This window comes from Pseudoalteromonas sp. A25, assembly GCF_009176705.1.
In the GTDB taxonomy this organism is placed as follows: Bacteria; Pseudomonadota; Gammaproteobacteria; order Enterobacterales; family Alteromonadaceae; genus Pseudoalteromonas.
On sequence record NZ_AP021846.1, the window covers coordinates 2,125,487 to 2,183,157 of the forward strand.

At 41.1% G+C, this 57,671-nt stretch carries 48 protein-coding genes and 2 tRNA genes (2 of these 50 running past the window's edge); 10 read left to right on the forward strand and 40 right to left on the reverse strand.

Going from position 1 to position 57,671, the window contains the following annotated elements:
* From sucC to sdhC, 7 genes are all read right to left on the reverse strand, one after another.
* Positions 1–924, reverse strand: the 5' portion of a protein-coding gene (gene sucC / locus GDK41_RS08995) for an ADP-forming succinate--CoA ligase subunit beta (protein WP_152086094.1). Its footprint begins 243 nt before the window's first position; 924 of the gene's 1,167 nt are visible here — the first part of the coding sequence; its start codon is at positions 922–924; the stop codon falls past the left edge of the window.
* Between the two features lie 178 nt (positions 925–1,102).
* Positions 1,103–2,596: a 2-oxoglutarate dehydrogenase complex dihydrolipoyllysine-residue succinyltransferase gene (gene odhB, locus GDK41_RS09000; protein ID WP_152086095.1), complete on the reverse strand. Its 1,494-nt coding sequence runs from the start codon at positions 2,594–2,596 to the stop codon at positions 1,103–1,105.
* A gap of 10 nt (positions 2,597–2,606) precedes the next feature.
* Positions 2,607–5,420, reverse strand: a complete 2,814-nt coding sequence (locus GDK41_RS09005; RefSeq protein ID WP_152086096.1) for a 2-oxoglutarate dehydrogenase E1 component — start codon at positions 5,418–5,420, stop codon at positions 2,607–2,609.
* Between the two features lie 85 nt (positions 5,421–5,505).
* On the reverse strand, positions 5,506–6,225 hold the full coding sequence (locus GDK41_RS09010) for a succinate dehydrogenase iron-sulfur subunit (RefSeq protein WP_152086097.1): 720 nt from the start codon (positions 6,223–6,225) through the stop codon (positions 5,506–5,508).
* A gap of 10 nt (positions 6,226–6,235) precedes the next feature.
* Positions 6,236–8,008: a succinate dehydrogenase flavoprotein subunit gene (sdhA, locus tag GDK41_RS09015; protein WP_152086098.1), complete on the reverse strand. Its 1,773-nt coding sequence runs from the start codon at positions 8,006–8,008 to the stop codon at positions 6,236–6,238.
* On the reverse strand, positions 8,009–8,356 hold the full coding sequence (gene sdhD / locus GDK41_RS09020; RefSeq protein ID WP_152086099.1) for a succinate dehydrogenase, hydrophobic membrane anchor protein: 348 nt from the start codon (positions 8,354–8,356) through the stop codon (positions 8,009–8,011).
* On the reverse strand, positions 8,347–8,724 hold the full coding sequence (sdhC, locus tag GDK41_RS09025; RefSeq protein WP_070990767.1) for a succinate dehydrogenase, cytochrome b556 subunit: 378 nt from the start codon (positions 8,722–8,724) through the stop codon (positions 8,347–8,349). The genes sdhD and sdhC overlap by 10 nt, the downstream gene beginning before the upstream one ends.
* A gap of 398 nt (positions 8,725–9,122) precedes the next feature.
* Between sdhC and GDK41_RS09030 the strand changes: the two genes are divergently transcribed.
* The 3 genes from GDK41_RS09030 to GDK41_RS09040 all read left to right on the forward strand — a co-directional run bounded on the left by GDK41_RS09030 (position 9,123) and on the right by GDK41_RS09040 (position 12,143).
* Positions 9,123–10,409, forward strand: a complete 1,287-nt coding sequence (locus GDK41_RS09030) for a citrate synthase (protein ID WP_152086100.1) — start codon at positions 9,123–9,125, stop codon at positions 10,407–10,409.
* A gap of 103 nt (positions 10,410–10,512) precedes the next feature.
* On the forward strand, positions 10,513–11,730 hold the full coding sequence (locus tag GDK41_RS09035; protein WP_152086101.1) for an aminotransferase class V-fold PLP-dependent enzyme: 1,218 nt from the start codon (positions 10,513–10,515) through the stop codon (positions 11,728–11,730).
* Positions 11,731–11,735: 5 nt separating this feature from the next.
* Entirely contained in the window at positions 11,736–12,143 is a 408-nt protein-coding gene (locus tag GDK41_RS09040) for a SufE family protein (RefSeq protein ID WP_152086102.1), read from the forward strand.
* Between the two features lie 176 nt (positions 12,144–12,319).
* Here the strand turns inward: GDK41_RS09040 and tcdA are convergent, their stop codons facing one another.
* The 6 genes from tcdA to GDK41_RS09070 form a co-directional block, all read right to left on the reverse strand.
* Positions 12,320–13,120: a tRNA cyclic N6-threonylcarbamoyladenosine(37) synthase TcdA gene (gene tcdA, locus GDK41_RS09045; RefSeq protein WP_152086103.1), complete on the reverse strand. Its 801-nt coding sequence runs from the start codon at positions 13,118–13,120 to the stop codon at positions 12,320–12,322.
* 1 nt (position 13,121) lies between these two features.
* Entirely contained in the window at positions 13,122–13,787 is a 666-nt protein-coding gene (locus GDK41_RS09050) for a TIGR01621 family pseudouridine synthase (protein ID WP_152086104.1), read from the reverse strand.
* Positions 13,788–13,825: 38 nt separating this feature from the next.
* Positions 13,826–14,023, reverse strand: coding sequence for a Trm112 family protein (locus GDK41_RS09055; RefSeq protein WP_152086105.1), 198 nt, complete (start codon positions 14,021–14,023; stop codon positions 13,826–13,828).
* On the reverse strand, positions 14,013–14,993 hold the full coding sequence (gene lpxK / locus GDK41_RS09060) for a tetraacyldisaccharide 4'-kinase (RefSeq protein WP_152087556.1): 981 nt from the start codon (positions 14,991–14,993) through the stop codon (positions 14,013–14,015). The genes GDK41_RS09055 and lpxK overlap by 11 nt, the downstream gene beginning before the upstream one ends.
* Position 14,994: 1 nt before the next feature.
* Positions 14,995–16,731 carry a lipid A export permease/ATP-binding protein MsbA gene (gene msbA / locus GDK41_RS09065; protein WP_152086106.1) on the reverse strand — a complete coding sequence of 579 codons (1,737 nt, stop codon included), beginning with the start codon at positions 16,729–16,731 and terminating at the stop codon, positions 14,995–14,997.
* 131 nt (positions 16,732–16,862) lie between these two features.
* A complete protein-coding gene (locus GDK41_RS09070) occupies positions 16,863–19,052 on the reverse strand; it encodes a DNA internalization-related competence protein ComEC/Rec2 (RefSeq protein ID WP_172971591.1) in 2,190 nt (729 codons plus the stop codon).
* A gap of 63 nt (positions 19,053–19,115) precedes the next feature.
* Between GDK41_RS09070 and GDK41_RS09075 the strand changes: the two genes are divergently transcribed.
* Positions 19,116–19,622, forward strand: coding sequence for a DUF2062 domain-containing protein (locus tag GDK41_RS09075; protein ID WP_152086108.1), 507 nt, complete (start codon positions 19,116–19,118; stop codon positions 19,620–19,622).
* Positions 19,623–19,680: 58 nt separating this feature from the next.
* Here the strand turns inward: GDK41_RS09075 and GDK41_RS09080 are convergent, their stop codons facing one another.
* The 20 genes from GDK41_RS09080 to GDK41_RS09175 all read right to left on the reverse strand — a co-directional run bounded on the left by GDK41_RS09080 (position 19,681) and on the right by GDK41_RS09175 (position 48,413).
* Positions 19,681–21,426, reverse strand: coding sequence for a DUF3466 family protein (locus tag GDK41_RS09080; RefSeq protein ID WP_152086109.1), 1,746 nt, complete (start codon positions 21,424–21,426; stop codon positions 19,681–19,683).
* 11 nt (positions 21,427–21,437) lie between these two features.
* Complete coding sequence (uup, locus tag GDK41_RS09085; RefSeq protein ID WP_152086110.1) at positions 21,438–23,351, reverse strand: ATP-binding cassette ATPase Uup; 1,914 nt, start codon at positions 23,349–23,351, stop codon at positions 21,438–21,440.
* Position 23,352: 1 nt separating this feature from the next.
* Positions 23,353–23,583 (reverse strand): glutaredoxin family protein, encoded by a 231-nt coding sequence (locus GDK41_RS09090; protein ID WP_152086111.1) that lies wholly within the window; start codon positions 23,581–23,583, stop codon positions 23,353–23,355.
* Positions 23,576–25,687: a bifunctional 23S rRNA (guanine(2069)-N(7))-methyltransferase RlmK/23S rRNA (guanine(2445)-N(2))-methyltransferase RlmL gene (rlmKL, locus tag GDK41_RS09095; RefSeq protein ID WP_152086112.1), complete on the reverse strand. Its 2,112-nt coding sequence runs from the start codon at positions 25,685–25,687 to the stop codon at positions 23,576–23,578. The genes GDK41_RS09090 and rlmKL overlap by 8 nt, the downstream gene beginning before the upstream one ends.
* A 59-nt stretch (positions 25,688–25,746) precedes the next feature.
* Positions 25,747–26,274, reverse strand: coding sequence for a cell division protein ZapC domain-containing protein (locus GDK41_RS09100; RefSeq protein WP_152086113.1), 528 nt, complete (start codon positions 26,272–26,274; stop codon positions 25,747–25,749).
* 124 nt (positions 26,275–26,398) lie between these two features.
* A complete protein-coding gene (gene pyrD / locus GDK41_RS09105; protein ID WP_152086114.1) occupies positions 26,399–27,409 on the reverse strand; it encodes a quinone-dependent dihydroorotate dehydrogenase in 1,011 nt (336 codons plus the stop codon).
* A 96-nt stretch (positions 27,410–27,505) separates the two neighbouring features.
* Complete coding sequence (locus tag GDK41_RS09110; RefSeq protein ID WP_152086115.1) at positions 27,506–32,344, reverse strand: NAD-glutamate dehydrogenase; 4,839 nt, start codon at positions 32,342–32,344, stop codon at positions 27,506–27,508.
* 201 nt (positions 32,345–32,545) lie between these two features.
* The gene (locus tag GDK41_RS09115; RefSeq protein WP_152086116.1) at positions 32,546–34,876 is read right to left on the reverse strand and encodes an efflux RND transporter permease subunit; all 2,331 of its coding nucleotides are present in this window, start codon (positions 34,874–34,876) and stop codon (positions 32,546–32,548) included.
* Complete coding sequence (locus tag GDK41_RS09120) at positions 34,876–35,874, reverse strand: WD40/YVTN/BNR-like repeat-containing protein (protein ID WP_152086117.1); 999 nt, start codon at positions 35,872–35,874, stop codon at positions 34,876–34,878. Before GDK41_RS09120 ends, GDK41_RS09115 begins: the two co-directional genes overlap by 1 nt.
* Positions 35,875–35,980: 106 nt before the next feature.
* On the reverse strand, positions 35,981–37,348 hold the full coding sequence (locus GDK41_RS09125; RefSeq protein ID WP_152086118.1) for a DUF1329 domain-containing protein: 1,368 nt from the start codon (positions 37,346–37,348) through the stop codon (positions 35,981–35,983).
* A gap of 11 nt (positions 37,349–37,359) precedes the next feature.
* A complete protein-coding gene (locus GDK41_RS09130; RefSeq protein ID WP_152086119.1) occupies positions 37,360–39,477 on the reverse strand; it encodes a DUF1302 domain-containing protein in 2,118 nt (705 codons plus the stop codon).
* 236 nt (positions 39,478–39,713) lie between these two features.
* Positions 39,714–39,935 (reverse strand): DUF2835 domain-containing protein, encoded by a 222-nt coding sequence (locus GDK41_RS09135; protein ID WP_152086120.1) that lies wholly within the window; start codon positions 39,933–39,935, stop codon positions 39,714–39,716.
* 10 nt (positions 39,936–39,945) lie between these two features.
* Complete coding sequence (gene pepN, locus GDK41_RS09140; RefSeq protein ID WP_152086121.1) at positions 39,946–42,540, reverse strand: aminopeptidase N; 2,595 nt, start codon at positions 42,538–42,540, stop codon at positions 39,946–39,948.
* A 44-nt stretch (positions 42,541–42,584) separates the two neighbouring features.
* The gene (nhaC, locus tag GDK41_RS09145; RefSeq protein WP_152086122.1) at positions 42,585–44,042 is read right to left on the reverse strand and encodes a Na+/H+ antiporter NhaC; all 1,458 of its coding nucleotides are present in this window, start codon (positions 44,040–44,042) and stop codon (positions 42,585–42,587) included.
* 183 nt (positions 44,043–44,225) lie between these two features.
* A complete protein-coding gene (gene prc / locus GDK41_RS09150) occupies positions 44,226–46,256 on the reverse strand; it encodes a carboxy terminal-processing peptidase (RefSeq protein WP_152086123.1) in 2,031 nt (676 codons plus the stop codon).
* 12 nt (positions 46,257–46,268) lie between these two features.
* Positions 46,269–46,919 carry an RNA chaperone ProQ gene (gene proQ / locus GDK41_RS09155; protein WP_152086124.1) on the reverse strand — a complete coding sequence of 217 codons (651 nt, stop codon included), beginning with the start codon at positions 46,917–46,919 and terminating at the stop codon, positions 46,269–46,271.
* Positions 46,920–46,931: 12 nt separating this feature from the next.
* Positions 46,932–47,213, reverse strand: a complete 282-nt coding sequence (locus tag GDK41_RS09160; protein ID WP_152086125.1) for a hypothetical protein — start codon at positions 47,211–47,213, stop codon at positions 46,932–46,934.
* Entirely contained in the window at positions 47,210–47,671 is a 462-nt protein-coding gene (locus GDK41_RS09165) for a GAF domain-containing protein (RefSeq protein WP_152086126.1), read from the reverse strand. Before GDK41_RS09165 ends, GDK41_RS09160 begins: the two co-directional genes overlap by 4 nt.
* 142 nt (positions 47,672–47,813) lie before the next feature.
* Positions 47,814–48,188 carry a hypothetical protein gene (locus tag GDK41_RS09170; protein ID WP_152086127.1) on the reverse strand — a complete coding sequence of 125 codons (375 nt, stop codon included), beginning with the start codon at positions 48,186–48,188 and terminating at the stop codon, positions 47,814–47,816.
* A gap of 134 nt (positions 48,189–48,322) precedes the next feature.
* A tRNA-Ser gene (locus GDK41_RS09175) sits at positions 48,323–48,413 on the reverse strand.
* Positions 48,414–48,650: 237 nt separating this feature from the next.
* Here GDK41_RS09175 and GDK41_RS09180 point away from each other — a divergent pair.
* The 5 genes from GDK41_RS09180 to GDK41_RS09200 are packed head-to-tail and all read left to right on the forward strand — an operon-like array spanning position 48,651 to position 50,680.
* Positions 48,651–49,316 carry a Bax inhibitor-1/YccA family protein gene (locus tag GDK41_RS09180; RefSeq protein ID WP_152086128.1) on the forward strand — a complete coding sequence of 222 codons (666 nt, stop codon included), beginning with the start codon at positions 48,651–48,653 and terminating at the stop codon, positions 49,314–49,316.
* Between the two features lie 55 nt (positions 49,317–49,371).
* Positions 49,372–49,725 (forward strand): sulfurtransferase complex subunit TusD, encoded by a 354-nt coding sequence (tusD, locus tag GDK41_RS09185; protein ID WP_152086129.1) that lies wholly within the window; start codon positions 49,372–49,374, stop codon positions 49,723–49,725.
* Positions 49,722–50,078 carry a DsrE family protein gene (locus GDK41_RS09190; protein ID WP_152086130.1) on the forward strand — a complete coding sequence of 119 codons (357 nt, stop codon included), beginning with the start codon at positions 49,722–49,724 and terminating at the stop codon, positions 50,076–50,078. The genes tusD and GDK41_RS09190 overlap by 4 nt, the downstream gene beginning before the upstream one ends.
* On the forward strand, positions 50,075–50,347 hold the full coding sequence (locus GDK41_RS09195; protein ID WP_152086131.1) for a tRNA 2-thiouridine-synthesizing protein: 273 nt from the start codon (positions 50,075–50,077) through the stop codon (positions 50,345–50,347). The genes GDK41_RS09190 and GDK41_RS09195 overlap by 4 nt, the downstream gene beginning before the upstream one ends.
* A 3-nt stretch (positions 50,348–50,350) precedes the next feature.
* Complete coding sequence (locus GDK41_RS09200) at positions 50,351–50,680, forward strand: TusE/DsrC/DsvC family sulfur relay protein (protein ID WP_152086132.1); 330 nt, start codon at positions 50,351–50,353, stop codon at positions 50,678–50,680.
* A 104-nt stretch (positions 50,681–50,784) separates the two neighbouring features.
* On the opposite strand, the gene GDK41_RS09205 is transcribed toward GDK41_RS09200, so the two are convergent.
* From GDK41_RS09205 to trhO, 7 genes are all read right to left on the reverse strand, one after another.
* Positions 50,785–51,120, reverse strand: coding sequence for a zinc ribbon domain-containing protein YjdM (locus GDK41_RS09205; RefSeq protein ID WP_152086133.1), 336 nt, complete (start codon positions 51,118–51,120; stop codon positions 50,785–50,787).
* Between the two features lie 301 nt (positions 51,121–51,421).
* Positions 51,422–53,932, reverse strand: a complete 2,511-nt coding sequence (locus GDK41_RS09210) for a hypothetical protein (protein WP_152086134.1) — start codon at positions 53,930–53,932, stop codon at positions 51,422–51,424.
* A 542-nt stretch (positions 53,933–54,474) separates the two neighbouring features.
* A complete protein-coding gene (locus tag GDK41_RS09215; protein WP_152086135.1) occupies positions 54,475–55,092 on the reverse strand; it encodes an FKBP-type peptidyl-prolyl cis-trans isomerase in 618 nt (205 codons plus the stop codon).
* A gap of 72 nt (positions 55,093–55,164) precedes the next feature.
* Entirely contained in the window at positions 55,165–55,533 is a 369-nt protein-coding gene (locus tag GDK41_RS09220; protein ID WP_152086136.1) for a hypothetical protein, read from the reverse strand.
* A 52-nt stretch (positions 55,534–55,585) separates the two neighbouring features.
* Positions 55,586–55,676, reverse strand: a tRNA-Ser gene (locus GDK41_RS09225).
* 67 nt (positions 55,677–55,743) lie between these two features.
* Positions 55,744–56,115 carry a hypothetical protein gene (locus GDK41_RS09230; RefSeq protein ID WP_152086137.1) on the reverse strand — a complete coding sequence of 124 codons (372 nt, stop codon included), beginning with the start codon at positions 56,113–56,115 and terminating at the stop codon, positions 55,744–55,746.
* Positions 56,116–56,269: 154 nt separating this feature from the next.
* A complete protein-coding gene (gene trhO / locus GDK41_RS09235; RefSeq protein ID WP_152086138.1) occupies positions 56,270–57,256 on the reverse strand; it encodes an oxygen-dependent tRNA uridine(34) hydroxylase TrhO in 987 nt (328 codons plus the stop codon).
* A gap of 220 nt (positions 57,257–57,476) precedes the next feature.
* Here trhO and GDK41_RS09240 point away from each other — a divergent pair, with 220 nt between their 5' ends.
* Positions 57,477–57,671, forward strand: the beginning of a protein-coding gene (locus tag GDK41_RS09240; RefSeq protein ID WP_152087557.1) for a DEAD/DEAH box helicase. Its footprint extends 1,128 nt past the window's final position; the window shows 195 of its 1,323 coding nt (coding positions 1–195); its start codon is at positions 57,477–57,479; its stop codon lies off the right edge, out of view.

The following is a 57,671-nucleotide window of genomic DNA, read 5'->3' on the forward strand; positions in this document are numbered from 1 at the left end:
ATCTGAAAGAATGATCTTGAATGCTTCTGCTACACGCTCTTTAGTCGCGCCGCCACCAACGTCTAGGAAGTTAGCTGGCTTACCACCGTGTAGGTTTACGATGTCCATAGTACCCATTGCTAGGCCCGCACCGTTAACCATACAGCCTACGTTACCGTCTAGAGCAACATAGTTAAGCTCGAAGCTTGCTGCGTGTGCTTCACGCGCGTCTTCTTGTGAAGGATCGTGGAATTCACGGATCTTAGGCTGACGGAATAATGCGTTACCATCTACACCAATTTTACCGTCAAGACAGTGAAGGTTGCCTTGATCAGTGATCACTAGAGGGTTGATCTCAAGTAATGCGAAATCGTGGTCGTTAAACATAGTTGCAAGACCCATGAAGATCTTAACGAACTGTTTAATTTGTGCTGGGTTTAGACCTAGTTTGAAGCCTAACTCACGACCTTGGTAAGCCTGAGGGCCAACTAGTGGATCAATTTCAGCTTTATGAATTAGCTCTGGTGTTTCTTCTGCAACAGTTTCAATTTCAACACCACCTTCGGTAGATGCCATGAAAACCACTTTACGAGTTGCACGGTCTACAACAGCACCTAGGTATAATTCGTTCGCGATGTCTGTGCAGCTTTCTACTAAGATTTTAGCTACTGGCTGACCTTTTTCGTCTGTTTGGTAAGTAACTAAGTTTTTACCTAACCAATTTTCAGCGAATGCGCGAATTTCTTCTTTGCTATCAGCAAGCTTAACACCGCCCGCTTTACCACGGCCACCGGCGTGTACTTGACACTTAACTACCCATTTGTCGCCGCCGATTTTAGCAGCTGCTTCTACCGCTTCTTGAGGTGTATCACAAGCGAAACCCTCAGATACTGGCAAACCATAGTCGGCAAATAGTTGTTTTGCCTGATACTCATGCAAATTCATGATGCTTTATCCAATTTCTTATACTAAAAAAGCTGAATATTTATGCAAATAATCAGCTATCCCAAATTGCGCTCCTAGTATAGATCCCAAGGCGTACGATGAAAACCCTAGTTAGACCAAAGGCGCAAAAAAAAAGCTGTATGAACCAACATACAGCTTAATATCTAATCAATTATGATTATACGTCTAATAATAGACGTGTAGGATCTTCTAATAGCTCTTTAATTGTGACTAAGAAGCCTACAGATTCTTTACCATCGATTTGACGGTGGTCGTAACTTAATGCCAGATACATCATTGGTAAGATTTCAACTTTACCATTTACTGCCATTGGACGCTCTTGGATCTTATGCATACCTAAGATTGAAGACTGCGGCAAGTTGATGATTGGCGTAGAAAGTAACGAGCCAAACACACCACCGTTAGTGATAGTGAAATTACCACCAGTCATATCATCAACCGTTAGCTTACCGTCACGACCTTTGAGTGCTAATTCACGAATACCTTTTTCAATTTCAGCAACTGATAGCTTGTCACAGTCACGAAGTACTGGAGTTACAAGACCACGAGGAGTAGATACCGCGATGCTGATATCGAAATAGTTGTGATAAACAATGTCATCACCATCGATAGATGCATTTACTTCAGGGAAACGCTTAAGTGCTTCTGTCACTGCTTTAACGTAGAAAGACATGAAACCTAAACGGATACCATGGCGCTTTTCAAAAACTTCTTGATACTGCTTGCGAAGATCCATGATTGGCTTCATGTTTACTTCATTGAAAGTCGTCAACATCGCAGTTGAGTTTTTCGCTTCAAGTAGACGGTTTGCAATCGTCTTACGTAAACGCGTCATAGGAACACGTTTTTGAGTACGCTCACCCATAGGGGCCGCTGGAGTCGTTGTTTGCGCTGCAGCTGGTTTAGCAGCTGGTGCAGATTTTAAGAATGTATCAACGTCTTCTTTAGTGATACGACCGCCTTTACCTGAACCTTTAATCTTAGACGCATCTAGCCCTTTTTCAGCAATTAAACGACGTACTGATGGCGTTAACACATCTGAGCTTTCGTCAGAAGAAGCTGGCGCTTCTTGAGCCGCAGGTGCTGATGCGCTTGGTGCGCCGCCGGCTGTGATTTTACCAATCACTTGCTCACCAAGTACAGTTTCACCTTCAGCATGGATATGCTCACCCATTACACCGTCTTCTGGTGCAACAACTTCTAATACAACTTTATCAGTTTCGATATCAACTAGGTTTTGGTCACGGCTCACCGCTTCACCTGGTTGAACATGCCAAGTTGCGATTGTAGCATCTGCTACTGACTCTGGAAGTACAGGTACTTTAATGTCCACTTCTTTACCTTCTGCTGCTGGCGCCGATGAAGACGCTGCTGGTTGTTCATTTGATTGAGCTGGTGCGCTGGCCTTTTCGCCAGCATCACCTAAAATTGCGATAACTTGTTCACCTAGAACCGTTGCACCGTCAACTTCTTTGATCTCTGTTATAACACCGTCTTGTGGTGCGACTACTTCGAGTACTACCTTGTCTGTTTCAATATCTACAAGGTTTTGGTCACGAGATACAGTATCACCAACGCTAACGTGCCAAGTTGCTACTGTGGCGTCTGCAACTGACTCAGGAAGAACAGGAACCTTAATTTCGGTTGTCATCTCTTATCCCTTATTTTTTAATTGTTAATGCGTCAGCAACTAACGCGTTTTGTTCTTTAGTATGTGTTGACATGTAGCCACACGCTGGTGCTGCCGATGCTTTACGGCCAGCATAAGTTAGGTTTGCACCTGCTGGGATTGCATCCCAGAAGTGGTGCTGAGAGCAATACCAAGCACCTTGGTTTTGCGGCTCTTCTTGACACCAAACAAAGTCTTTAACGTGCTGATAACGAGCCATAATTTCATCCATCTCCTGATGTGGGAAAGGATACAACTGCTCTACACGCACAATCGCAACATCATCTAGCTCTTGTTTACGGCGTTCTTGCAATAGCTCGTAATATACCTTACCACTACAGAACACAACACGTTTAACATTAGCCGGATCGATGTCATCGATCTCATCAATCATGTTATGGAACACACCTTCGGCAAGTTCTTCAATTGAAGATACGGCAAGCGGGTGACGAAGCAATGACTTTGGTGTCATTACAATCAATGGGCGGCGCAAAGGACGCACTGATTGACGACGTAACATAGCGTAAACTTGAGCTGGTGTTGAAGGCACACACACTTGCATATTGTGATCAGCACACAACTGCAGGTAACGCTCTAAACGTGCTGAACTGTGTTCTGGTCCCTGACCTTCGTAACCGTGAGGAAGTAGCATTGTTAAGCCACATAAACGACCCCACTTTTGCTCACCAGAGCTTAAGAATTGGTCGAATACAACTTGAGCACCGTTTGCGAAGTCACCAAATTGTGCTTCCCAAAGTACCAATGATGTAGGCTCAGCAGTGGCGTAACCATATTCGAACGCCAGTACAGCTTCTTCAGATAGTACTGAGTCATAAACCTCGAACGTCCCTTGCTTTTCATGAATATCTTGCAGAGGGATATAAGTAGACGCATCTTGTTGGTTATGTACAACAGCGTGACGGTGGAAGAATGTGCCTCGACCTGAGTCTTGGCCTGTCATACGCACATCGACACCTTCGTCAACTAAAGTAGCATACGCCAGTGTTTCTGCCATACCCCAGTCAAGCTGCTTTTCGCCCTTTGCCATCGCCTTACGATCATCATAAATTTTCTTAACGCGTGACTGTGCTTTGTGTGTATCTGGATATGTCGATACTTTTTCAGCAAGCTCTTTAAGCTTATCAACTGATAATTTAGGGTCGTATGCTACATCCCAATCATGGCCTACAAACTTAGACCAATCCGATGAATGTTTAGTATCTGGCTTAATTTCTTCAACAACGCACTTACCATTATCTAAGCCGTTGCGGTATTCATCAGCCAAAGCCTTTGCTTCGTCAGCTGAAATGATACCTTCAAGAGCAAGTTGATCGGCATAAAGCTGGCGTGGTACAGGATGCTTTTTGATCTTTTGATACATTAATGGCTGAGTTGCATTTGGCTCGTCAGCTTCGTTATGGCCATGGCGGCGATAACATACTAAATCAATCACTACATCGCGGCGGAACTGATTACGGAAATCAAGTGCAACTTGAGTTACAAATGCAACCGCTTCAGGATCATCAGAATTAACATGGAAGATTGGTGCCTGAACCATTTTTGCGATATCGGTACAGTAGTCTGTAGAGCGCACATCTTCTTGCTTTGAAGTTGTAAAGCCAACTTGGTTATTAACCACGATGCGGATTGTACCACCTACACCAAACGCACGAGTTTGCGATAGGTTAAATGTTTCTTGTACAACACCTTGCCCAGCAATCGCTGAGTCACCATGAATAGTAATAGGTAATGCTTTTGAGCCAGTTTTACAACCTAAACGGTCTAAACGAGCACGAACAGAGCCCATTACAACTGGGTTAACAATTTCTAGGTGAGACGGGTTAAATGCCAGAGCCATGTGTACATCACCACCTTGCGTCGCAAAGTCAGATGAATAACCCATATGATATTTAACATCACCAGAGCCGGCTAATTCGCCGTACTTACCTGCAAACTCATCAAACAATACTTGAGGGTTCTTACCCAGTACGTTAACAAGTACATTTAAACGACCACGGTGCGCCATACCAATAACCGCTTCTTGCTGACCACTTTCACCAGCGCGATGTATTAGCTCTTTAAGCATTGGCACTAACGCATCACCACCTTCTAGCGAGAAACGTTTAGCACCTGGAAATTTAGCACTTAGATACTTTTCTAAGCCGTCTGCCGCAGTTAGACCCTTTAGAATACGTAGTTTTGCTTCTTTACTAAATTGAGGCTTTGAGAAAGTTGACTCTAGGCGCTGCTGTAACCAACGCTTTTCTTCTGTAGAAGTGATGTGCATATATTCTGCACCGATTGAACCACAATAAGTGTTCTTCAGGGCAGCATATAAGTCTTTTAATTTCATTGTCTCTTTGCCACAAGCAAATGAGCCAACGTTGTATTCTTTATCTAAGTCCGCATCGGTTAGTTCATGGTAGTCGAGCTCTAAATCACGAACCCTTTCACGCTTCCATAAACCCAGTGGGTCTAGGTTGGCGTTTTGATGGCCTCTAAACCTAAATGCGTTTATTAGTTGCAATACCCTGACCTGTTTAGCGTCAGATGTACTATCTGCTGCAACTACCACTTCTCTGTGTTTGTTCTTTGCAAGTTCAGCAAATTGCTCCCTCACTTGTGAATGTTTAACGTCAACATCCACTCCATCAACTTTTGGCAGCTGATCAAACACTTCTCGCCATTCTTCTGGCACTGAAGTCGCATCATCAAGATACGCTTCATACAGCTCTTCTACATAAGCTACGTTTCCGCCGTACAAATGCGAAGATTCTAGCCATGCCTTCATCACACCTTCGTGCATTTATTAGCCCTTTTCTCTAGCGCAGAAATTTAAATAATAACAAGATGGCATGCGCTTGCATGCCATCTAAGGATATAAATATGTATTAAACCGAACGATTTAACAACATAGATTTAATCTGACCAATGGCTTTAGTTGGATTCAAGCCCTTTGGACATACGCTAACACAGTTCATGATACCGTGACAGCGGAATACGCTGAACGCATCGTCAAGATCTGCCAAACGCTCTTCTGTTGCTGTGTCGCGGCTATCAGCCAAGAAACGATAAGCATGCAAAAGACCTGCAGGGCCGATGAACTTGTCTGGGTTCCACCAAAACGAAGGACACGACGTTGAACAACACGCACATAAAATACACTCGTATAAACCATCAAGTTCTTCACGTTCTTCAATAGATTGAAGACGTTCAACGCCGCCTGTAGGCTTATCGTTGATCAAGAATGGCTTAACCTTTTCATACTGAGTGTAGAATTGGCTCATATCAATAACTAAGTCACGAATTACTGGCAAGCCAGGTAACGGACGTAGAATGATTTTGCCTTTACCATTTTTTTGTAATGCTGAAAGCGGAGTGATACATGCAAGGCCATTTTTGCCATTCATGTTCACACCATCAGAACCACATACACCTTCACGACATGAACGACGGAAAGATAACGTTGGATCTTGCTCTTTTAGAAGTAAAAGCGCGTCCAACACCATCATGTCACGACCTTCTTCTACCTCAAGCGTGTAGTCCTGCATACGTGGAGCATTATCCACGTCAGGATTATAACGATAAACAGAAAATTCTAAAGTTGCCATCGTCTAGCTCCTAGTAAGTACGTGCTTTAGGTGGGAATGCTTCACGAGTCTTAGGCGCGTAGTTAACTTCGCGCTTACTCATGCTTTCCGTCACTGGGTTATACACTGTATGACATAACCAGTTTTCATCATCACGATCTGGGTAATCAAAACGAGAGTGAGCACCACGGCTTTCAGTACGGAAGTTTGCAGCAACTGCTGTTGAGTATGCTGTTTCCATCAAGTTATCAAGCTCTAAACACTCAATTCGTTGTGTGTTGAACTCAGTTGACTTGTCGTCAAGGCGCGCATGTTGTAAACGCTCACGGATTTCTTTAAGCTGCTGCAGGCCTTCAGCCATTGAATCACCTTCACGGAATACCGAGAAGTTAAGCTGCATGCACTGTTGTAAATCTTTCTTGATTTGCACAGGATCTTCGCCCTGACCCTTCGTTGAATTTTCCCAGCGGTTAAAGCGTGCAAACGCTGAATCAATGTCATCGCTAGAAGCTTGCTTAGAGATTTGCGCATCAGCAAGGTACTGACCCAAGAAGTTACCTGCCGCACGACCAAATACTACCAAGTCAAGTAGTGAATTACCGCCTAAGCGGTTTGCACCGTGTACAGATACACATGCAATCTCACCTACCGCGAACAGACCTTCAACAAGTTTGTTGTTGCCGTTTTCGTCAACGCTTAGTACCTGACCATTAACGTTAGTCGGTACACCACCCATCATGTAGTGACACGTTGGAATTACAGGAATTGGCTCTTTTGCTGGATCAACGTGAGCAAACGTCTTAGATAAGTCACAAACGCCTGGAAGACGTAAGTTAAGTGTTTCTTCACCTAGGTGATCTAGCTTAAGTTTAATGTGTGGACCCCAAGGACCATCACAGCCACGGCCTTCACGAATTTCGGTCATCATAGAACGAGCAACAACGTCACGCGATGCTAAATCTTTCGCATTCGGTGCATAACGCTCCATGAAACGTTCGCCATCTTTGTTCAGAAGGTAACCACCTTCACCACGACAACCTTCTGTTACTAGCGTACCGGCTCCTGCGATACCCGTTGGGTGGAATTGCCACATTTCCATGTCTTGCATGGCAATACCAGCACGAGTTGCCATACCAACACCGTCACCAGTATTGATGTGTGCATTGGTCGTAGAAGCATATATACGCCCCGCACCACCAGTTGCAAGCACTACTGCTTTTGACTTGAAGTAAGTTACTTCGCCTGTTTCGATATCAATTGCAGTACAACCAACTACGTCGCCGTTGTCGTTTTTAACTAAATCTAGTGCGTACCACTCAGAGAAAACGTTGGTTTTATTTTTAACGTTTTGTTGATACAAACAATGAAGTAGTGCGTGACCTGTACGGTCTGCAGCTGCTGCTGTACGTGCAGCCTGCTCACCACCGAAGTTTTTCGATTGGCCACCAAAAGGACGCTGATAAACACGACCATTTTCAAAACGAGAAAACGGCAAACCCATGTTTTCTAATTCAGTAATCGCTTCAGGGCCTGTTTGACACATGTATTCGATAGCGTCTTGGTCGCCGATAAAATCAGAGCCTTTAACCGTATCGTACATGTGCCATTCCCAGTTATCCTCATGCGAGTTACCCAACGCTACAGTGATACCACCTTGCGCAGATACAGTATGAGAACGTGTTGGGAAAACTTTTGAAATCAATGCACAAGTTTTGCCTGATTCAGAAATAGCAAGTGCTGCACGCATGCCAGCGCCACCGGCACCAATTACTACAGCATCAAATTCACGAGTATTGTATTTCACTTAAACACCCCACAGAACAAACAGACCAATTGCTACGTAAGCAAGGGCCATTAAGTTTAAAACGAAGCCAAGTACTGAACGCATCGTAGAGCACTTTACATAGTCAGTTAAGACCTGCCAAAGGCCGATACGTGTATGCACCATGATGCACACTAGAGTAACGATGGTTGCTGCTTTAACAGCCAGATTTGAGAACAAACCTTTCCATGCTTCGAATGTTAGTTCTGGAGTAAGAAGTAAATAACCAACAATAAATACTGCATATGCTGCAATTACTAATGCGGTTGTACGCAATGAAACATAATCTTGTACGCCATCACGCTTGAAAGTTGCTTGATTTAAGACCATATCCACACTCCTGCTAAGATTGCTACCACTACAGAAAGTGCGATTGCAATTTTAGCGCTGCTGTTGCCAGATTCTAATTCTTCCCAGTGACCCATATCTTGGATCATGTGACGGATACCACCAATTAGGTGATATGCCAGTACACTGACGGTGCCCCACGCAATGAATTTTGCAATAAAGCCACTAAATAAGCCTTTTACAAATTCAAAACCTTCAGGAGAAGAAAGAGACTCAGACCAAGCCCAAATGACAAAAGTTAAAGCGAAGAATAATGCTACACCAGTAATACGGTGTAGGATCGACGCTTTAGCCGTTGCCGGCATCGATATAGTCGTAAGATCTAGATTTACAGGTCTTTGCTTTTTCACAGTTACTTGCCCATCTTGCCCACAAAGGAGCTCATCTACTTGTTTTTATAAAACCCATTTGCACGACATATGCAAATGGCACACTCTAAATAAACCTGTTTTTCCAAAAAAACGATCATTTTTCGTAAAAATAGGTTTACCCACAGACGATACGGTATAAAACCTTTGACAGTATATAAGGCCGTGCGCGCTTTTACAATTCTTGTTTAGATTGAGACGGTTGCGAATTAGCCAATGGTATAATATTTAATCTCAACAGAATATTTATTATACATATTTGCATAATTCTTAGAAAAATTGACTTTCCACCCTATTTTTACGTTAAAATGATCAGAATTTGCTTAACATTAGTATCACAACATAACAATCAGAGTTGTTATTTCATAGGAGATAAATAGATGGCAGATAAAAAAGCCACAGTACATATTGAAGGTCACGATCCGATCGAGCTTCCGATTTACTCAGGCACAGCTGGCCAAGACGTAATAGACGTTCGCACTTTAGGCGCTCATGGCCACTTCACATATGACCCAGGTTTTATGTCTACCGGTTCGTGCGAGTCATCTATCACCTACATTGACGGCGGGAAAGGCGTATTACTTCATCGCGGCTACCCAATTGAGCAGCTTGCAAATAAGTCGAACTACATCGAACTTTGTTACCTTTTACTAAACGGTGAGTTACCGACAGCTGAACAACATGCTGAATTTGCAGATGAGATCACACGCAACACCATGTTGCATGAAAAAATTGCGGTTTTCTTCCAAGGATTCCGTGTAGACTCTCACCCGATGGCAATGCTTTGTGGCGTTGTTGGTGCACTATCATCTTTCTATCACGATGATTTAGATATTTCAGACTCAGAACAACGTCACCGTAGTGCTGTACGTCTAATTGCAAAACTACCTACAATCGCAGCAATGGCTTATAAGTACAACGTTGGTCAGCCGTTTGTATATCCTCGCAACGACCTAAGCTACGCTGAAAACTTTTTACACATGATGTTCTCAGTTCCAGCAGAAAAATATGAAGTAAACCCTATCCTTGCTAAAGCAATGGATAAAATCTTCATGCTTCACGCCGACCACGAGCAAAACGCTTCAACGTCAACAGTACGCTTAGCTGGCTCTTCTGGCGCTAATCCATACGCTTGTATTGCTGCAGGTATTGCATCACTTTGGGGCCCTGCTCACGGCGGTGCAAACGAAGCATGTTTGAACATGTTAGAAGAAATCGGTTCAGTTGACCGTATCGATGAATACGTTGCCAAAGCAAAAGATAAGAACGACCCGTTCCGTCTAATGGGCTTTGGTCACCGTGTTTATAAAAACTTCGACCCTCGCGCAACAGTAATGCGTGAAACATGTCACGAAGTGCTTAAAGAGCTAAATATTCAAGATCCGCTATTGGATGTTGCTATGAAGCTTGAGCAAATCGCGTTAGAAGACCCTTACTTCATCGAGAAAAAACTGTACCCTAACGTAGATTTCTACTCAGGTATCATCTTGAAGGCAATTGGTATTCCAACGAGTATGTTTACCGTTATCTTCGCAATGTCTCGTACAGTTGGTTGGATCTCACACTGGGATGAAATGTTGTCTCAGCCAGGTCACAAAATTGGCCGTCCTCGCCAACTTTATACAGGCTACACGCAGCGTGATTACAAAGCTGCTTCTGATAGATAAGTATATTTTATCTCAATCAAGGCCGCTAATTGCGGCCTTTTTTATTGGCTTTAAACTGTAATCTATTTAAAATCCACGCTCCGCCAACCTTAAGGAACATTGCATGAGTGATATTGCACAGCTGCGAAACGATTTTCCAGCACTTGATCAGATGACAGAAGGTAATCCTTTAGTCTACCTAGATTCAGGTGCCACCAGCCAAAAGCCTCAGTCTGTAATTGATGAGATTAATCGCTTCTATGCAAAAAACAACTCAAATGTACACCGAGGTTTACACACTCTGAGCGAACAAGCAACTTCACGTTATGAAAAAACGCGTGAAAAAGTGGCTCAATTTATTGGTGCAAACGCGACAGAAATCGTTTGGACCAGTGGCGCAACACACAGCATTAATTTGGTAGCATCTGGATTAACGCAATATATATCGGATAACGATATTATTCTGATTACAGCCCTTGAACATCACGCAAATATTGTACCTTGGCAACAGCTTGCAATGCGTACTAATGCCAAGTTACAGGTAATTCCAGTTAACGAGCACGGTATAATCGAGACAAAACAAGCAATAAACATAATTGCTCAGCTAAAGCCTAAGATATTCGCCTGTTCTCATGCATCTAACACGCTTGGGAACATTCAAGATGTAAAAAAGCTAGTTGCTAAAGCTAAAGAGTTTGGGGCAATTACACTTGTTGACGGGGCACAAGCTTTTTTGCATTTAAGACCAAACATGAAAGAGTTAGATTGCGACTTTTATGTTTTTTCAGCACATAAAGCACTCGGCCCAACAGGCTTAGGCGTGCTTTATGGAAAATATAAACAGCTTAACGCTTTACCTGCTTACCAAACCGGCGGTGAAATGATCGAACAAGTATCGTTTGAAAAAACAACATTCCGAGACGCTCCCGCTAAATTTGAACCAGGTACCCCTAATATTTCCGCCGTGCTGGGCTTTAGCGCTGCGCTAGATTATTTAAATGACATTGAATTTACTTCACTACAGCGTTTTGAACAGTCTTTATATCGGTACCTAGTTAAACAGCTCTGTGCAATCGACGGTATTAAGCTTTACGGTGACTTAGAAAACAACATTGGCACCGCCAGCTTTACCTATAAGTCTGAACATCATTACGATTTTGCCATGCTACTTAATAGCTATGGTGTGGCTATCAGAAGTGGCCACCATTGCACACAACCACTAATGCAAACGCTAAACTTAAACGGTACAATTCGCGTAAGCTTAGCGTTTTACAATAACAAAACAGACATTGATAGATTTATTAACGCATTAAATGAGTGCATTGCGTTAATCGAAGGGTAAAATTAGTGACGTATCAGGAAATTTACGACAAATTGTCGAATACAACGAGCTGGCAACAGAGTTACCGAGAGATTATGTTACTCGGCAAGCAGCTTCCGCCTTTACCAGAGGTACTTAAAACTGATCTGGCAAAAGTGACTGGCTGCGAAAGCAATGTGTGGCTGCATATTGAGCTTGACGAACAACAACAACACTTACTGTTAGTTGGCGATTCAGATACCCGTATCGTCAAAGGCCTGCTTGCCATTGTGCTGTCGATGTATAGTGGCCTAACACCCAGTGAAGCCAAAAAAATAAATGCGTATACTGAATTTGAAGCGCTTGGTTTAATTAAACATCTAAGCCCTTCAAGAGGAAATGGTATCAAAGCGATTGTAGACACAATTCAAGCGCATGCATCCAAGTGGGCTTAAGGCTGTATTTTTATTTTATCAACTCTGTTGTATTTAAAGCGTCTGCTGCAACGCTTTATTTATGAAAAACTTATGACTATTACTGCCAAATCACAGTTCTGCTTGCGACAAATGAACAAGCATTACCACCAGAGTTGATTGAAAGCCATTTAAAATAATTGGTAATGTTTTTAAAACTAACAGGCCATCTGCTTTGCTTTTTTATCAAGATACTTGCGAATGGCTTTAGAGGCTGCAAAAAAACCAAACGTACCGGTGACCATAGTTGCAGAGCCAAAGCCAGTCGCGCAATCCATGTTTTTGCTTCCGTCAGCGTGCTGTTTAGCCATACATACCTCTCCACCTTCTGTTGGGTAAACCAACTGTTCGGTAGAATAAACGCAATCGACGCCAAACTTACGCTTTGGATTAGTTGAATAATTGTAATTTTTCCTCAGTAAATAACGCACTTTTGCTAGTAACGGATCTTGTGTTGTTTTAGCAACGTCACCAAATTGGATTTGGCTAGGATCTGTTTGTCCACCTGCGCCACCTGTGGTTATAACTGGGATTTTACGACGTTTGCAGTGAGCTATTAATGCTGCTTTTTCTTTAACTGCATCTATGCAATCAATGACATAATCAAAGTCATTGATATGCTCAGGAATATTATCCAGCGTGATAAAATCGTCTACTAACTGTACTTCACAGTTTGGGTTTATCTCCTTTAACCTATCACGCATTGCCTCTATCTTTTGCTCACCGATTGAAGCCGATAAAGCATGAATTTGTCGATTGACATTGGTTACACAAATATCGTCTAAGTCGATTAAACAGATATGCCCGACACCTGTGCGAGCAAGCGCTTCAGCTACCCAACTACCTACCCCTCCTATACCTACAACGCAAAACTTGGCTTCGCTCAACCAATCTAATTGCTGCTGACCATATAGGCGGCCAATTCCACCAAAACGTAACTGGGTTTGTTGCTGTGTCATACTACCACTCTAACTGCCAAGGATTTTGCCATTTGGCGAATTCCTCATGTTGAAATAATTCTGTAAAATGTTGTTGAGGACTCGGTTTAATAATGTATTGCCTTACTACACCTTGCCATATAAACCGTAATGCATATGCGTGTAAATATACCCGATCGGCGCTTTGTCCACCGTATAGCTCATCGCCTAAAATTGGTGCCGATAAACTTTTTAAAGCGACTCTTAATTGATGGGTTTTACCTGTAAACGGCTTTAAAATGCATGCTCTTAAACCTGGCGCGACACTTATACTATAAAACCGAGTTATGGCGGGGTTCTCGCTTGTTTTAAGAAGTTTATATGCACCTCGACGCGCTTTACCCATATCCCCTTTGATCCAACCTTGTTTTTTCTTTGGCTTATCTGTTATTAGCGCAAGATAGGCTTTATCTATTTTACGCTCTGCAAATAACTGGCTCAACTTATTGGCTGCAGCACTGGATTTTGCAAGTATCAGCAACCCTGAAGTCACTTTGTCTAGCCTATGAACAGCATACAACTTACAACCAAGCTGCTTTTCTAGTTGCACAACAAAACCGACCTCGCTTTCACTATGAAAACTGATACCAGCGGCTTTATGTGCAATTACAAAATCGGGCTCATCCGCAACTAATTCAATATCTGCCATGTTAGCGTCCAGTTATAAAATAAACCAAACAACAGTCCTTATCCGTGCCATTTCTCAACTTCATCTAAGCTTAGCTCTCTGGCTTCATCCTCAAGTAATACTGGGATATCTTCACGAATTGGATACGCAAGCTTTGCCGCTGTGCTGATAAGTTCGCTATTGTCCTTATCGTATTGTAACTTTCCCTTGCAAACAGGGCATGCCAAGATCTCGAGTAATTTTCTATCAAACGCCATGATGAATCTCTTTTTGTTTTAAAATGTGCTTAATGGATAATTGCAATGCCTCGGTTGGCTTTGCATCCACACGTAAATAGTACCAGTTGTCTTTGGCAAAAGCCTGACATTTCACGGCATCTTTTTCAGTCATAAATAACGCTAAATCATTATATTCTGTAAAGTCATCGACGCCATAAGCGTAATGATCTCTAAAGTGCCGAGTTTTGACTATCTCAATACCCAGTTCGCTGAGGCTGTTTTCAAATCTTTGCGGGTTTCCGATAGCGCTGACCGCAACGCCTTGCTGTGGATATTGCTGTACAAGTTTGTTGTCTACAACACGATAGATACCTGATTGGGCTAACGTGTAACTCAACATCGCACCCGCACCATTTTCTATAACCAAATCGACGCTATTTAACCTTGTTGGTAACTCCCTTAGTGGGCCAGCCGGAATTAAGCAACCATTACCAAAGCGCCGTTGTGAATCAACAATACACAACTCAATATCTCGATGCATTTTATAATGCTGTAAGCCGTCATCTGAAATAATAACATCTACGTTAAAACGCGCTTTAATAAGCTCACAACTTGCCTGCCTGTCACTGCCAATAACTATCGGACAATCCAGCCTTGAAGCTAGTAAAAATGGCTCATCGCCGACTTCTTCAACCGCACTGTCTCGGGTCACTAAATATGGATAATATGGTGCTTTAGAGCCATACCCTCTGCTTATTACTGCTACTTTTATGCCTAACGATTGCAAATAGGGTACTAACCACAACACAAAGGGAGTTTTACCATTGCCACCGATCCCTATATTGCCCACAACAATCACTGGCACGTGAGCACGAAATGATTGACTCAACCCCAGCTTAAAAGATAAACGTCGAAGTGTGCTTATCACCCAAAAAAGAATGCTAAACGGTAAAAGTAAAAAGGTAAGCAGGCTTTTTGGTTGATACCAACTTTTCTCTATTGCACTCACGCTATGCTCCGTGCTGCATTTGGCATAACGCTGCGTATGTTCCACCCGATATAAGTAATGTTTGATGAGTACCTTGCTCAACGACTTTACCTTGCTCTAATACATAAATCCTATCTGATTTTTCGATGGTAGATAATCGATGGGCAATCACAATAGAGGTTTTGTCAGCCATTAGCGTATCCAGTGCATCTTGTATCAATCGCTCCGACTCTGTATCTAATGCCGATGTTGCTTCATCTAGAATGAGAATAGGCGCGTTCTTTACGATTGCCCGTGCAATTGCAATCCGCTGCCTTTGTCCACCAGAAAGCATCACACCGTTTTCACCTACAACGGTGTCCAAACCATCTGGTAAGTCTTTTACGAACTCCCAAACATGCGCTTGCTTAGCCACATCAATTAGCTGCGCTTGCGATAAAGGCTGCTCTAAGCCATACATAATGTTGTTACCAATGGTGTCGTTAAACAAAACGACTTGCTGCGAAACAACGGAAAACTGGCGACGTAAATCTTTTAGTTTATATTGCTGGATAGGAATATCGTCTAATAGTATCTCGCCCATCGAAATATCATAAAAGCGAGGAAGTAAATTAGATAAGGTGGATTTACCAGACCCCGAACGTCCTACAAGCGCAATATTTTCACCCGGTTTAATATGAAGTGATAAGTCTCTAATAACGGGTTCTTGTTTAGTGGGGTAACAAAAGGTCAAATTATTAATTTTGATCTCACCTTTGCAAGATGTGATCTCGAGTGTACCTGTGTCAAGCTCTGTGGGCGTATCAAGAATATCAAAAATACTCTGTGCAGCTGCGATACCACGTTGTAGCTCACCATTCACATTCGCTAACTGCTTTAGCGGCCTAAGCATCATCATCATTGAAGATAGCAACGCAACAAACGTACCCGACGTAATCGTATCTATCATCGACGGCATAGCAATAATCGCTAAAATCAATGCCATTGCACTTGCAGCTAAGATCTGAATAACCGAGACACTCAGTGCCCGCGTTGCATCCATTTTCACCCGCTGTTGGCGGTTATGATTATTAACCTTAGCAAAGCGGCTTATTTCTTTATCTTGACCTTCAAAGCCATGGATCACTTTATGCCCTGCCAGCATCTGCTCTGATCCCTTTGTGACCTCGCCCATTGCATCTTGAATATTCTTAGATATTTTTCTAAACCGTTTAGATACTACATTCACAATAATCGCAACAAGCGGTACGATAACTAGAAATATTGACGATAGTTGCCAACTTGCGTCAAACATCACAATTAATAAAAATAAGACAAATGCCCCTTCTCTAATCATAACTTGCAACGCACGTGTAATCGCCTGCTGAACTTGTTCAGTATCAAAAGTAATTTTAGAGATCATATCTCCATTAGAGTGTTGATCATGAAAAGAGACTGGTAAAAACAACATGTGCTCGTATAGTTGCTGCCTTAGCCTTTGTACCACTTGTGAGCCTAAGTAGCTTAAACAGTATGACGCCATGTAGTTAAACACGCCACGCCCTAATACAAGTGCGATCACAATAATCGGTGCCCACGTTAGCACCTCAGTATTTCTTTGTGTTAGCCCTTCATCAATGAATGGTTGCATTAACTTGATAAATAATGCGTCCATTGCAGCGTAACCGAGCATGCCTACGACAGCAAAAATGCCGACCATTTTGAAGTCAAAGGTGTATTTTAATAGCCGTTGGTAAACTTGCTTGGCACTGGGTTGCATAAAAACTCTCTGCTAGTAATAACCTAAGTATTGTACTTTGGCACTGCACAAAAACAAAATGCTATGTTGTCAAACCTATAAAATTGCAGCAAAAATGCTAAAAAATGAGCAGATATACCGAAAACCCCTCTCTATAAAAACCAATATCTATGGGCTTGCCGCGCAAATTCAAATTGTAAAGCATGCTCTGTCACCATAATTCGTATGTGACCTTCTAACGCCGTATCAAGCTGTCTTATATCGGCTTGTGCGTAACGTTTTACAACTTGCGGATGCGGCAATCGCCAAATCGAATAATAACTTCTTGAGTAAATTGCAATCTGTGGGTCGACCGCTGCAATAAACGCCTCAGTCGAAGACGTATTACTACCATGATGCGGTACCAATAGAATATCACTATTCAATTTAGTCGCTGATTGTTGGACCAATAACTGCTCTGCATCACGTTCAATATCACCAGCCAATAACAATGAGTAGTGTCCATCACTAACTTTTACAACGCAGGAATTATTATTGTCACTTAACATTGGACGAGTTGGCCAAAGCGACTCCAAATGCAAGGTATTGGCCATTTTTAATGAAGTTATATTACAGGTGGATTTTACCTCCCTATTATGAAAAGCGCTAAAAGGCGCTTTGCCCGCATAGGCTAGTAACTCTTTTACACCGCCGACATGATCGTTATCTTGGTGACTTAATACAATATGAGACAACGTTAAATTGTTGGCGTCTAAATAGGGTTGTATAACACGCTCAAATATAGAGAAGCTGTCAAAGTACTTTGCTCCAATATCATAAAGCAACGCTTGCTTGCCTGTTGAAACCAACACAGCCGTTCCATGACCAACATCAAATACATCTATCTGCCATTTTACGGATGGCTGACTTATCGAGTTAACACAAGCAATGATAACTGGGATAAGTGCAATGAATCGCCATATTTTAACTTGGGTGATTAGCAATAAAGCTAGATAGAAAACAATAACATATTGCCATGCAAACGGACTAGTTTTGAGCCAACTCACCTCTATTAACCAACTGACAAGCAGCTCAAGTAATAAAAATAGATATTCATCTAAAAGTAAAAACCAGCCATCCATAAAGCCCAATAAGTGACTGGTTACCAGTATCAGTAATGATGGCAAGATGACAAATGATAGCAAAGGGATAAAAATCATATTGGTAACCAATGCAAAAACACTGATCCCATTGAAATAGTAACTACTCAGAGGTGCCAACAGCAACCCCAATACTAGCTGCAACAAGAATAGTTGAGTCAAAAAACTTTGTTTTTTTCGGTTACCTGCCCAAGTCCGTACACAGCAAAAAATGCCATAAACAGCGATAAACGAAAAATATAACCCCGGGTTTAACACCACAAAAGGATCAATGAGCAGTACGCCGCATAAGGCAAAAAGTAGGCTCCTGAGATTAACGACTCTCTTAGAAAATAAATATGCCATTACTAACACGCACAACATCAACAACGCACGTAATGCCGATACAGCCAAACCACTCAATAACACATACAATGTACTGCCAATTAACCCTGCGTAAGCGTGATATTTATTCAAGTCACGTGATTGACAGAATCTTACGCCCAATAAAACAGCTAAAAAACAAATACCTTGACTCAGATAGCGAGTTAAAGCGAACACAATGCCAATATGTAAGCCAGAAATTGCTAGCATGTGACTTAACCCAAGCCGTTGCATTTGCTTTTTATCTTGTTGACTAATTTTTGACTTATCGCCACTGAGCAATGTGTAGTAAAGCCAAGACAACTTATAATCTTTTAAGTTATGCCACAACCATGACCGATAAACACCTTTAAGCCAATGTGCTTGTCCTTGATGAGCACTAAAGTCAATCAAGCGTCCCTTAAAATGCAGCTTTTGTGTAAATGCGTAAACTTCACTATCAAAGCTGTCAAAATTCTTGCGGCTTCGATATTGCTTTAACTTTGCTGTGGCTTTTAGTTGCTGCCCTATTTTAAGGCTCGGCGCGTCTTTCTTTATATCTATAGAAACGTTCGCAAATACCTGTTTGTACCACGGGAAAGGTTGTTCATTGATGTGAGTTAGTTTGATGCGTATATAGTCACTAGAAAAAACCTCTTCAACTTGCGCATGAATACTTACACTTTGTAGTTTTGTGCTTGTAATGCTTGTTTGTTTATAAAAGCACCAATAGTGTACCGATACCGTAAAAATAGCTAAAATAAACCCTAACAATACGAACCAAAACGGCTTAAAATAATAAGCAGCAACCAATAGGAAAAGTAAGCTGCTATAAAACTGCCAATGTTCGTAAAAAAACACGGTTATTAGACAGCCAATGCAAAACCCACTCCCAAAGAGAATTGATGTATATGGTTTCACACTATGGCTAAGAAGACGATCCAACGATTTTTACCCGATCACAATAAGATCAAACAGCAAAAGTCACTTAAAATATTTGGTCGTTTGTTGCATGACGCCAATTTATGGCACTTAAATCGACGCTCAGCCCGAGGAGCGTTTTCGGTTGGCTTATTTTTCGCATTCATCCCTGTTCCTTTTCAAATGGTGTTGGCTGCCGCCTTTGCGATTCCATTTCGCGTAAACTTACCTTTATCGGTCGCGTTAGTATGGTTAACAAACCCACTTACAATGCCACCCATATTTTATTGCTCTTACATCGTCGGGGTATTTGCACTTGGTCAAGAAACTCAACCTTTTCACTTTGAAGCTAGCTGGGAGTGGCTAACCCAAAGTCTATCAACAATTGGCCCAGCATTTATGGTCGGCTCGTTGATCTGTGCAAGTATTGCCTCTGTGATCGGTTACTTTGGTATCGACTATTTATGGCGAAGATCAGTTAACAAAGCGTGGTCATCAAGAGGCCATTAAAGACTACAAAATATAGACAATAAAAAAGCCCTTGCGGGCTTTTTTATTGTGCTTTTGTTTATTTCTCTGCAAGTTTCAATGCTTTTCTACGTAACCAAGCAAAAGGCAGTGCAACTAAAGTTAAGAAAAATGCACTTCCTGACTGGCGCTCATATTTTTCAGCCTCTGGTGGCGCGCAATCTTCAACTTCGCCGCTCGGGTTTGGTGTTAAAAGAACAGGTAAGGTAACTGATTCATATTCAATTTCACCATTACTGTCTTTTTCAATATTACCTAAACGATCTCTGCGTTCTACCGTTTTAGTTGCTATCGCATAGATGTGATTAGATTCAGTGATTTTTATCGCTTCAGCAATTGTGTATGGGTAATTGTTACCGCTACTATCCTTACATGGAAGCAAATCGTTTATATTAGTAACCTTGTCATCACCAATTTGGTAAATAAAACCTTCTCTTCTTCGATTACTACTATTTTTCTCTACTTCAGCTTGGCCGATGATAAATCCAGCATCATTGATATCAGTTGCAACCGCTTTTGACCCTTTAAAGAAGTACGGCAATTCAACATACTTGCCTTCGTTTAAATCGTAATAAAAGGCAACCTGCTCACGAATGACATTTCGTACATTTTCAGCCATGTAACCTATAGCTATATTATTGTTGTTAATATCTGTCGCTTTACCAAGCTCATACCATCTTTCTAGATCTTTAAAAGGTGTAAAGTTACCTTCTTTAAAGTAACCTGCTACACCATATGGATATAAATCGTCACCTTCTCGATAAGGCGAGTAGCCAACCGCCACGCCAGCCTTGTTCACAGCCAAAGCAGCACTTATAAACGCGTCGTTTTCATCATCTTTAGGTGTCAAACCTAGGCCAAGACTTTCAGAACTCACCACATTAAAGTTTTCATCAAGCTGCCACTTAAATGCCCTTAAATCATAAAATGGACGGCTAGTAGACAGTTGTCTTACCCAACGACAAACCTGTAACGGCTCATCTTTACCATCACAATTATCATCATAATTTGTTTGGCGGTTCTCTGGAATACCAATACTCGATTGGCCTACAACAACATAACCACCTTCATCTAATTTGCGAATATCCGTAGCAATGGCGTATCCACCATGCTCTGTAAACGCGGGCTCCAATGTGACTTTTTCACCCTGAGGCGTTATCACTATACCTCTAGAGCTCCAGTCTCTCACGAAAAACGTCTTCTCTTCTGATTGACCTTCTGGCGTAAAAGTAGTTTTAGAAAAAGGTGCTGAGCCCCACCCAGCTATCGTGCCATCTTCACTAATAGAGGTTAAATAATTTGATGTTGAACGAGTAAGGCCGTTAGTATCGGCATCTGTGCTATCAAAGAGTACTTGTTCTTGCGCAGATACCGCATCTATGTTTAATGCAATTCTATCTTGTAGTTTTTGATATTCCGCAGAGTTCGCACGCGCACCAAGAAAACTCAACATAAAACGATTCGCGTCAGCGTTCGTTGCAGCCACACCATTTTGTATATCTTCTAAAGTAAAAGATATCTCCTCATCTATGTCTTCGTATGACTTTTTTGCTTGGTCATAAGCATTTTTTATAGTGGCATCATCAAAGTCAATGTAGCTAACGTCAATAGGTAAGCCAAATAAGCTTGTTGCAGCACCTATAATTTGCCCATTATCGTTTACATCTGAGATAAATGTGTATTTTCCACCCTCGTAACGAGGCAACTCTGTTAATTGGTAGGTAGCTGCCAGTGCTTGACTACTTAAGCCAGCAAAAATACTTACAGCTAAAAATGTGTGCTTCATCTTAATCCTTACTACTGATTTTGTAATGCTTCTAGTTCTTCCCAACGCTCAAACGCGGCTTCAAGCTTCGACTCTAGTTCTGCTAGTTCGTTCAACGCGCTTTGTGTTGTTTGTGCATCTTGTTTAAAAAAGTCAGGGGCGTTTACAATTTCTTGTTGCTGTTCTAACGCTTGCTCAAGTGCCTCTACTTTACTTGGCAACTGCTCTAATTCAAGTTTTAATTTGTAACTAAGCTTCGTAGTTTTGTTATTACTTGTTTTAGTCTGCTTTGCCTGTTTTTCTGCATCTTGCTTAACTTGTTTTTCAAGTTCTTTTGCTTGCGCCTGGCGCATCGCTAAATATTGTTCGTAATCGGTATAACCACCGACGATATCCGTGATTTGCCCCGCACCTTCAAAGGCCCATACTGAATTACAGGTGTTATCAATAAATTCACGGTCGTGGCTGACAATTAGGATTGTTCCTTGATACTGATTTACAATGTCTTCAAGTAATTCCAAAGTTTCAATATCTAGATCATTGGTTGGCTCGTCGAGCACCAGGACGTTAGAAGGTTTCAGAAATAGTTTGGCTAGGAGTAAACGGTTTTTCTCTCCCCCAGACAACGCTTTAACAGGCGTTCTAGCCCTCGCTGGTGGAAACAAAAAGTCTTGCAAATAGCCTAGGACATGGCGACTTCTCCCACCCATCATCACTTCTTGCTTACCTTCAGCGACATTGTCTTGTACCGTCGCTTCTTCGTCTAACTTTTCTCGGTATTGATCAAAATACGCAACCTCAAGATTCACACCTTGCTTGATTTTGCCACTATCGGCGGCTAAATCACCGAATAGTAGTTTAAGTAACGTGGTTTTTCCCACACCATTAGGCCCTACGAGCCCGACTCTGTCGCCACGCATAACAAGCGTTGAAAAGTCCTTAGCGATAACCTTATCTTTGAACGCATGATGAACATGCTGTGCTTCAAACACTAATTTACCAGAGCGCTCCGCCGTCTCAATGTTAAAGTCTGTTTTACCAACTTGCTCAACACGCTGTTTGCGCTCATTTCTCAGAGCCTTAAGCGCGCGAACACGTCCTTCGTTGCGAGTTCTTCTCGCTTTGATCCCCTGACGGATCCAAGCTTCTTCCTCCGCGAGCCTTTTATCAAACAAGGCATTTTGAGACTCTTCTACCTTTAGGTCATGCGCTTTTTGCTCTAGGTATTTTGCATAATCGCCGGGGTAAGAAATTAACTTACCTCTATCTAAATCGAGAATACGCGTGGCAACGGCACGAATAAATGCTCTATCATGAGAAATGAATACAATGCCGCCTTTAAATTCTTTTAAGAACTGCTCTAACCAAATTACGCTATTCATATCTAAATGGTTAGTCGGCTCATCTAGAAGTAATAAGTCTGGTTCACTAACTAATGCTTTCGCCAGTGCAACTTTACGCAGCCAACCTCCCGATAACTTTTCTAAACGCATACTTGATTCAAGCTCTAACTGACTTAAAACCAATTTAATACGGCTTTCAAAGCGCCAAGCATCCGCAGATTCAATTTTGTTGGACAGCTTCTCCAACTTACTCAGTAACGCTGGTGATTGATCCGTTTGCAGAGCTTCGCTAACGTGGTTGAATTCTATTAGTAACTCTGCAATATCAGGCAGTCCACTAGCTACATAGTCAAATACTGAGCCTTGTGCGCCTTTGGGAGGATCTTGTTCAAGGCGAGAAACCTTTAACTCACCAACGCGATTGATTTCACCATCGTCTAATAAAACCGCTCCATCAAGTACTTTCAGTAAGGTTGATTTACCAGCACCGTTTCTACCAACGATACAAACCCTTTCTCCTGCTTCGATCACCGCATCTGCATTATCAAGCAAAGGGTGAGTGCCGAACGCCAGTTGTGCTTTTGCTATTCTTATTAAATCCATATTATTCTACGAGTTGTTGAATTTGGTGCTGATCAAAAGGCCAAAATAGTGGTTTTTCATCAGAGAGTCTTTTTATTACGGGTATAGATGTTTGATATTCAGCCATCAATGCTTCGTCGCTTAAAATATCAATCAACGCTACCTCATGAGCTGGTATTACCTGCGATACTAGTTCATGGGCTTGTTCACATAAGTGACACCCTTGCGTGTGGTATAAAACAAACTTAGCCATGCGTTATTAGCCAACTATTATGTATTTGTTTATTGCGCTTAAAATCTGGTGACAGTGTTTCACTTGAAATATTTTCGGCTTTTAGGCCCAGCCCAATCAAGCCAACATCATCTATTTTAAAACCACGCTTATTATTGGAAAAAATGAGTGTGCCTCTTGGACTTAATATTTTTTTCACCCAAGTCAGTAACTGAATATGGTCACGCTGAACATCAAAAACATCTTTCATACGTTTTGAGTTAGAAAAAGTGGGTGGGTCTAAGAAAATAAGATCATATTGACCTTGTGCGTGTTCTAGCCACTTCAAACAGTCCGCTTGTTCAAAACGATAACGTGGGTTCTTCAAATTATTTAATGCAAAATTATCTTCTGCCCATTTTAGATAAGTTTTTGACATATCAACTGTTGTAACTGACTTTGCGCCTCCAAGTGCAGCATGAACCGACGCCGAGCCCGTATAGGAAAATAAATTTAAGAACCGCTTATCTTTCGCGTTGTTTTGAATATAGCGACGAGCAAGACGGTGGTCTAAAAAGAGCCCTGTATCTAAATAATCAAACAGGTTAACTTTAAACTTAGCACCAAACTCTTCCACCGTATCATAACGGTGCTGTTTATCCATTGCGGTATATTGTGACTCGCCTTTTTGTTTTTTACGCACTTTTACCGCAATATTTTCTGGTGCAATTTGTAACTGTTCAGCGGTTAGCGTGATAACATCTTGCAAGCGTTTTTGGGCCACATTATCATCGATCTCTTTTGGTGCAGCGTATTCAAATATCACTGCTGAGTCGTTATAAACATCAACAGCTACATTGTATTCGGGTATATCTGCATCATATACTCGATAAGCGTTGATCTGCTCTTTTTTGAGCCAACTTTTTAACGCTTGCTTATTCTTTTTCAAACGATTTGCAAATGCAGTTGAGCCTTCAAAGTTTAGCCCGGTCTTTTGTTCATTTTGAGAAACTTGACGCTCGTTAAGCTCATACATATTGAGCTCTACATCAATCGGACCATTTTTAAATTTGTAACGTTTTTCTCTTGATAATTTCAACAATTTAAACAAACTATCGTCAGTACCAAGTAACGCTAAGTGCCAATCTTTAAAGTGCTTTTTGAACGCTATCCCCATATTGCGATATAAATTAACCAGCTCAGCCATTGAACCTAACCGCTCACCATAAGGTAAGTTACTCAATACCACACCCGGACGTTTTGCGACCTGACTTAAAGCGTTTGCATCTTGTACACTAAATTTAATATGCTGCGACACTCCTGCTCGCTCGGCATTTTGCTCGGCAACGCTCACAATTTTTTGTTCCAAGTCCGAACCTATCAACCACAATTTATTGTCCTTTTGAGTTGATTTTAGTTCTGATCTAATTTCTTCATACTTTGCTTTTCTAAAGCTCGGCAACCTTTTAAAGGCAAACTCTCTATTCAAATTGCTATAGATATTGTTTGCCATACAAGCTGCTTCAATTAGCAATGTACCCGAACCGCAACAAGGGTCATATAGCGGTCTAGAGCTATCATCAAGCCAGCCGCTGCGTTTAACTAAGGCGGCGGCTAGGTGTTCACGAATAGGAGCCTTACCTTGACGAGTACGATATCCTCTATCAGATAAACGAGGTCCAGAGTAATCGATATATAATGCACACTTATTCTTATTAAGTTTGGCAATTACTCTGATATTCGGATCTGTCTTGTCCACACTTGGGCGCTGTTCATAAAGGTCATTAAAGTAATCAACAATACCATCCTTTATCACCAACCCAGAAAACTGGGTATTTTTAAGCTCATTGTTTGTGCCATTAAATTCTATGGCAAATGTTTGCGTTGGGCCAAACCAATCTTGCCAAGCTTGAAAACGAGCAAATTTATAGAGCGCAGCTTTGTCATTAATCTCTTCGCTTTCGTCTATCATTAACATCACACGAGTCGCGAAACGAGTCGTTAAACAAAACTTTTGCGCAGCTAAGTTATCAGCATTAAAACGAACCGAGCCAACGCTTTGTTTTACTAATTCAAGCCCTGCTTGTTGAAGTTCTTCAGCTAAGAGATGTTCGATACCAATGGATGTGAGCGCGATAAATTGCAATGTACTAACCCTTTATATTCAATTACCCGCGAGTATATCATAGGTTAGAGAGAGCTTGATCACGCCATTTTGGAAATTTTATTACAACTTAATAAGGGATGGATCCTATCATTGAGCACTTTAATCGCTTGAAACTGCTCTAAGGTTAAATTTTCATCAAGCGAAAACTGCTCTGCTAAGCTGATGCATAAACACGCCCCGTCAGTTTGTTCAACAATAAAAAAGTCACCCTCTTGTTGTGTTGAGCGCAAGCGCACTATTGCTTCGGTGCAAGGCTGCTCTCCTAAATATGTCTCAAAAAACCAGCTTTTTGCTTGTACGGGTAAAAGGTAAAATTTTGCAGCTGTCGCGTTAAGCGCAATTTGGCAACACTGAGGTTCAGACCACATATTAAAGCTGCGCAGATAAGCAAACACATTTTGATAATACGCGGCTTCGTTAATACTAAGGTATGGATCTGAATATGCATCTTGAGTCAATTGACGCAAACGAAAAGGCGTGCAGAGGATTAACTCTTCACCTAAATCTACAAGCAAACGATTTCTTTGGCGACAACTAATCCATTGCCACTCTTTAGATGCCTGCAAAGTTATTCTCCCCGTACTATTTTGCTTTGTTGAATAGTACACGGGAGTATAACTAAAAATTCTAAGTGGTGAAAATATTTATAAGAACAATTTGTTAATGATCATTTAGTTATATAACTGATCATTATAAACCGTCAACGATCCTTTTCACCAAACTTGGGCCTTCATAAATAAAGCCTGTATAAACTTGTAATAAAGACGCACCAGCATCTAATTTTTCTTTGGCAGACTCAGCACTATCTATCCCTCCGACTCCAATAATCGGTAGTTTGCCCTCTGTTAAACGTTTAAGTTCACTCACTACAAATGTCGACTTTTCACGTACAGGTCTACCTGATAAGCCACCGGCTTCGGTTCCATACTGCATACCTTGGACCGCTGTGCGCTCCAAGGTAGTGTTCGTAGCAATCACGCCATCTATTCTATTTTTTACAAGCGATTCAGAGATTTGCGCAACTTGTACTGCATCTACGTCTGGTGCAATTTTAACCAGCATAGGCACAGATTTACTATGCTTGGCAATCAAGTCAACCTGCTCATTCTTCAAGCTTTGTAGTAAGTCATCTAATGCGTCACCATATTGTAAGTCACGCAAACCGGGCGTGTTGGGTGAAGAGATATTCACCGTTATATACGAGGCGTGTTCAAACACTTTTCTCATACAATGGATGTAATCGTCCTTGCCCTTTTCATTTGGAGTATCTTTATTTTTGCCGATATTGATCCCCAAGATCCCATCATATTTAGCCGCTTGTACATTCTTGACCAGGTTATCAACCCCTTTATTGTTAAAGCCCATACGGTTAATAATAGCGTGAGCTTGCGGTAGCCTAAATATGCGTGGTTTATCATTACCCGGCTGGGGTTTAGGCGTAACTGTACCGACTTCAATAAAGCCGAAGCCCATTTGCGCAAATGCATCAATACATTCAGCATTTTTATCAAGACCAGCTGCAAGACCCACTGGGTTTTTAAACTCTAAGCCAAGGAAGTTTACTGGTTTATCCGCAGCCGACTGCGACCATGCCATACTCATCGGTGTATGTGCAAAGCGGCGCAAATTATTTAATGCAAAATCGTGTGCCCATTCAGCATCACGGCTAAACATATAGCGACGCGCAATATCATAAAACATGAAAACTCCTAAAAATCCTAAGTAACATAAAAACCTGCAGTGCATGCAGACAAAAAAATACCCCAGCAAGGCCGGGGTATTTTAACGATTTAAAAATTATTTGGTAGTGTCACAATTGTGGCTCAGTAACATAAGCTCACGTAACGCAACTGAGAACTTAGCAAAGTCATGGCTTTGCGACGTTTTGAACTCCTGAAGCATTTGTTGCCAACGGTGTAACAGCGCAGACTGATTATCCATCCACTGCTCGATCAGCGCATTGACATCCTCATCATCACCTTCAAAGCTATTCAATACAACTTCTGATAGTGAACGTTGCTGCCAATCAAGCTCTTCACGATATGAAGCTCGAGCTAGCGCCTGCCAATGGTTAGACACTGGCTGAGCAGTGATTTGGTCCAAGAACCAATGTAAACCCATGCTTGCACCAAGCTTAAAGTAAGTGTTAGAAACCACCCCTACTTTACGGCCTGAGTTTTGTGCAACTTCAGCTAAGTCCATCACAGAGAACAAGCTTGATAGCGAAACAATGCGCATTGCAATATCACTTGGTACACCCTGTTCTTCCAGTTTTTTAGCATTACTTGAGATAGATGTGCTTTCTGACTCAACCATATAGCTTTGCAGATTCTTACTTACATCCTCAAAAACTGGGGCAAAGAACGCTATGGTTTGTTCAATTGTCATTGCTTTATTACGATGACGTAAGAACCAACGTGTAGCGCGGCGAACTGTGCGGCGCAACTGATACAGCATTTCAGTTTGCACTGCTGCTGGGATCTTATTATCCAATGCTGCAATTGAATTCCATGTATGCTTCATTTCGAAAATTGCACTGGCAATTGAGTAACAAAGTGCTATTTCACTATCACTCGCACCCGTCTCTTCATTCATACGTACCATGAAATTCAAGCCCATGTCATTAACAATATTATTTGCTAACTTCGTGGCGATAATCTCTTTGCGCAATGGGTGGTTATCCATGGCTGTACTGAACTTTTCACGCAATGGTACAGGGAAAGAGTTCACAAGTAACTGACGGTAGTACGGATTTTCCGATACATCATCAACAACCAAAGACTCTTTAAGTACCATTTTTGAGTAAGAAACCAACACGGATAGTTCAGGGCGAGTTAAGTCTTTATCGGCTGCTGCACGCTCTGCGAGCTCTTCATCTGTAGGCAAAAACTCAATCGTGCGGTCCAGCTTACCTTCTTTTTCAAGAGCATGAATAAAGCGTACTTTTTCTTTAAGTGTGGCAGGGCCTTTCGACTTAGTGATTGATAAAGTATGTGTTTGACGATAACAATCAGCTAACACTAATTCCGAGACTTCATCAGTCATAGAATAAAGTAGTGTGTCACGTTGCTTCTTGGTTAGATCTCCTTCAGCAACTAGACCATTTAGTAAAATCTTAATATTTACTTCGTTATCTGAACACGCTACACCACCAACGTTATCAATGAAGTCTGTATTAATGCGTCCGCCCTTGCTAGCAAATTCAATACGACCTAACTGGGTTGCACCTAAATTACCACCTTCGCCAAATACTTTTGCGCCAAGCTCAGCACCATTGATGCGTAATGCATCGTTTGCGCGGTCACCGACCTCTGCATTGGTCTCTTTTGAGTGCTTAATGTAAGTACCAATACCACCATTCCATAGCAGGTCAGATGGCATCATAAGCAAGGCTTTGATCAGCTCATTAGGTGTCATGCTCGCTTTTTTAGTGCCGATCATTTTCTTCATTTCTGGTGTCAAGGTAATAGACTTAGCCGCGCGAGAGAAAATCCCACCGCCTTCAGAAATTAAAGATTTATCATAGTCTTCCCAAGATGAGCGAGGTAACGCAAATAAACGTTCACGCTCTTTGTAAGAACTTGCTGCGTCAGGAGTTGGGTCTATGAAAATATGCATGTGGTTAAATGCAGCTTGTAATCGAATGTGCTTAGATAGCAACATGCCATTACCAAATACGTCTCCCGCCATGTCACCAATACCGACAACAGTAAAATCTGTAGTTTGACAATCGATATCCATTTCACGGAAGTGGCGTTTTACAGATTCCCAGGCACCCTTAGCGGTAATACCCATTTTCTTGTGATCATAGCCAATTGAGCCACCCGATGCGAATGCATCTCCAAGCCAAAAGTTATAATCTTCCGCAATGCCATTGGCAATATCAGAGAACGTCGCAGTGCCTTTATCTGCCGCAACCACTAGATAAGGATCTTCTTCATCGTGGCGAATAACATTTTGAGGCGCAACAATCTCACCATGAACAATATTGTCAGTAATATCTAACAAACCACGGATAAAGATTTTGTAGCATTCTTGACCTTCTTTAAAGAACGCTTCTCGCTCTGTAGGTAGTTGCTTGCATACAAACCCGCCCTTTGAGCCCACAGGTACAATAACTGTATTTTTAACCTGTTGCGCTTTTACTAAGCCTAATACTTCTGTGCGGAAATCTTCACGTCTATCTGACCAACGTAAGCCACCACGTGCTACTTTACCACCACGTAGGTGAACACCTTCAACACGCGGCGAGTAAACAAATATCTCAAACGCCGGCAGAGGCAATGGCATATCAGGGATTTCGCTTGGCTTAACTTTGAACGAAACGTAAGACTTATTACTACCATCTTGCTCTTTTTGGAAGAAGTTAGTGCGCAGCGTTGCGTTGATCATATCAACATATAAACGAATGATTCGGTCATCATCCAAGTTAGCAACATTTTCTAATTCTTCGTATATACCAGCGACTACTTTATCAATGGTTTTTTGAGCAGCAGGTTTTGTTGGTGAAAACTTCTTCACAAACAAATCTACGATTTTCGCTGCTATATGCGGGTAGTGGTCAAATGTACTTTCGATGTAGGTTTGTGAGAAAGTAACCCCAATTTGGCGCATATATTTTGCGTATGCTCGCAGAATTGAAGCTTCGCGACCCGTTAGGCCACCCAATAGCACTAAACGGTTAAAACCATCATTTTCTAAGCGATTATGCCAAACATTTGTCAAGGCAGCTCTAAAGCGCGCTGATACTTTATTGAAATCCGCAATACTGTTACTGCCGAGCAGCATTGAGAAATCCATGATCCAATTAACTTGACCATCGCTTGATTTAATTGCATACGGTGTTTCACCAATTACACGTAAACCGAAGTTTTCAAGCATTGGCATGACATCTGACAAATGAATGGGGACATCTTTGTGGAACAAGCTTAAACGAACAATTTGAGAATTAGCTTCTTCTTGAGGGCGGTAGAACAACATATCTAATTTGTTCTCATCATCAAGTTGTTCTAGTTTCTCAATATCGACCACAGCTGCACTTGGTAACACTTCGTCTTTGTATGCGCCAGGGAATGCAGATGCATATTTTCTAAACAACTCATTACCACGAGACTCACCTGCACTTTCTAGCAATGAATCATGAAGTTTATCTTCCCATGTACGGGCTGCTTCGATTAAATTATTTTCGATGTCTTTCACGTTATATTCAATGTTGTTGTCAGCTACGCGCACAGTGTAATGCGTTCGAGCAAGCGTAGACTCTGAGAAGTATGTGGTAAATTCAACTTTTTCTTTTGACTGGAACGCATTAGCCAACAATTGTTGAGTTTCACGTCTAAGTGCTGTGTTATAGCGCTCTCTTGGTACATACACCATACAAGAAAAGAAACGTCCATAAATATCTTTACGAACGAACAAACGACACATATCACGTTCTTGAACTTGTAATACACCCATTGCAACTTCGAGAAGTTCGCTTTCTCGCGCTTGAACTAGCTCATCACGCGGGTAGGTTTCAAGTATGTTTAACACAGCTTTATATGCGTGCGTTCCCTGTGCAAAATCACACATTTGCATGATGCGATTGATTTTGGCTCTTAATACAGGCACATCAGCTGCACTGTTATTGTAGAAGCTTGATGAGAACAAACCAATGAAACGATCTTCCCCAATTACATTGCCTTGCTTATCAAATCGTTTGATACCCACATAGTCTACATAAGCTGGGCGGTGAACTCGAGACAATGAATTTGTTTTTGTCAGTACGAGAAGATTGTTACTGCGGGCTTCTTTACGCGCAACTTCAGGTAATTCAGAAAGCAATCGACCTTGTGCATCGGCTGATTTTTTCATTAGGCCCAAGCTAGTATCTGCGACGTGCTTTAACTCATAGTCACCTTTAACTGGCTCTAAATCATATTGACGATAGCCCATAAAAGTAAAGTTATCTTGAGTTAACCAATCTAAAAACTCAATGGCTTCTTTTACTTCGCTTTCATTGCAATTAAAATGACGTTTTGGGATGTCTTTAATGACTGACTTGAGTTTATCACGAATAGGTAACCAGTCTTCTACTGCCAATGATACATCTTGAAGCACAGACTCAAGCTCTTTAGTAAATGCTTCTATCTCATTTTTATCTGTTTGACGGTCTATCTCAATAAAGAACACTGTTTTGGTCGATGTCGACTCTTGTTCTGCCTTTAAGTTTGAAATAGCAGTTATTTTTCCAGCATCATCGCGTTGAATTTTTAGCGGACTGTGCAATAGCAAGTGCGAAACTATGTTTTCGCGATTCATTGCCATACGTACTGAATCAACTAAAAAAGGCATATCTTTAGCAATAATCTCTACGATGGTGTGAGATGACTGCCAGCCATCTTTCGCCACCTCAGGATTGAATACGCGAATTACCGCTTCGTCTGAGTTGTTTTTTTCGAGAGAATTCCAAAGACTAAGTGCAGCGCCATATAGGTCACTATCGTTTCGATTTGCCAAGTCCTCTTTAGACATATTGCTGTACAAAGCTTTGGCAAATGTTTCAACGAGTGACACGTTCTCTGCATGAACTTTTTTGTGGATCAACTTACATACGTTATCGAGGATAACTGATGCTGGACCTTCATTTTGTGTCATATGTGTTCCTTAATCTATACCACCTTTGAACGGTAGATTATGTGTACAGCTGTTTATTAGCGTGGAGTCAGTAGAATTTTAACCTTTCTGACGCTAATAAACAGCCTTTTCGACGAAAACATTTTAAGCTTTTCAGCCATTTGCTCATCTATTCACAAAATATAGATATAAATAGCCAATCTTGGCTATTTAGACGCACATTTATTCACGATTTTTTTTCTGGTCAGTCCAGAGAAGCGTACCTATAGCTGGTAATAATAGCACTGCTCCAAGCATATTGACTAAAAACATGAATGTTAAAAGAATACCCATATCAACTTGGAACTTGAGCGCTGAGAAAATCCATGTACTCACACCTATAGCCAAAGTAATTCCGGTGAATAAAACTGCACTACCACGCTCAGCTAAGGCATTTCTATATGCAACCGATAAAGGGGTTCCCTGTTTCAATTGACCCATCATTGAAGACAGGATATAGATGCCATAATCAACACCTATGCCGACGCCTAAAGCGATCACAGGTAGCGTTGACACTGTCAAACCTATTTCGAGTTTAACCATTAGTGCTTGCGCCAAGGTCGACACTATATATAGCGGCAGAACAACAGCAATAGTCGCTTTTACACTTCTAAAGCTCAATAAGCATAGGATAATAACGGCACCGTAAACGTAAATCATCATCGGTAATTGAGCCTCAGATACCGATTCATTGGTCGCAGCCATCACCCCTATAGGCCCTGAGGCTAACTTAAATTGTACCTTATCTGTGTCCTCTTCCTCAGCAAACTGCTTAATGCTAGAGACAACATGATCGATGGTTTCTGCTTTGTGATCCTCCATAAAAATAATAATGGGCATCACTGAGCAATCACCATTAAGCAAACCTGTACTTGTTTCAACGCGAGACGTAGCTTGCACTAATGACGCGCTATTTCTAGGTAAGGTTTGCCATTTCTGGTTTCCTTCGTTGTAACCCGCATTGACGGCTTGCGCAACAGAGCTAAGCGAAACCGCTGATTGCACACCTGCTAGGTTTTCAACACGCCATTGAAAGCGACTCACTCTAGCCATTGCATCATATTCAGTACATGCTGCAGGGTATGCTTCAACAATAACCTTTAATATATCAGAGGAAATAGCGTAACGATCAGATATCAAGAACGTGTCTTGATTATAACGCGCATCCTGATGAAGCGCAGGTGCGCCGGCATGTAAATCACCGATGCGCATGCTTTGCGCTTGCCAATAGCCAAACACAAATAGCAATCCTGATATCACTAAGATCACCCGTGCCCACTTTTTATCCGTGGCGCTAACTAATCCCTCTCTTAAACGCGTAAATACCGTATGAGTTGCCGTTTTACCGTCATCTAACCGTCTAATTTTACTAGAATTAAAGTACGAAGCTAAGATTGGTAGCAACACAAGGTTAGTGAAAATGATAACCGCCACACCTAAACTCGCCGTAATTGCAAGTTCTCTAATGATACCTATATCAATCGCCAACAAAGTTAAAAAACCAACCGTGTCAGAAAGTAAGGCAATTCCCCCTGGGATTAACAGCGCTTTAAAGCTTGCTTGGGCTGCAATTTTACTAGTGGCTCCCTCAGCTACTTTTTTACCTATAGAGTTAATCATTTGCACACCATGACTAACACCTATTGCAAACACTAAGAACGGCACCAAAATAGACATCGGGTCCAAACCAAAGCCTAGACTTGAAAGTAGCCCCATTTGCCAAACTACCGCAATGATAGAACAAGCAATTGGTAACAATGTTAGTTTAAAGCTTTTGCAAAATAGCCACACCATAATAAAAGTAAAGGCAATTGCAACAGCGAAAAACAAAACAACTCCTTTTGCGCCATCGGCTATATCTCCAGCCATTTTGGCAAAACCGATAATATGAATGCTCACTTTATCAGTACTTAGAGGCTCACGAATTTGAGACTCTAGCTTTTTCGCAAATGATAGTGTGTCTAACTTTTCTTGTGTTTGCGGGTCTATTTCCATTAACTGCGCACTTACCATCGCACAGCTATAATCACTGGCAATCATGCGCCCAACCACATTCGCCTTTTCTATATTCTGCTTTACAACCGCAAGCCCTTTCTCAGTTGCCGTAAAATTAGCAGGAATAATCGGACCACCAGCAAAACCATCTTCAACCACCTCAACAAAACGCGCACTAGGCGAAAATATTGAATTTACAAGTGGTCTGTTAACACCAGGGATAAAATATAACTGATCATGAACAGCTTTTAGTTGCTTAAAAAACTCGGGGTTGAAAATATCACCATCTTCATCACATACAGAGATCAAAATGCTATTTGCCCCACCAAATTGCTTTTCATGCTTTAAATACAGTTGCATATACTCATGCTGCAATGGAATGTTTTTATTAAAAGAAGCATCCAGTTGAATATGCGTGGCTTTATAGCCAAGTAAAAACGTCAAAAGTGTAAACAGTAGTAATACTGCCATCCTGTGACGAAAAACAATGTATTCTAATTTATTTAAAACGGCTTTCATTACTTCTTAGCCTCCCAAGTTTTTAGCCCCTTTTCGGTGGCTAAAATCAGTTTATCTTTGAAGGTAACAGCCGATAGTATCGCATGACCGCTACTTAATTGAGATGAGGTAACCTGACCTTGATTGTAACCAAACAAGAATCCACTATTAGCCAACATGTAGAGTGTATCTTTGAATGAAACGAGTGAATTGATGGTCGCTTTGACAGGTGTTTTTATTTTTTCGAACTCAAGCGTATCGGCATTTGCAACAAATGCATTGCCTCGTAAGCCGGCCACTATTACTTGCTCATTTGAATATGGTGCTACCGCAAAGAATGAACCAGGATAAAACTCCTCAAGTCTTTGCCAAGTTTTACCTTGGTCTTCACTCATAGCAACGAGACCCATTTCGCCTACCAGATATATGCGGGCTTTTTGTACAAGTATTCGATTAAAATGGGGCAATATGAATTTGGTTTCTTCCTCATAAGCTTGAGGATCTTCTTCTTTTAAGTTGCGTAAATAGTCTTTGTCATCAGGATGAACAAAGTCGTCGATAAAGCGTTTTGTCCATGTTTTTCCACCATCTTCAGTTTGATAAAACATGCCATAGGCGCCAATAGCAAAGCCTTTATTACTATCTACAAACTCTATGTCTAAACAAGGCTTTTGCTGCTGTGGTAAATATTGTTGAAGCTGCCAACTAAGCCCTTTGTCGCCACTGAACAAAATACTACTATCGTGACCACATGCCCAAGATTTATCGGCGCTCAGTGCAGTAACAGCAGTCAGCAATGACTGTATAGGTACTTGCGCCTGTCGCCAATTGTGACCATCTTCACTAGTCACTATCGTGCCATGCTTACCAACTGCTATCAGCGTACCTTCATTATCAACAATGTCTGTAAATAAGGTCCTTTCAGGGTGGTTAACTTGTAATGCGGGCTCAGGAGTGGTTTGTGCACTCACGGTCGTACAAAACAGTACACAGACACTTGCAATGGTTGTTTTTATCATGCTGAAACTACTCAAATAAACGTGACAAGAGGCGAGAACTCGCCGAAATAATATAGAAATGCTAGCAGTCGCATTGACCGCTAGCAGGAGTTGATCGAGCTCAGGCTTAACGTTTGCCCTCACGGCGTAACGCGCTTTGCGTAAACTCATTGTCTTGGAAAGACTGGCTAAAGTCATACATTTGCTCTTCGTTATCTAAGCCAATAGCTAAATAACGGCGAGAGTTCAAATCATGATAAACGTCTAATGTACTCCAATGAGTTGGTACTTCGTAGTAATTCAAGCCATGCGCCATCGCTACACGATACATTTGGTCGCGATTATCATAAAGATCCGCAATGTGGATTTGCCAGCTATCTTCGTCTATGTAAAACACGCGTTTTTTGTAAATATGTCGAGTACCTTCTTTAAGATTCGCCTCTACTACCCATACTCTGTGTTTTTCATAGCGCACATGTTCTGGATTAATATGGCCAGGCTTTAAGATGTCATCATATTTAAGCTTATCACTGTGAAGCTTATAGCTATTGTACGGGATATATAACTCTTTTTTACCTTTAAGTGTCCAGTTATAGCGGTTTGGTGAGCCGTTAAACATGTCAAAGTCATCCGTAGTACGCAAGCTATCCGACGCTGTTCCCGGTGCGTCGTATGCTACATTTGGCGCACGACGCACGCGACGCTGACCCGTGTTATAAGTCCAAGCTTGGCGAGGCGTTAAAATTTGGTCCATTGTTTCATGCACCAATAACGCAGTACCGGCTAATCGAGCAGGCTCTGTTACTCTTTGCTTAAACTTAAACAGTACATTTGACTCCTTAAGCTCTTCTGGCGTTGCATCTAATGCAGAGTACTTAACTAAGAGTTTTTCGTCGAAACCAATTAAGTTATAGTCACCCGACTCGGTTGGCATCGCCTGCCCACCAAAACGTGCAATCGATAAGCCACGATAACGCAACAAGTGATTCCAGATGGCTTCAAGACCATCTTTTGGCACCGGAAATGGAATACCAATTGCGGTATTTTTTATCCCATTACCATCTTCAATAAGCTCTGCGGTTGAAGCATATTTCTTGGTTGCATCGTAAACAAATTGCGGATACGACGCACTACGACGAGTTGGGTATATATTCATTTTGAACGTGTCAGGATACGTTTCAAACAATGCAACTTGTCCAGGACTTAAATACTCTTTGTACTTATCGAGATTTGATTTGTCGATAGTAAACAAAACCTTATCATCAGCATAAGGATCTGGGTGGTGCATACCAGGTTTATAATTAGCTGGCGGCTGCGTGATGCCACCATCCCATGCCGGAATTGAGCCGTCTTTATTTCCTGCTTTTTCTGCACCAATCGGTGTTAAATCAGCGCCTAAACGCGCTACTTCATCTGCCGACATTTTTGCTATTGCATTGCTTGCCGATAGCATCGTTATCATTGTTGCGGCAAGTAGTGTAGGTTTTCTAAACATACTGAAAGCCCTTAAATTGAATACTTGATATTGAAAGACACAAAATCACGGTCTGCGAATGTATTTGTTGCTCCACCACCCCAGAAGGTGTTGTAGCCAAAATCAAACGACCATGCATTTTGATAATTGAAATTCATGGTTACACCCAGCGATTTACGATCTTCAACAAACAAGAACATAGGATCAGGTGTAATACCATTTACATCATGTGAAAACACAACTTTAGGAGAAAAGTTTACGCCAGCGAATAGGTTATTAAATACCCCTTTAGCGATTAAACGATAGCCCCATGCAGACGAGGTTGGGAACGGGTTCACTTCAGGGCCGTTCGAAACTGCTTGATGGATCAAGTTATAATCTTTACCCGAGATGCCCTCGATGGTGCCACTTCGACCTGTACCAGCTACGTTAAGACGAAGTTGATCATAATTAGGCATATCTTTAATTGTAACAGCACCTAGCTCGCCCACTACTGCCCAGCTATCTGCACCTAAAGATGGTCCGAATAAGTGCGTGGCAGTAAATTGAGCTTGCAACGTATCTTTTAATACATAGCCCTGTGCAATCTCTCCCGGCTCGACATACGCAACAGCATCTCCTTCACTAAGTTGAGAGAAGCCCGCAAAATCTTCACGTCGGCCAGAATAAGCTAATTGCTCAACCATACCCGCGTACAACAGCTCCACATCGTCAATCTGAAGAGGTTCATCTTGGCGGTAAGTAAACTCACCCGAAAATGCCGTCTCGCCCAATGCAGTATTAAAACTCAAACCATATAATTTAATATCTTCTGGATACTCAATGATACCTTGAGTGAACGCATTTAGATTAGTAACGTTATCTTCTGTGATTGTGTTACCTGAAATATAAGCCAAGTCTTGCGCAATGGCCGCATTAGTAAAGTTTGAGGCCTTACCAGATATTAAAGGTCTGCGGCTATGATAGTTAATGTAATAAAGCGCAATTTCAGTATCATTTAACTCTGGCGAGTAAATCCCTAAACGCAAACCATACTGACCGCCGTCTTCTGGTTCTTTTTTACCTGCATCACCCTTGCCTTTTAGAGCAACTTTTGTGGGATATGCTAGATACATTTGAGCTAATAGTTTCTGTGCCGATTCGCTGCTGGTTACACCAGCTTGCGTCACGTCTAACCCCTGCGCTGTTAGTGCTCCAAGCCACGTGGTTTGTAGAGAGTTTAACGAGTCTGTTAGGTGTTGTAAGTCTATATCTGGGTTAGAAGTAAACCCTAGCTGAACATTTTGCGAGAAGCCATTTGCCGACGCAAAATCGTTTGTTGAGAAATAGCTACCTGATGCTGGCAGGCGCGTCTCATGCCAATCATATTGATAAAAGCCTTCAAGCGTAATATTTTCGGTGATACCTAGTGATGCCCAAAGCATACCTACAGGGATCAATGCTTCTTTGACTTCAGAACCTGGCGCTTTTAATCGGTCGATATCAACAGGGTTAACGTTAATACCATGACTTATCAAAGTACTTTCACCCCAGTTCACAACCTGTTGGCCCAAACGCACTGAAAGTGGGTTTTTACCATCATTGAGGTCAAAGTCTGCCCATACAAACGCGTCTAGCAAACGAATATCTGAACATACCTGTTCTTTCGTTTCATCATAGGCACAAGGGTCTACTTTTTTACCTGAAACCGGGTTGTTGTATGCAAAGTCACCATCTTCCATCGCAAAATCATAAAAATACATAAAGCGAGAAAAGAATCCATAGTTATCCTTGCTAATAGAAAGGTCGTGAGTTCCTTTAACTAACTGCGAAAACGTATCCCCTGAGTCGAAATTCAAGTTTCCTGCGTCACCGTTATTAGAATAGGCGCCTGGTGTAGACCATACATCGGCAGAGCTATATACGGTATTTCCGGTTAACGCGTTGTAACCAGACCAATCAAATCTTGGATGGTTACTTTTGCCAATATATTGAAAATCTCTGTCTTCAACGCGAATACTCTGTCCGTAAGAAAAAGTCGAGTCGAAAGTGATATCAAAATCACCGACTTGAAAGCTTGCAGCAAGTAAAGGTGCACTGCTCATTGAGAGCGCAGCAGCACTAAGACCGAGCATGATTTTGTTTTTCACAAAAAGCGATCTTTTTATCATTATTTCTCCCCCTTATGGCGGGTATTTTCTAATCAAGTTGTTGTTTTTTGTTGTCGTAACGATAGAAGCGAATTATCTAAATTACAAATGGAACGCGTTCAATCGGTGCTTTTTAGCTTTTAGGTCGCTATTTTACTCTTGGTAAGACGTCCTACCAGATAATTTATAACACGTAATTTAACTTTATAACAAACCCATTTACTAAAAATACAATAGGATAAGCTTAAAATTCTGCATTAAGTGATTTTTTCAAGAGAAACAAAGCCATTTTGGCCATCTAGACATAACCGAAAGCGCCCTCTTATACCCAAAGATGAAACAAACTTTCTAATATGAACAGCAGGAAAGCGAATCCGCTTTCCTGTATCCTCCGTTACCTGAATATATTTAATATTACCTTGGTAGTACTGCATACATTGATCGTATGTAAGGTATATTGTAAAAAAATATTCCTGCACTTTGTCTCACCTAACTTAATGCTTTTTCAACTTTTTCATATAGATCATCACTTAGATCTGGCAGTTGTGATAAGCGCTCTAGTTGTGCTCGCATTAAAGATTGGCGTTGTTCATCAAAACGCTTCCACGACATAAAAGGAGTGAGCATGCGTGACGCATTTTGTGGATTAATTGCATTAAGCTCGATAAGCAAGTCGCCAAGCAATTTGTATCCCTCACCATCAATACGGTGAAATTGACGCGAATTATTACGAGCAAAACTTCCAACTAGTGCTCTTACTCGATTCGGATTAGATTTATCAAAACACGGATGCCCGTACAAGCCCTTGATATTTGCAATCGCATGCTCACTATCGAGTGTTGCTTGCAATGCAAACCACTTATCCATCACTAATAAGTCATGTCGCCACTGAGAATCGAATTTAGCCATCACTTCATCAACCGATGACAACTGGGCATTAAACGTTGCCTTTAGAGCACCAAATTTAAGCGTCATGTTGTCACTATCTAGCTGCTTATTTATCCATTGACAAACTTGCTCGTCAGCAACAAGAGCCAGATAATATAAGCAGACATTTTTCAATGCACGCGCAGAAATGGCATCATGTGTAAGCGCCCCGGCTTCTACACTGGCTTCATAGGCCTGTTTAAGAGGCTCCAGTAGGGCAGTGGCGATGTCCTTTTCAAACTGCTCAATACATGCATTTAGCGCATCTACGGGTACCTGCTCAAATACGCAAGATAATGTATCAAAACTTGGCACTCTAATAAGCTCTGCGAGCAATGCCAAATCACCATTTCTTTTAGCTAGTAATGCTTTGAACGTATCCAGTAGCGCTTCAGATAATGCTATATTTCCAGAGCTGTTAAATTGCTCAACGCCATTTAGAACTTCAAGTTCGAAAGCCTTTTGTGCCGCTTCCCAGCGTGCATAGTCGCTGCTAGCGTGTGCAATAATGTGTATAAGGTCAGATAGCTTGTGCTCAAATTTAACTATCACAGGCGCTGAGAAGTCTTCAAGTAGAACCGCAACAGGCCGCTCAGGAACTTGCTCAAACACCAATGATTGAGTTTGTTCAGTAATATTTATGACTTTAGATACTCGTTCACCATTAATAAATAATGGTAAAGCATGCCCAGATTGATCGAGTAACTCAATTGCAAATGGTATATGCAACGGGCTTTGGATAGGGTCATTTTTCGCAGATTGTTGCGTTATCGTACAGACGTATGTGGCACTTTCTGGGTGATACTCTGTTGTGACTGTAAGTATTGGTGTACCAATTTGGTCATACCACAACTTAAACTGAGTAAGGTTAACATTACTAGCATCTTGCATTGCTGCAACGAAATCGTCACAGGTCACTGCTTGACCATCATGGCGCTCAAAATAAAGTTGCATTCCTTTTTGAAAATTTTGTTCGCCCAATAAAGTGTGCATCATGCGGATCACTTCAGCACCTTTGTTATAAACTGTAACAGTATAGAAATTATTCATTTCAATTACTTGAGTCGGGCGGATTGGGTGAGCCATTGGCCCAGCGTCTTCAGCAAACTGATGTGTTCTCATTGCCATAACGGCATCTATACGATTAAGCCCCCGAGAGCCAAGATCGCTACTGAATTCCTGATCTCGAAAAACAGTTAACCCTTCTTTCAAAGAGAGTTGGAACCAATCACGACAGGTCACTCGGTTACCCGTCCAGTTATGGAAATACTCATGGCCCACAATTGACTCTATCGTATGATAATCTCTATCAGTCGCAGTTTGCTGATTAGCCAAAACACATGAACTATTAAAAACATTTAGACCTTTATTTTCCATGGCACCCATGTTAAAAAAGTCAACTGCAACAATCATGTATATGTCTAGGTCATACTCTAGGTTAAACCGCTTCTCATCCCATGCCATTGCACGCTTAAGAGATTCCATTGCATGATCAGCTTTACTTAAGTTACCTTTGTCAACAAACAAAGCCAAATCGACTTTTTTCCCAGACCCCGTAACAAACTCATCTTCGAGAAGATCAAAGTCCCCTGCCACTAACGCAAATAAATAGCTGGGTTTTTTAAAGGGATCATGCCACGTTGCAAAGTGCCGTCCGTTAGGCAATTGACCCGATTCAACTTTGTTACCATTGGCAAGCAAAAATGGGACAGATTGCTCACCAATAACGGTCACTGTGTAAACGGTTAACACATCAGGTCTATCCAAAAAGTAAGTTATCTTTCTGAAACCTTCAGCTTCACACTGCGTGCAATACGCGCCACCCGATAGATACAACCCTTCTAGGGAGGTATTGGTCTGTGGTGAGATCTCAGTGTCAATTTCAAGTACAAACTCAGTAGGTAGATCAGTTAATAGCAAGTAGTCTTGCCCACACTCGTAAGTCTCAAAGCGATTTCCGTCAACAGTCAATGAAAGTAGTTTGAGTTCAACACCATCTAACTTTAAAGATGTTGCGCCCTCAGAGGCGATATAACGCGCTTTTGCTTTTACGGTTGTCTTAGTGGGGTGTAAATCAAAGGTAAGATCTAAACTAGCTACCTGATGAGATGGTTCTTTATAGTCTTTTAGATACTTAGCTTGAGGCTTAGTTTGCATAGTTTTTCCTCAAAAAAACGCCCCGAATAACCAGGGCGAGTTCGTTAAGCTTGCTGTGCCGTCGCTTTTGGCGTGATACGTAAAATTTTGATTCCCAAATAGGCGTAAATTACAGCCAGCACCGGATTAATTAAATTAAAGAATGCATATAATGCATAGTCAAACGGATTGATTAACAACACACTTTGCATGTATGCACCACAGGTATTCCATGGAATTAACGGGCTCGTGATTGTGCCACCATCTTCTAAAGTGCGAGATAAATTTACAGGTTTCAGACCTCGTTTTTTATATTCTTCTTTAAACATTCTACCTGGCACTACGATAGCGATATACTGATCCGCAGCGATAATGTTTATGCCAATGCACGTCGCAATCGTTGATGCAATTAAAGAACCTGTGCTTTTAGCTACTTTTAAAATCCTGCGAACAAAAATATCTAATAAACCAGTTTTTTCCATAATCGCACCGAACATCAATGCCGTCATCACTAACCAAGTTGTGGTTAGCATGCTTGACATGCCTCCCCCACTTAATAGGTCGTCCATTTTTCCATCACCGGTCGTAATGCTAAAGCCTTCGTAAAAAGTTGCCCACACAAGTTTAAAGTAACCCACGAGTTGGCCCTGTGAAGCGTCAATCTGATTTTGAATTAGATCGCCTTGAAATAGCATTGCCCAAACAGCACCTACAACTGCACCGATTGAAATGGCAGGAAAGGCGGGCATTTTCTTGAATGCCAAAATCAACAATACTAACAATGGCACGAGCATCACAGGATTAATATTAAAGTTGCCTTCAAGGATACTAACTATTTCTTCTATGCGACCAATATCACTATTTACATCTGCACTAAAGCCCATAAAAGTGAATATAATTAAAGCGATTATAAAGCTTGGAACCGTAGTCCAAAGCATATGTTGGATATGCTCAAACAGATCACTTCCTGCAACGGCTGGTGCTAAATTCGTTGTTTCTGATAATGGGCTTAACTTATCGCCGAAATACGCGCCAGATATTACCGCACCGGCTGTCACAACTTGGTCGAGTCCTAACCCTGTAGCAACGCCCAACAACGCGACACCAATCGTGGCTGCTGTTGTCCATGAACTACCAATACTCATTGCTACAATACCGCATATCATACAACTAGCGGCATAAAACCAGCTTGGGTTAATGATCTGCAATCCATAGTAAATCAGCGTGGGAACGGTTCCAGATAGCAGCCAAGTACCTATTAATGCACCAACCATTAATAGAATAAGAATTGCACCCAAAGATAAGGTGATCCCTTTTATCATTGCTTCTTCAAGGGTCTTCCAAGTGTAGCCATTTTTTAAACCAACCAATGCAGCGGTAAAAGTAGCAAATAATAGTGCTATTTGGTTAGGTCCAGATGAAGAGTTATCGCCATATAAATATACAGCGGCACCTAGCAAACAGACTAATACCGTGATCGGCACAAATGCATCTAAAAATGAGGGTTGTTTAGGTTGTTCCAAACTGAAATCTCCTATGCATGAAATACATGCTTATTATTATTCTTAACGCACAAACTTACGCTGTGGCAATTGTTTTATCTAGTTATTCGCGAAAACGCTTTGCTGAATAATAGCAAATTCAGGCCGTAAGTCGTAACAAAAAAAGGCGCCGTAGCGCCTTTTTGTAGCTGTTTAGCTTAATGTTTAAACATCATTCTTAGCTAATCGACCAAATGAAATTAGATCCTGAGTGATCAATGCAGCTTCTTCTAAATAAGGGTCTAGTTCAGATAACACTTCTGGCAAATCGTCTAGGTTTTCAACCGGTTCCATACCTAACCTTTTTAGACGCTCATTATTGCGAGCCAGTGAACGTTTTTCAGCTTCGCTGCGCTCTTTCAACCTTTCAGCTTCAACTAATGATATTTTTTTATCGTCTTTTTGTTCTTTATAACGCGCGATGTCATCATAAACGTACCTAAACTCTGGTTCACTTTGTATGCGTGATTTGTGTTTAGATTGTAAGTATTCTACAACTGGCTTTAAGTTATCCAAGCTATTATATCGAGCCTGTTTTATGCTATCCCAAGGCAGCGCATTGTCTTCTTGGCTTTCGCCCCATTCTTCTGGCTCAATTGCTGAAGGCAATAACACATCTGGGATCACCCCTTTATTTTGTGTACTACCGCCATTGATACGATAAAACTTCGCTATCGTATAGGTCACACTGCCTAATGGGTTACTGAACAAATCGTAATTTTTACTTAAACCACGATGCTGCTGCACGGTGCCCTTACCAAACGTTTGCTCACCAATAACCACACCACGACCATAATCTTGAATAGCCGCAGCGAAGATTTCAGATGCAGACGCACTGTAACGGTCAACTAATACAGTCATAGGACCATCATAAAATGTTACACCATCTCTGTCTTTTTGAGCTTCAACGCGGTTGTAAGCGGTGTGAATTTGCACAACAGGACCTTGATCAATAAACAAACCTGTAAGCTGTGTTGCTTCGTATAACGATCCTCCGCCATTTTGGCGCAGGTCGATAACAATGCCATCCACCTTTTGCTCTTTAAGTTTTGCAATTTCTACTTTTACATCTTTTGATAAATTATTATAAAAGCTAGGGATTTCGATCACCCCGATTTTGCTCGTTAAATCTGAATACTTAGCCTCGAATACTTCAGATTTAGCCGCTCTATCTTCCAAGCGGATTTTATCTCGTACAATTTCGACTACTTTCGGTGTGCCATGTGTATCAGAGCCTTTCAGGTACTGTAGCCTTACTTTGGTTCCTTTGGGCCCCTTGATAAGATCAACAACATCATCTAACCGCCACCCAATCACATCAACAAACTCTTTATTGTCTTGCGCGACCCCCACAATGCGATCATCAGGCTTTATTTGCTCTGACTTGTCAGCAGGACCACCTGGGACTAATGAGCGTATAATGGTGTAATCTTCGTCATAGCCAAGCACCGCACCAATACCTTCGAGCTCAAGGTCCATATCCATCTTAAACTGTTCTGCACGGCGAGGTGAAAGATAAGAGGTATGTGCCTCGACACTGCGGGCAAAAGAGTTCATGACTACCTGAAACGCATCCTCACTATTGGTTTGTACAAGGCGCTTTAAGGTATTGCGATAGCGTTTCGTCAGAATTTCTTTTATCTCTGACCATTCTTTACCTGTGAGCTTTAATCGTAAAGCGTCAGATTTGACTCGTTGACGCCAATACTCATCAAGTTCTTGTTGAGTTTTTGCAAACTCACTATCTTCTCGGTCGTAAAAAAACGCGTCTGGTTTATCAAACGTCATTTCTTCTTCAAGTAATGCCAACGCAAATTTAAACCGCTCAAAGCGTCGCTGCATGCTTAAATTAAACATGCTGTATGCAAACTCTAACTTGCCCGATTTTAATGCGTCATCAAACTTTTTTTTGTAACCGTTATATTTGTCAATGTCGCTTTGCAAGAAAACAGATCGATTGTAATCTAGTGAATCAACGAAACGATCGAATATTTTTTCAGACAAAGCGTCATCGAAACTAAATCGCTTATAGTGTTGGCGAGTAAATAAGTTGGTCACTCGTTTGCTGGCCGTTGTGTGTTGAGACTCTGGCGCTAAGACCGGAATGTCCTTCTCAGTAACGGTGTTTGATGATGCAAATGCCACCCCAGATATTAACGCGGTAACAATTGGAATGAGTGTCAACTTTTTACTCATACGCACAACTCCTTAAACGATGTATAGGCTGTCTGCTTTAGTCTTTACTTGCATGCCTGTAACTAGCTCTACATGAACTTCATCTTTGTTCACTTCAGTGATAGTTGCATTAACAAGTGCTTGGCCTAATTTAACTTTAACTTTGTTATTAACCTTGACCTCGTTGGCAGGTAAAGGTTCAACTTTACCAGAGCTACGTTTGGCTTGCTGAGGAGCAGGCTTTTTATTAACTCTAGCGTTTTTATCGCTTGAACGAGGATGCGGTGCACCTTTCTTTTTGTAAGATTTTGTTTCACCATCTTGGCGAGGACGCTGTGGCTTTTTGCGCTTAGCCATTTTCGCACGGCTTTCTTCTAAGGCTTTTTGAGCGTGGTCAATGTGCTCTTGCTCTACTTTTTCAGCATCTTTACCGTCTAAATCTATGCGAAACTCATGCTTTGTTACCGCTTCAAGATAGCGCCAGTTTGATGTGTATTTACGCAATGCTTGACGCACTTGCGTTTTACTCACCTTTTCAGAACCTTCGATACGCTCCGCTATATCTTTGAAGATCCCTACTTTTAACGGCTTGATGCCATCTTTTTGTTTAAAACATTGAGGAAATTCTGAATACAGGAAGTCCAGTACCTCATTAATATCTTTTAGCTTGTTTGTGGTTTCCATTTTTGAACCTATTTATGACATCTGCTCATCTAACGATGATTGGATATAGTGTGTTACCCAGTCTGTTAACTCTTCAAATTCAGCTTCTAATAGAGCTAAATCGCCACGAAGATGTTCCCAAATACCGTTTATTACATTATCGATGATCTCACATTCAAGATCATCAGGTAGTTGTTGCCACGCAAAATGAATTAACTCGTTTAGCGTTTCTGCAACGTGCTCTTCTTCGCCTTCCCAGTCGCCCACGTCGGCAGTCGAAAACAAATAGTCTTGTACGTTTAATAAGTCTTTCACGATAACGTCAACTCAAAGCTTTTTACTAAAGCCTCTAGACCAACTTTATCCTCATTATCAAAGCGTGATAAAGACGGGCTGTCGATATCTAAAACAGCAAATACTTTACCGTTTTTGAAGATAGGAATAACTATCTCAGAATTAGAGGCTGCATCACATGCGATATGTCCTGCAAAAGCATGCACATCTTCTACAAGTTGAGTTTGCTGAGTTTGGGCTGCTGTGCCACATACGCCTTTACCCATCGGGATCCGGATACAAGCAGGGTTCCCCTGAAATGGACCTAAAACGAGTTCCTGCGGACTATCGACAAAGTAAAACCCGGCCCAATTGATATCCTCAAGAGAGGTAAATAACAATGCGCTCAGGTTAGCCATATTAGCGACAATATTGCTTTCATCACTTGTAAGCGCCTGTGCTTGCTTTGTGAGTGACTGATAAAAATCTTGCTTCTGCATCTACTAAATCACGGTTACAACATACAAAAGTCTAAGGTACTCTTTCACAGAATTAATTGAAACCTTTTGTGGCGAAAAAGTATTAAATATCCGTAAATATAGTGCTACTTGGCTAAATATAGAGCAGCCAACATGCTCTATATTAGCTGAATCGCCGCAGGCCATATAAAAACAACCCTGCTGCCAGTGTCGTCATTACTGCATTAGCGACTAAAGCAGGTCCACTGTCAGCGGCAAAAAGTACACTAAATAACACTCCACCCAAGAGCCCCAATGTAAGCAAAATGTCGTAACGCACTTTGTTGTGCTTATACAATACCAGATAACCTGGCACGACAAGCAACGCCATAGACAAACCAACTACATGAGCATTTGCAAGCGCAGTACTAAGCATACTGAAAAATATTGCCAAAACTGAACCTTGACTAGAAACAGCAAAGTAGAGCCCTAAGGAGGCACCAACAAATATTGGAGACAGCAGTGAGAGTGATACACTCATGGCTAACGTTCGTTTCATATTAATAACTACTCTATCAAAATATAAATACTGAGATTGCTATATTATGAAATATTAACTAGTCGACTTTAGTCTAAGGTAGGCACAAATAAAAAAGCCCCTACAACTGTAGGGGCTTACTATTCATTGAATAGTGGCGGAGAGATAGGGATTTGAACCCTAGATACGCTATTAACGTATGCCGGTTTTCAAGACCGGTGCTTTCAACCGCTCAGCCATCTCTCCGCAGCGGGGCGAATATTAGATAATCCTAGACATAATGTGAAGCTTTTTTTTCAAAAAAAAGTTTAAGTGCTCAAAAAACCTCACATTTGTACAAATGTAAAGCAACTTACACTGGTAAATGGAACTTTCTATCATTTTACAACTCTATTTGATCGACAATGTTTGCCGAACCATATAACTCTTGGTAATCTTTACTCAGTTATTTATTGGAACTTTTGTTCACTAAGGAGTTTAACCATGGCGTTCAATCACTCGTACGAAACCGCTAAGCCGGTAATGTCGACCGTTGAAACAAATAAGGTATTAAAGAACACGTATTTTCTGCTTGCGATGACACTTGCGTTTAGTGCTATCACAGCAGGTATTTCAATGACAATGGCATTACCACGATTCACAGGCTTAATCTGCTCTCTTGTTGGATTGGGCTTAATTTTTGTTATTCACAAAAAAGCCAACTCATCTTCTGCAATTGGTTTAGTGTTTTTATTCACTGGTATTATGGGTTTTGGCTTAGGGCCACTACTTAACCACTACGCTGCAATGCCAAATGGCGGCATGCTTATCACTCAGGCTCTTGGCTCTACTGCTCTGATTTTCTTTGGCCTATCGGCTTATGCGCTGACCACTAAAAAAGACTTCTCTTTTATGGGTGGCTTTTTAACTGTTGGCTTAATTGTGGTTGTTATTGCAAGTTTAGTTAACTTGTTTATCGGTAGCAGTGTTGCTTTTATGGCATTAAATGCCGCTATAGTGCTTATCATGTCTGGTTTCATCTTATATGACACTAGCCGCATCATAAATGGTGGTGAAACCAACTATGTCCTAGCTACTGTTGGTTTGTACCTAAACATTTATAACCTCTTTACTTCATTACTTGCTCTTTTAGGCGCAAGTGATGACTAAACAGTTAGTTCTGTTAGAATAAGCCCCTTATTGGGGCTTTTTTTATGGGCGTATTTTGAGCACATTTGTTTTATCTTTGCATACCGGTATTGCAGATCATGACGGATTACAGCGGTTATCGCGTTTTGCTCATGCCACTGTGAACAGCGGTCATCAGGTTGAATGTATTTTTCTATATCAGGATGGTGTTAGCCATGCTTCACCGTATTTGCAACAGCCGTCCGATGAATTAGATGTCAAAGCAACATGGCAAGCACTCGCCGATTTAGGTATTCCGTTAATGTTATGTGTCACCGCTGCGCAAAAGCGTGCAATCGATATTAGTCATGAATCGGTGTTTACCGTAGCGGGTTTAGCTGAATTTGCCATGCTTAGCGCCAAAGCAGATAAATGGGTGCAATTCAAATGAAGAAGATATTAGCGATTAGCACATCCAGCCCCTTTGATGGGCAAAAGATACGTGATGCACTTGATACAACTTTGATATATGCAGCTATCGATCAGAATATCTCTTGGCTGCTATTAGACAGCGCTGTACTTGCCTTAAAAAAGGGCCAATCAGCAGCGCATTTAGGCCTAAAAGACCACTTTAAAGCAATCAAAACGCTAGAAATATACGATGTCGAGCAGGTATACATTTGCGAACAAGCCAAGGCAAAGTATCACCTAACCGATGACCAATTGAGCGTCAATGTCATCACTTTAAATAAACCGCAGCAACAAGCATTAATACAACAACAAGACTTCGTGGTAACGCTATGAGTATAGGAACAATACATATATTTTCTAAACCCGCATCCTACTACAATAGCTTACAGATAGAGCAACTTTTAGCTAATAACGATGTAGTATTGCTCACAGCTGATGCATGCTATGATCATGCCACTTACAGGCAACTTCCTGCTAAAGGCTATATGCTCTCTCACTGTGCCCTTGCAAGGGGCATAGCAACAGATTATGGCTACACCTTAATCGATGATAATGAGTGGGTTACGCTTATAGATAACGCTGAAAAATCAATTACTTGGTAAAAAATGCTGGAATTAAACAATCAATCAATAGAAACTGACAAACAAGGATACTTGCTTGATCATACTCAATGGACCCCTGAGCTTGCTCCCATTATTGCTGAGCAAGAAGGCATCACATTGACTGAGGCCCATTGGGAAGTAGTTAACTTTGTACGTGACTTTTACGAAGAATACAGTACCAGCCCAGCAATACGTATGTTGGTTAAGGCCATGGCGAAAGCGCTGGGAGAAGATAAAGGAAACAGCATGTATTTATACAAATTGTTTCCCAAGGGCCCAGCAAAACAAGCTACAAAAATTGCAGGTTTACCAAAGCCAGCAAGGTGTATTTAATTACACGCTGGATTGAGTACGGTCTTTAAAGCGGCGTTTAATGGGGTGAATAATGTTTAACTTCAGCTCATGTTATTTTCGATATAAACGCCGCTTTAAGGTATTTAGGCCTTTTTCACAAATTTCGCCGTTACCATCATTTCACCTATCCCATCAACCTTACAGTCTAACTCATGATCCTTTTTATCTAACACCCGTCTCACAACGGCCTTTGTACCAATTTTTATTACTTGAGAGCTGCCTTTAATTTTCAGATCTTTAACAACCGTTACTTTATCGCCATCCGCCAATAAAGAGCCGTTTGCATCTTTTACGTTAACCGTGTCATCTTCGCTAACTTGCGAAGGGTTCCACTCATGAGCACACTCTGGACATACAAAGTTGTCCTGATCTTGATAAACATATTCTGAATGACATTTTGGACAAGGAGGTAAAGACATACACTACAACTCTGGTTATTTATTAAGAACAATTCTCTATGAAAGAGAGTGAATATAGCGCAACTATATCACTGAATACATGATGACTGTACTGTCTACTATCCCTTTATTGACATCCGCTCTAAATTTAAGTTTTAAAACCTAGCTCGGTAATCGCACTGAATTCTCATTGCTCAAGAGAATCTAATGTTAAAGAGAAGATCAGGTTATGGGTTTTAAAGTGGGTCGAAATTTTTTCTGCAAGATTTTAGGTATGTAAAAAACCTTTTTACATACCCAAAACCCAGGAAGATGTACATTATTAGTACTTAGTACATGCCTGCCCTACCGTAGGTCGACCAGTAGTATCTTTCGTATAATTGTATTGATAATTCACACCCTCTTTTGTTAACACCAGTTGATCCGGTGTAACGTCATACGCTTCATTAACTTTTCCATCTTCAGGAAGTTCAGGAACTTGCTCCCACTTACCATCGTAAAAATTACAAGCGACACCATAAGTAAAATTATATGTAATTACCCCTTCATTAGCAGACCATTGAAATTCCATATATAGGCCATCAATTATAGGGGTTGACGCACTCCAGTTGCGTATATAACCCGTTCCTTGAGTCTGAGAACCAGAATAATTAATGAGAGCTACACGATGTCCTGCTCCGCTTTTTCTCTGCCAGCTACCCAAAAGGTTAGGAGTTCTGACTCCAAAGCCATATGTTAATTTGTTCGATACAAAACTACCGTCAGAAAGACCATGCGTTAAAATACCACTAAAAGCGTCATCGTTATAAACACTAAACACAATTTTATCTTCATCAAGGCTTCTCACATTGACACGGACCTCCTCACCGCTATCATCAAAAAGCTTGATTCTATAAGGGTACGCATTACTAATGTTTTTACCATTTAAGGTATATTCAATATAATCGCCTTTAACATGGTTTTGAAACGGCTCATTTGCTTCAACTGTTGAAAAGTCTTGTAACTTGGATACTTGAGGCTTTAGTGAGATTTTCTTTTCTTGATATTTTGCAAAACTACTATTCACACATGACTTATACTGATTGTGCATACCGCATCTAATGAGACTTTCGTTTGCATAACGATGTAGTGTCAGCTTAAATTGGTCGTTTTCCCAACTTACATTACCAAGCTCCAGCTTCTCAAACTCACTCTTATGATTTTCATTTTTAAGCCTTTGTTTTAATTCAAGTGGTAATTCATCTGACAATACTAGGTCTTCAAGCTTCTTGCTTGCAGAAACCCATAATTGAGCATAATAGCGATTATCTTTACCATCAAATTCGGCTTCTTTTCCGTATACTGTTTTTAATGTGTATTTCGTTTTAATCTCGTGAGTGTTAAACGTTAAACATTTAAGCTCTTCGTTATTTATCACACAATACTTAATAGATGGGTCTAAATCTTGAGGCGCGGTGATACATTGGTTTTTATTTGTAACGACATTGAAAACTTCAAACTGACCCTCAGAACACTTCACTTCAACTAACTCGTTGTCATCGTTGTAATATCCATCGTTACGCTCAAACAAGTTCGTTTCAGTGATGTAAGTACCGATTTCTTTTTTGTCTATTATTTCATAATCGAGTTTTGCTAAAGTCTCTATATCAAGTACCATTTTAATATCATACTGGCTATTACCTGTAATAAAATATTCAAGAAGGCCATTATTTATACGAGCACCATATGCATCATAAAGGCACAATCGTTTGTTTACTTCATTAATATAGATGCACATTTTAAGATCTAGACTTCTAGTTTTAAGTCTTCCACTTTCCAAGTAGTTAAAATCGTAATTATTGTTATGTTTATTATTAGAAATAATATAAAAGTCGTCATTTTCGACTATGGCTGTGCCATGATAAAAATAGTTATATGGGTTACCAAAGTTCGTTACAAGTTGATCCGCCCTGTATAATCTATTTCCCTCTTTAGTTTGCGTTGTCTTTGTTGTTAAATTATAGACGTTAACATTCGAGTAATAGATGGTAAACGCATTAGGTAATTTATAAATATTTTGATCTATTTTTGAGAACACACCAGAGACTGCTCGGCTCATCCCATAAAAAGGCTGATATGCGACATTATCTTGTAATGAAAGTGCTAACCCTGATATTTCAATCTTTTCATTTGCAAACGGGTAAGTCGGGTATCCATTTTTATACGCAACAACACCAACAGAATAATTACCATAACTGGATATGTTAGCTGTCAAAGACAACTTCTTTTCATTGGTTACTAAGCTCGTATCTGAAGAACTGTCAGCCAATTGCTTATCTAATGTAAAACATTGCACTTGCTCTGAGTCAGGATATTCAACAGGAGAGCCCCAACGCTCATGTAGTGCAATATCTGAAGTGTGTGTTTTAAGGATCTTGCTTTTTTTGTTGTCTGAGGAGTAGCTCTCTTTTTCGTAATAATAGCCTTCTCTATAACCCGTAAAGCATACCTTTTCATAATCACTTAACGTTTCAGAAAAGTCTGCGCTTGCAAGTGTTAATGTTAACTCTGTTGGCGCAGTTTCACTTGTGAGTTCTACATTAAAGTCTAATTTTGCTGGTTCTGGTGTGCCAGAGCCACCATTATCATCTGAGCCACCATTATCATCTGAGCCACCATTATCATCTGAGCCACCATTGCCACCTGATCCACCAGTAGCAGAACCACCACTACCGTTAGACCCGTTACCATTTTCGATCTGAGTGTTGTTGTCTGAGTGCTCATTACTGCTAGAGCCGCCACATGCACTTAAAAGTGATAAGAGCAAAAGACAAGATAATACCGTTTTATTCATGAATCCCCCTTTGAAAATATCGCGGATTCTAGCTAAAGCCGAACAAACATCAACAAATAAAGTAATCCCAAACCAACCATTAATGCAAAAAACCAAACAAAACAAAGCTTAAGTAACAGACCGAATTGTAAACACTTGTAAACAACCAAAGAGCGTGCGTTAATACGCAGAGGTCTAATAGGCTTACTTCATTGCTTATGCAGAAGTAGCCCGCCGTGATTGAAGTAACCGTACGAATTCAACTAGTCTTTTTATGCTAAGGTACATTATCTACAGTTAGTTAAAACCGTCGTTATTAATGCCAATGAATAAATTCCAACTCAGCTAATGTACACGTTAATCTCTTAAGATGATTAATTACTGCGAGGGCTAGTAATAATAGATTATAGATGAAGGTATTTTTTACAGGCGAGTTTTTGAATATCTTACATTAAAATCGCTACCAGTATAACTTGGACGCTACATGCAAAACTTTCTGATATATAGCAAAGTGCCCAGCAATTGCTGGGCACTTTTAACACTTTAAAAATCGCAGTTTACGATTATAAAACGTCTAGTAATTCAACATCGAATACTAGTGTTGAGAATGGAGCGATTGCAGCGCCCGCACCACGTTCACCATAAGCAAGCTCATGCGGTACATATAAGCGCCACTTAGAACCCGCAGGCATAAGTTGTAATGCTTCTGTCCAGCCTTTAATAACACCATTTACTGGAAATTCTGCTGGCTCGCCACGATCATAAGAGCTGTCAAATACAGTGCCGTTGATAAGCGTGCCGTGATAATGTACACGTACTTTTGAGTCAGCATTTGGTTTTGTACCTTCACCTGTGCTGATCACTTCATATTGAAGACCTGATTCAGTTACAGTGATCTCAGCGCGCTTTGCATTTTCTTCTAAGAACGCGATACCTTCAGCTGCTAACACTTTAGCTTCTTCTTCACGACGAGCTTGGATCTCAGTGTTAATTTTCTCAAAAGCAGCTTGGATCTCTGGGATCTCAACACGGAACGCGTCACCCGCGTATGCGTCTTTCATTCCCTCAAATACTGAGTGCAAGTTAAGACCTTCAAAAGGATTCGCTTTTAATTGCTCACCCATTTGTAAGCCGATTCCGTAGCTTGCTTTTTCAGCATCTGTATTAAATAAATCTGACATAAGTTAATTCACTTTAGTTTCTATTAAAAGACGCGCGCAGTGTATCATAGCAAGCTATGAGTTTAAACGGACTTACTTGTCCGCATCATGTTGAGGAAGCTTGACCTTTGCGATCAAAAAGGTCGCTAACGGTAAACTTACACATAAACCTAAACCAAGCTCAAAACTGTACTGTGTAAGGCGCTGCGTAAAATAATAACCAAAACCAACAACGCCCGTAACACTAATTACGATAGACGCTAACAATGGCCAGACTTTTTCGTATTTTCTTATTAAGTGCCCAACAAGTAGACAAAATACAAAGGTAAGCGAGAGCGTCTTTATTAACGTGGGATCTTGCTGGCCATCAATTGCTAAACGCAACGCCATTTCTAAGCCACTCAGATAAAAGAAGCCAAATACTATCCACAAACTAGCATGTTTTACTACTAATGCTGACATAACTGCCTCCAAAACGAAAAAAACCGCCAGTAAGGCGGTTTTGGGAATGAGGTGGCGGAGAGATAGGGATTTGAACCCTAGATACGCTATTAACGTATGCCGGTTTTCAAGACCGGTGCTTTCAACCGCTCAGCCATCTCTCCGTTGTTGGCGCGCATATTAGTGGTTTTAAAGGGCGCTGTAAAGGCTTGAGTCTAGTTTTTTGCAAATTCAATAATATTGCTTTGGCCTTTTTGCAAACCATGCGCATAAAATACACAACAACATACTCATCGCTAAAACTAATACCCCTTTAAAAACTGCAATCGAAAATTTCTCAATAGGTAGCAAAGCATCAAGTAAAGGCGGGAAAAAAGAAAAGATACCAATAAAAAGGAGCACCTTAAAAGCTCTAAAGAACTCAAAGCGTTTACTGTAATTCATCCAAATAGCAATCGCTAAAACTAATAAGCTCGGTGCAGTAAACGCCAATAATTGCTGTTGAGTTAGGCTTAAAACATAACTACTCAATAGACAACCAATTACACCCCAAATTAGCCAAGTCGACCAACGCTCTTTTTCTTTTAAGAATAAATTCCCCATGCCCACCATCTTATTATTGTTATATTGGACACAATTAGCGTAACAAACAACCGACCGTTCAAGCAACCGTAAAAAAGCATTATATTGGTTGCAAAAGCAACAAAAAAGCCCCAACTAAACGCTGAGGCTTTTTTAACTAAAAACCGATACTCAATTAAGCTGACTTTTGTCTTTGTGCTTCTTTTTGTGCTTGTTTTGCTTCTTTACGTAGACGCAATGTTTCCTGTGCATCATGGCCAATATGCCCTTCACCACGCGCTTGTGCCAGTTGGATCTGCTTTTGGCGCTCAGCAAAACGTGCTCGTTGCTCTTCAGTTAAGCTATCATGACAATGGTGGCAAGATACACCTTCCATATATTCTTCGCGTTGCTTCTCTTCTTCTGTAATTGGCATACGACAAGCGTGACATTGGTCATATGAGCCTTTTTGCAAGTCGTGGTCAACCGCTACGCGGTTATCAAACACAAAACACTCGCCTTCCCATAAAGACTCTTCTTTTGGTACTTCTTCCAAGTACTTTAAAATTCCGCCTTCAAGGTGATAAACCTCATCAAAACCCTGCTCTTTCATATAAGCAGTTGATTTTTCGCAACGAATGCCCCCAGTACAGAACATAGCTACTTTTTTATGCTTGCTCGGGTCAAGGTTTTCTTTAGCCCACTGCGGAAACTCACGGAAAGTCTTAGTATTTGGGTCAATCGCATGCTTAAAAGTGCCAATTTCGATTTCGTAGTCATTACGCGTATCCACAACAACCACTTCTGGGTCTGAAATCAAATCATTCCATTCGTTAGGCTTTACGTAACTACCCACTACTTTCAATGGGTCAATACCTTGCACACCCATAGTAACGATCTCTTTTTTCAGTTTTACTTTGGTGCGGTAGAATGGACATGTTTCGTCGTATGACTCTTTGTATACGATATTATCTAAACCTGGCTGGGCACCTAACCATGTTAGTAGCGCATCAATACCCTCGCGTTTTCCAGCAACAGTACCGTTAATGCCTTCAGCAGCGAGTAATAAAGTACCGCGAACTTCATTTTGTTCCATAACATCATGAAGTGGTTGACGAATTTGTTCAAAATTTGGCAGTGACACGAATTTGTACATGGCACAAACCACAAATGGTTTAGACATAGCTTTTCCTAAATTTCAGCTTTCACTTCGCTTAGGGCATTAAGCACAACGCCATAAGCACATATACCGAACCGTAAATCCGGCGCTAGAGCGCGTATTGTACGGATTTTTACTTTAATTGCAAAAACCCTGACACAAAGCGCTTTAATGCTAGGAGAGCCTAGCAATGCTTTGCTATAATACGCGGTCATTATAGAAAACAGTTTTGGAGAAAAACGCTTTGCACTTTACCGAATTAGGCATTGAAACTCGCCTCGAAAAACAACTTGCCCACCAAGGGATCACAGAGCCTACTGAGATCCAATCTCAAGCTGTACCAACAGCCATTGCCGGGCATGATGTATTCGCACAGTCAAAGACAGGTTCAGGTAAAACCCTAGCGTTTTTATTACCCGCCGTACATCGCGTAATGAAA

What these genes read in the sequence shown, in the direction of transcription:
- odhB (WP_152086095.1), bottom strand. Translation starts at nt 2,596, where the DNA reads ATGACAACCGAAATTAAGGTTCCTGTTCTTCCTGAGTCAGTTGCAGAC.
- GDK41_RS09005 (WP_152086096.1), bottom strand. Translation starts at nt 5,420, where the DNA reads ATGCACGAAGGTGTGATGAAGGCATGGCTAGAATCTTCGCATTTGTAC.
- GDK41_RS09010 (WP_152086097.1), bottom strand. Translation starts at nt 6,225, where the DNA reads ATGGCAACTTTAGAATTTTCTGTTTATCGTTATAATCCTGACGTGGAT.
- sdhD (WP_152086099.1), bottom strand. Translation starts at nt 8,356, where the DNA reads ATGGTCTTAAATCAAGCAACTTTCAAGCGTGATGGCGTACAAGATTAT.
- GDK41_RS09030 (WP_152086100.1), top strand. Translation starts at nt 9,123, where the DNA reads ATGGCAGATAAAAAAGCCACAGTACATATTGAAGGTCACGATCCGATC.
- GDK41_RS09035 (WP_152086101.1), top strand. Translation starts at nt 10,513, where the DNA reads ATGAGTGATATTGCACAGCTGCGAAACGATTTTCCAGCACTTGATCAG.
- tcdA (WP_152086103.1), bottom strand. Translation starts at nt 13,120, where the DNA reads ATGACACAGCAACAAACCCAGTTACGTTTTGGTGGAATTGGCCGCCTA.
- GDK41_RS09050 (WP_152086104.1), bottom strand. Translation starts at nt 13,787, where the DNA reads ATGGCAGATATTGAATTAGTTGCGGATGAGCCCGATTTTGTAATTGCA.
- GDK41_RS09055 (WP_152086105.1), bottom strand. Translation starts at nt 14,023, where the DNA reads ATGGCGTTTGATAGAAAATTACTCGAGATCTTGGCATGCCCTGTTTGC.
- msbA (WP_152086106.1), bottom strand. Translation starts at nt 16,731, where the DNA reads ATGCAACCCAGTGCCAAGCAAGTTTACCAACGGCTATTAAAATACACC.
- GDK41_RS09075 (WP_152086108.1), top strand. Translation starts at nt 19,116, where the DNA reads ATGGCTAAGAAGACGATCCAACGATTTTTACCCGATCACAATAAGATC.
- GDK41_RS09080 (WP_152086109.1), bottom strand. Translation starts at nt 21,426, where the DNA reads ATGAAGCACACATTTTTAGCTGTAAGTATTTTTGCTGGCTTAAGTAGT.
- uup (WP_152086110.1), bottom strand. Translation starts at nt 23,351, where the DNA reads ATGGATTTAATAAGAATAGCAAAAGCACAACTGGCGTTCGGCACTCAC.
- GDK41_RS09090 (WP_152086111.1), bottom strand. Translation starts at nt 23,583, where the DNA reads ATGGCTAAGTTTGTTTTATACCACACGCAAGGGTGTCACTTATGTGAA.
- pyrD (WP_152086114.1), bottom strand. Translation starts at nt 27,409, where the DNA reads ATGTTTTATGATATTGCGCGTCGCTATATGTTTAGCCGTGATGCTGAA.
- GDK41_RS09110 (WP_152086115.1), bottom strand. Translation starts at nt 32,344, where the DNA reads ATGACACAAAATGAAGGTCCAGCATCAGTTATCCTCGATAACGTATGT.
- GDK41_RS09115 (WP_152086116.1), bottom strand. Translation starts at nt 34,876, where the DNA reads ATGAAAGCCGTTTTAAATAAATTAGAATACATTGTTTTTCGTCACAGG.
- GDK41_RS09120 (WP_152086117.1), bottom strand. Translation starts at nt 35,874, where the DNA reads ATGATAAAAACAACCATTGCAAGTGTCTGTGTACTGTTTTGTACGACC.
- GDK41_RS09125 (WP_152086118.1), bottom strand. Translation starts at nt 37,348, where the DNA reads ATGTTTAGAAAACCTACACTACTTGCCGCAACAATGATAACGATGCTA.
- GDK41_RS09130 (WP_152086119.1), bottom strand. Translation starts at nt 39,477, where the DNA reads ATGATAAAAAGATCGCTTTTTGTGAAAAACAAAATCATGCTCGGTCTT.
- pepN (WP_152086121.1), bottom strand. Translation starts at nt 42,540, where the DNA reads ATGCAAACTAAGCCTCAAGCTAAGTATCTAAAAGACTATAAAGAACCA.
- prc (WP_152086123.1), bottom strand. Translation starts at nt 46,256, where the DNA reads ATGAGTAAAAAGTTGACACTCATTCCAATTGTTACCGCGTTAATATCT.
- proQ (WP_152086124.1), bottom strand. Translation starts at nt 46,919, where the DNA reads ATGGAAACCACAAACAAGCTAAAAGATATTAATGAGGTACTGGACTTC.
- GDK41_RS09165 (WP_152086126.1), bottom strand. Translation starts at nt 47,671, where the DNA reads ATGCAGAAGCAAGATTTTTATCAGTCACTCACAAAGCAAGCACAGGCG.
- GDK41_RS09170 (WP_152086127.1), bottom strand. Translation starts at nt 48,188, where the DNA reads ATGAAACGAACGTTAGCCATGAGTGTATCACTCTCACTGCTGTCTCCA.
- GDK41_RS09180 (WP_152086128.1), top strand. Translation starts at nt 48,651, where the DNA reads ATGGCGTTCAATCACTCGTACGAAACCGCTAAGCCGGTAATGTCGACC.
- GDK41_RS09190 (WP_152086130.1), top strand. Translation starts at nt 49,722, where the DNA reads ATGAAGAAGATATTAGCGATTAGCACATCCAGCCCCTTTGATGGGCAA.
- GDK41_RS09195 (WP_152086131.1), top strand. Translation starts at nt 50,075, where the DNA reads ATGAGTATAGGAACAATACATATATTTTCTAAACCCGCATCCTACTAC.
- GDK41_RS09200 (WP_152086132.1), top strand. Translation starts at nt 50,351, where the DNA reads ATGCTGGAATTAAACAATCAATCAATAGAAACTGACAAACAAGGATAC.
- GDK41_RS09205 (WP_152086133.1), bottom strand. Translation starts at nt 51,120, where the DNA reads ATGTCTTTACCTCCTTGTCCAAAATGTCATTCAGAATATGTTTATCAA.
- GDK41_RS09210 (WP_152086134.1), bottom strand. Translation starts at nt 53,932, where the DNA reads ATGAATAAAACGGTATTATCTTGTCTTTTGCTCTTATCACTTTTAAGT.
- GDK41_RS09215 (WP_152086135.1), bottom strand. Translation starts at nt 55,092, where the DNA reads ATGTCAGATTTATTTAATACAGATGCTGAAAAAGCAAGCTACGGAATC.
- GDK41_RS09220 (WP_152086136.1), bottom strand. Translation starts at nt 55,533, where the DNA reads ATGTCAGCATTAGTAGTAAAACATGCTAGTTTGTGGATAGTATTTGGC.
- GDK41_RS09230 (WP_152086137.1), bottom strand. Translation starts at nt 56,115, where the DNA reads ATGGGGAATTTATTCTTAAAAGAAAAAGAGCGTTGGTCGACTTGGCTA.
- trhO (WP_152086138.1), bottom strand. Translation starts at nt 57,256, where the DNA reads ATGTCTAAACCATTTGTGGTTTGTGCCATGTACAAATTCGTGTCACTG.